General features: G+C 58.9%; 49 protein-coding genes (1 of these 49 running past the window's edge). 28 read left to right on the forward strand and 21 right to left on the reverse strand.

Features of this window, described 5'->3' with window-relative positions; all coding sequences use genetic code 11:
• Nucleotides 1-322 precede the first annotated feature (322 nt).
• Complete coding sequence (locus DW796_RS02415; protein ID WP_118094154.1) at nt 323-568, reverse strand: glutaredoxin; 246 nt, start codon at nt 566-568, stop codon at nt 323-325.
• 51 nt (nt 569-619) lie between these two features.
• Nucleotides 620-1447 carry a TipAS antibiotic-recognition domain-containing protein gene (locus tag DW796_RS02420; RefSeq protein WP_118094155.1) on the reverse strand — a complete coding sequence of 276 codons (828 nt, stop codon included), beginning with the start codon at nt 1445-1447 and terminating at the stop codon, nt 620-622.
• A gap of 140 nt (nt 1448-1587) precedes the next feature.
• Here DW796_RS02420 and DW796_RS02425 point away from each other — a divergent pair, with 140 nt between their 5' ends.
• The 4 genes from DW796_RS02425 to DW796_RS02440 all read left to right on the forward strand — a co-directional run bounded on the left by DW796_RS02425 (nt 1588) and on the right by DW796_RS02440 (nt 6852).
• On the forward strand, nt 1588-2325 hold the full coding sequence (locus tag DW796_RS02425; RefSeq protein WP_233539640.1) for a tRNA (N6-threonylcarbamoyladenosine(37)-N6)-methyltransferase TrmO: 738 nt from the start codon (nt 1588-1590) through the stop codon (nt 2323-2325).
• 112 nt (nt 2326-2437) lie between these two features.
• On the forward strand, nt 2438-3652 hold the full coding sequence (locus tag DW796_RS02430) for a MalY/PatB family protein (protein WP_118094157.1): 1215 nt from the start codon (nt 2438-2440) through the stop codon (nt 3650-3652).
• A 141-nt stretch (nt 3653-3793) separates the two neighbouring features.
• Nucleotides 3794-4663: an ABC transporter substrate-binding protein gene (locus tag DW796_RS02435; RefSeq protein WP_118094158.1), complete on the forward strand. Its 870-nt coding sequence runs from the start codon at nt 3794-3796 to the stop codon at nt 4661-4663.
• Nucleotides 4660-6852 (forward strand): ATP-binding protein, encoded by a 2193-nt coding sequence (locus tag DW796_RS02440; protein WP_118094159.1) that lies wholly within the window; start codon nt 4660-4662, stop codon nt 6850-6852. Before DW796_RS02435 ends, DW796_RS02440 begins: the two co-directional genes overlap by 4 nt.
• A gap of 69 nt (nt 6853-6921) precedes the next feature.
• On the opposite strand, the gene DW796_RS02445 is transcribed toward DW796_RS02440, so the two are convergent.
• Both DW796_RS02445 and DW796_RS02450 read right to left on the reverse strand, forming a co-directional pair.
• Nucleotides 6922-7401, reverse strand: coding sequence for a pyridoxamine 5'-phosphate oxidase family protein (locus tag DW796_RS02445; protein ID WP_118094160.1), 480 nt, complete (start codon nt 7399-7401; stop codon nt 6922-6924).
• A gap of 42 nt (nt 7402-7443) precedes the next feature.
• A complete protein-coding gene (locus DW796_RS02450) occupies nt 7444-10248 on the reverse strand; it encodes a transporter substrate-binding domain-containing protein (RefSeq protein WP_158567669.1) in 2805 nt (934 codons plus the stop codon).
• Between the two features lie 268 nt (nt 10249-10516).
• On the opposite strand from DW796_RS02450, the gene DW796_RS02455 reads away from it, so the two are divergent.
• From DW796_RS02455 to DW796_RS02465, 3 genes are all read left to right on the forward strand, one after another.
• Nucleotides 10517-10942, forward strand: coding sequence for a potassium channel family protein (locus tag DW796_RS02455; RefSeq protein WP_117862347.1), 426 nt, complete (start codon nt 10517-10519; stop codon nt 10940-10942).
• A gap of 37 nt (nt 10943-10979) precedes the next feature.
• Nucleotides 10980-11513, forward strand: coding sequence for a TIGR00730 family Rossman fold protein (locus DW796_RS02460; RefSeq protein ID WP_118094162.1), 534 nt, complete (start codon nt 10980-10982; stop codon nt 11511-11513).
• 126 nt (nt 11514-11639) lie between these two features.
• Complete coding sequence (locus DW796_RS02465; RefSeq protein WP_118094163.1) at nt 11640-12941, forward strand: chloride channel protein; 1302 nt, start codon at nt 11640-11642, stop codon at nt 12939-12941.
• 182 nt (nt 12942-13123) lie between these two features.
• Here the strand turns inward: DW796_RS02465 and DW796_RS02470 are convergent, their stop codons facing one another.
• Genes DW796_RS02470 through DW796_RS02480 form a run of 3 tightly spaced genes read right to left on the reverse strand, consistent with a single transcriptional unit; the run spans nt 13124 to nt 15104 of the window.
• A complete protein-coding gene (locus DW796_RS02470) occupies nt 13124-13822 on the reverse strand; it encodes an ABC-2 transporter permease (protein ID WP_118094164.1) in 699 nt (232 codons plus the stop codon).
• The gene (locus DW796_RS02475) at nt 13819-14700 is read right to left on the reverse strand and encodes an ABC transporter ATP-binding protein (RefSeq protein ID WP_118094165.1); all 882 of its coding nucleotides are present in this window, start codon (nt 14698-14700) and stop codon (nt 13819-13821) included. The genes DW796_RS02470 and DW796_RS02475 overlap by 4 nt, the downstream gene beginning before the upstream one ends.
• A 23-nt stretch (nt 14701-14723) precedes the next feature.
• Nucleotides 14724-15104, reverse strand: a complete 381-nt coding sequence (locus tag DW796_RS02480) for a GntR family transcriptional regulator (RefSeq protein ID WP_118094166.1) — start codon at nt 15102-15104, stop codon at nt 14724-14726.
• A gap of 560 nt (nt 15105-15664) precedes the next feature.
• Between DW796_RS02480 and DW796_RS02485 the strand changes: the two genes are divergently transcribed.
• The 8 genes from DW796_RS02485 (at nt 15665) to DW796_RS10755 (ending at nt 29363) form a co-directional block, all read left to right on the forward strand.
• Nucleotides 15665-17278 carry a peptide chain release factor 3 gene (locus tag DW796_RS02485; RefSeq protein ID WP_117563565.1) on the forward strand — a complete coding sequence of 538 codons (1614 nt, stop codon included), beginning with the start codon at nt 15665-15667 and terminating at the stop codon, nt 17276-17278.
• Nucleotides 17279-17434: 156 nt separating this feature from the next.
• A complete protein-coding gene (locus DW796_RS02490) occupies nt 17435-18157 on the forward strand; it encodes a VUT family protein (protein ID WP_233539641.1) in 723 nt (240 codons plus the stop codon).
• 9 nt (nt 18158-18166) lie between these two features.
• Entirely contained in the window at nt 18167-18847 is a 681-nt protein-coding gene (locus tag DW796_RS02495) for an SDR family NAD(P)-dependent oxidoreductase (RefSeq protein WP_118094167.1), read from the forward strand.
• Between the two features lie 131 nt (nt 18848-18978).
• The gene (locus tag DW796_RS02500) at nt 18979-20622 is read left to right on the forward strand and encodes an ATP-binding protein (protein WP_118094168.1); all 1644 of its coding nucleotides are present in this window, start codon (nt 18979-18981) and stop codon (nt 20620-20622) included.
• Nucleotides 20623-20624: 2 nt separating this feature from the next.
• Nucleotides 20625-21578, forward strand: coding sequence for a MoxR family ATPase (locus DW796_RS02505; protein ID WP_118094169.1), 954 nt, complete (start codon nt 20625-20627; stop codon nt 21576-21578).
• Nucleotides 21579-21613: 35 nt separating this feature from the next.
• Complete coding sequence (locus DW796_RS02510) at nt 21614-22786, forward strand: DUF58 domain-containing protein (protein ID WP_118094170.1); 1173 nt, start codon at nt 21614-21616, stop codon at nt 22784-22786.
• A gap of 1 nt (nt 22787) precedes the next feature.
• Nucleotides 22788-25100: a transglutaminase domain-containing protein gene (locus DW796_RS02515; protein WP_158567670.1), complete on the forward strand. Its 2313-nt coding sequence runs from the start codon at nt 22788-22790 to the stop codon at nt 25098-25100.
• 141 nt (nt 25101-25241) lie between these two features.
• Nucleotides 25242-29363, forward strand: coding sequence for a leucine-rich repeat protein (locus DW796_RS10755; protein WP_158567671.1), 4122 nt, complete (start codon nt 25242-25244; stop codon nt 29361-29363).
• A 5-nt stretch (nt 29364-29368) separates the two neighbouring features.
• Here DW796_RS10755 and DW796_RS02525 read toward each other — a convergent pair whose 3' ends face one another.
• Entirely contained in the window at nt 29369-30097 is a 729-nt protein-coding gene (locus DW796_RS02525) for a uracil-DNA glycosylase (protein WP_118094173.1), read from the reverse strand.
• Between the two features lie 86 nt (nt 30098-30183).
• The gene (locus tag DW796_RS02530; protein WP_118094174.1) at nt 30184-31086 is read right to left on the reverse strand and encodes a DMT family transporter; all 903 of its coding nucleotides are present in this window, start codon (nt 31084-31086) and stop codon (nt 30184-30186) included.
• 158 nt (nt 31087-31244) lie between these two features.
• Between DW796_RS02530 and DW796_RS02535 the strand changes: the two genes are divergently transcribed.
• Entirely contained in the window at nt 31245-32111 is an 867-nt protein-coding gene (locus DW796_RS02535; RefSeq protein WP_118094175.1) for a LysR family transcriptional regulator, read from the forward strand.
• 27 nt (nt 32112-32138) lie between these two features.
• On the opposite strand, the gene DW796_RS02540 is transcribed toward DW796_RS02535, so the two are convergent.
• A complete protein-coding gene (locus DW796_RS02540) occupies nt 32139-33521 on the reverse strand; it encodes an MATE family efflux transporter (RefSeq protein ID WP_118094176.1) in 1383 nt (460 codons plus the stop codon).
• A 191-nt stretch (nt 33522-33712) separates the two neighbouring features.
• Here DW796_RS02540 and DW796_RS02545 point away from each other — a divergent pair, with 191 nt between their 5' ends.
• Entirely contained in the window at nt 33713-34525 is an 813-nt protein-coding gene (locus DW796_RS02545; protein ID WP_118094177.1) for a putative RNA methyltransferase, read from the forward strand.
• A 125-nt stretch (nt 34526-34650) separates the two neighbouring features.
• Here the strand turns inward: DW796_RS02545 and DW796_RS02550 are convergent, their stop codons facing one another.
• Complete coding sequence (locus DW796_RS02550; protein ID WP_117636897.1) at nt 34651-35052, reverse strand: hypothetical protein; 402 nt, start codon at nt 35050-35052, stop codon at nt 34651-34653.
• 434 nt (nt 35053-35486) lie between these two features.
• Between DW796_RS02550 and DW796_RS02555 the strand changes: the two genes are divergently transcribed.
• The gene (locus tag DW796_RS02555; RefSeq protein WP_118094178.1) at nt 35487-36191 is read left to right on the forward strand and encodes a class I SAM-dependent methyltransferase; all 705 of its coding nucleotides are present in this window, start codon (nt 35487-35489) and stop codon (nt 36189-36191) included.
• 49 nt (nt 36192-36240) lie between these two features.
• Here the strand turns inward: DW796_RS02555 and DW796_RS02560 are convergent, their stop codons facing one another.
• Nucleotides 36241-36537, reverse strand: a complete 297-nt coding sequence (locus tag DW796_RS02560; RefSeq protein WP_118094179.1) for a hypothetical protein — start codon at nt 36535-36537, stop codon at nt 36241-36243.
• Between the two features lie 77 nt (nt 36538-36614).
• Between DW796_RS02560 and DW796_RS02565 the strand changes: the two genes are divergently transcribed.
• The 8 genes from DW796_RS02565 (at nt 36615) to DW796_RS02600 (ending at nt 47048) form a co-directional block, all read left to right on the forward strand.
• Nucleotides 36615-37103, forward strand: a complete 489-nt coding sequence (locus tag DW796_RS02565) for a GNAT family N-acetyltransferase (RefSeq protein ID WP_117582849.1) — start codon at nt 36615-36617, stop codon at nt 37101-37103.
• A 306-nt stretch (nt 37104-37409) separates the two neighbouring features.
• Nucleotides 37410-39413, forward strand: a complete 2004-nt coding sequence (locus DW796_RS02570; RefSeq protein WP_118094180.1) for a translation factor GTPase family protein — start codon at nt 37410-37412, stop codon at nt 39411-39413.
• Between the two features lie 93 nt (nt 39414-39506).
• Complete coding sequence (locus tag DW796_RS02575; protein WP_118094181.1) at nt 39507-40625, forward strand: BREX system ATP-binding domain-containing protein; 1119 nt, start codon at nt 39507-39509, stop codon at nt 40623-40625.
• A 51-nt stretch (nt 40626-40676) separates the two neighbouring features.
• A complete protein-coding gene (locus tag DW796_RS02580) occupies nt 40677-43169 on the forward strand; it encodes an excinuclease ABC subunit UvrA (RefSeq protein ID WP_118094182.1) in 2493 nt (830 codons plus the stop codon).
• Between the two features lie 262 nt (nt 43170-43431).
• Nucleotides 43432-44067, forward strand: coding sequence for a recombinase family protein (locus DW796_RS02585; protein ID WP_118094183.1), 636 nt, complete (start codon nt 43432-43434; stop codon nt 44065-44067).
• Between the two features lie 165 nt (nt 44068-44232).
• Entirely contained in the window at nt 44233-45045 is an 813-nt protein-coding gene (locus tag DW796_RS02590; protein WP_117582854.1) for an FxLYD domain-containing protein, read from the forward strand.
• A 144-nt stretch (nt 45046-45189) separates the two neighbouring features.
• A complete protein-coding gene (locus DW796_RS02595; RefSeq protein WP_118094184.1) occupies nt 45190-45834 on the forward strand; it encodes a DUF4230 domain-containing protein in 645 nt (214 codons plus the stop codon).
• 152 nt (nt 45835-45986) lie between these two features.
• Nucleotides 45987-47048 (forward strand): hypothetical protein, encoded by a 1062-nt coding sequence (locus DW796_RS02600; RefSeq protein WP_118094185.1) that lies wholly within the window; start codon nt 45987-45989, stop codon nt 47046-47048.
• 183 nt (nt 47049-47231) lie between these two features.
• Here DW796_RS02600 and DW796_RS02605 read toward each other — a convergent pair whose 3' ends face one another.
• From DW796_RS02605 to DW796_RS02620, 4 genes are all read right to left on the reverse strand, one after another.
• Nucleotides 47232-47831 carry a tRNA (cytidine(34)-2'-O)-methyltransferase gene (locus DW796_RS02605; RefSeq protein ID WP_118094186.1) on the reverse strand — a complete coding sequence of 200 codons (600 nt, stop codon included), beginning with the start codon at nt 47829-47831 and terminating at the stop codon, nt 47232-47234.
• 95 nt (nt 47832-47926) lie between these two features.
• The gene (locus tag DW796_RS02610) at nt 47927-49057 is read right to left on the reverse strand and encodes a GTP-binding protein (RefSeq protein ID WP_118094187.1); all 1131 of its coding nucleotides are present in this window, start codon (nt 49055-49057) and stop codon (nt 47927-47929) included.
• Nucleotides 49058-49143: 86 nt separating this feature from the next.
• Nucleotides 49144-49485, reverse strand: coding sequence for an arsenate reductase family protein (locus DW796_RS02615; RefSeq protein ID WP_055252194.1), 342 nt, complete (start codon nt 49483-49485; stop codon nt 49144-49146).
• Between the two features lie 17 nt (nt 49486-49502).
• Entirely contained in the window at nt 49503-50126 is a 624-nt protein-coding gene (locus tag DW796_RS02620) for a flavodoxin family protein (RefSeq protein WP_118094188.1), read from the reverse strand.
• 334 nt (nt 50127-50460) lie between these two features.
• Between DW796_RS02620 and DW796_RS02625 the strand changes: the two genes are divergently transcribed.
• Nucleotides 50461-50781: a hypothetical protein gene (locus tag DW796_RS02625; RefSeq protein WP_117797699.1), complete on the forward strand. Its 321-nt coding sequence runs from the start codon at nt 50461-50463 to the stop codon at nt 50779-50781.
• Between the two features lie 286 nt (nt 50782-51067).
• Here DW796_RS02625 and DW796_RS02635 read toward each other — a convergent pair whose 3' ends face one another.
• The 3 genes from DW796_RS02635 to DW796_RS02645 form a co-directional block, all read right to left on the reverse strand.
• Nucleotides 51068-51871: a diguanylate cyclase domain-containing protein gene (locus DW796_RS02635; protein WP_158567672.1), complete on the reverse strand. Its 804-nt coding sequence runs from the start codon at nt 51869-51871 to the stop codon at nt 51068-51070.
• Nucleotides 51837-52601, reverse strand: coding sequence for a GGDEF domain-containing protein (locus tag DW796_RS02640; protein ID WP_118094191.1), 765 nt, complete (start codon nt 52599-52601; stop codon nt 51837-51839). The genes DW796_RS02635 and DW796_RS02640 overlap by 35 nt, the downstream gene beginning before the upstream one ends.
• Nucleotides 52602-52725: 124 nt before the next feature.
• Complete coding sequence (locus DW796_RS02645) at nt 52726-55443, reverse strand: EAL domain-containing protein (protein ID WP_118094192.1); 2718 nt, start codon at nt 55441-55443, stop codon at nt 52726-52728.
• Between the two features lie 324 nt (nt 55444-55767).
• Between DW796_RS02645 and DW796_RS02650 the strand changes: the two genes are divergently transcribed.
• A complete protein-coding gene (locus tag DW796_RS02650) occupies nt 55768-56637 on the forward strand; it encodes a patatin family protein (protein ID WP_117842945.1) in 870 nt (289 codons plus the stop codon).
• A 162-nt stretch (nt 56638-56799) separates the two neighbouring features.
• Here the strand turns inward: DW796_RS02650 and DW796_RS02655 are convergent, their stop codons facing one another.
• The gene (locus DW796_RS02655) at nt 56800-57495 is read right to left on the reverse strand and encodes a thiamine phosphate synthase (protein WP_118094193.1); all 696 of its coding nucleotides are present in this window, start codon (nt 57493-57495) and stop codon (nt 56800-56802) included.
• Nucleotides 57492-57671, reverse strand: the 3' portion of a protein-coding gene (locus tag DW796_RS02660) for a thiamine-binding protein (RefSeq protein WP_225093307.1). The gene runs 162 nt beyond the window's last position; only the last 180 of its 342 coding nucleotides appear in the window; the start codon falls outside the window, past its right edge; it ends in the stop codon at nt 57492-57494. The genes DW796_RS02655 and DW796_RS02660 overlap by 4 nt, the downstream gene beginning before the upstream one ends.

Genomic DNA, 57671 nt, shown 5'->3' on the forward strand with positions numbered 1-57671 from the left:
CTTGCAGCGACGGACCTCGGGACGCTCTTACACCACGTCTGCGCGCGCCACCGTAGCAGTACTCATATTTGCCATTTTTTGAACACGGCCCTCTAAGGAGCCCTTTCCAGAGACGTCAGATGGCCCCAAACAGCCATAATCCAAAGGCTGTCTCAAACAACTAGTCATTTAAGAACGTCCCCAACGACTACCTGTGCCGGGGCCATGCAAAAAGCTGTACACCAGCATCCAAAGATGTCGAAAAACGTCGACTTTGGATGCTGGTGTACATGTTTGGGTCGTATGGGCTTGGACGTCGGGGCGAGCCGACTGCAATTGCGTACTAGAGCAGGTTCTTCTGTATCCACGCGATGATGTCGCTCGATTCGTAGAGTGGTTTGCCGTCGATGAACAGGCAGGGAACCTGGCGTTTTCCGCCGATGGCGATGAGTGCCTGCTCGGCTTCGGTATCGGTCGAGATGTTGCGCTCGGGGATGGTCACGCCGTTATCGGCCAGGAAACGCTTGACCTTTATGCAATACGGGCAGCCGGTCATAACGTAGAGCGCGAGCTCGTGATCAGTAGCCATAGGTCTCCAATCGGTTGAGGTTTCGATTGAAATACCCAAAGCCGCCGCGGTCTATGCACGCGTCAACGACGATTCGATTGCCTGTACCAGAAACGCCGTGGCTCCGGTGCCGCAGGGCTTGTCGTAGTAGTCAACAAAGCGCTGGTCGGCAAGATAACCATTGGCGAGGCCCAGGTATGCTTCGTCCTGGGGCTCGTGTCCCCAGTTAAGGCCAATCCATCGGCGGTGCATTGCGACAAGCTTGCGGGCTTCGCTACTCTTTGGATCGCCGTCGCCCATGGCAATCGAGAGCTGGCCCAGAATAGCGCGTTCAAGTTCCTTCATGTCGTTCCATGTCTCGGGATCCATGTCCAGCAACGCCTCGCTTGCCGCATCGATTGCCTCATCGCCATAGCGCGCCCGGGCTTCGGCGCCGTAGCGCTCTTCGTTTTCCTGCACGGTGCGCCAGCGCTCCAGTTGCGGCAGCACGGCGCCCATGAGCGAGACGGCCTCGTCGAGTGACATACCGGTGTTTTGCGCCAGACGCGGGGCGCAATCCTCGATCATCGCCTCCATCGTAGTCTCGTAGGTGTACTTGCCGCGGTCGTAGCACCACTTGCAGTAATGGTCGGTCGTGGCGCCCGCGGCATCGGTGCCGCAGTCGTCGGGCGTGAGTATCATGCCGCAGCTCTGGCAATAGTGCTCGGGCATTTCGAGCAGATGAGACAGAGGCTCGCCGGTCACGGCGGCAATGAGCTTCATCATGTCGATGCCCGGTGTGACCTCGCCGCGTTCCCAACGGCTGACGGCTTGGCGCGTGACGTAGAGCTTGGCGGCGAGCTGCTCTTGGGTGAGATTGTTGGCGCGACGGACGGCGATGAGCTTTTCTGCGAAGGCCATAACGGCTCCTTTCTGCTGGTTGATGGCTTAAGCATACGCGGCGGCAGGCACCCTTCCAAGCAACCGTTGGTTGCATGCAGATGGCGATGAGCGGGAATCGCGGCCCCTCGCCCGCGCACCAGTGCCGTACAATGACCGGCATGGAACCTATTGCACACATACATACCGACCTGCCGCAGAAGTTCGGCATTCCGCGCAACAGCTTTTTGGCGCCTCATCTTGAGGGGCGCATCGTCTTTGAGCAGGAATTTGCCTTTAACGCGGCAGTTGAGGGCCTGGACTCCTTCTCTCACCTATGGCTGCTCTGGCGCTTTGAAAACGGAACGCCCGGCGGCACGGCGGAAGACATCGCCGCCGATGCCAAGGCGCAGGACAGGTCCGGCACCAACGCCAAGTGGTCGAAGACCGTGCGTCCGCCGCGCCTGGGCGGGGCCGAGCGCGTGGGCGTGTTTGCCACACGCAGTCCGTTTCGCCCTAATCCTATCGGTCTCACCTGCGTCAAGCTCGACCGCGTGGAGCTTACCGACGACGGTCCCATCATTCATGTGCTGGGAGCCGATCTGCGCGACGGCACGCCCATCTACGACATTAAGCCCTACATTCCGTTTGCGGACTGCCACCCGGATGCAACGGGCGGCTGGATTGAGGATACGCCGTGGCAAGAGCTCGATATCGAGTTCCCGCAAGCGCTGCAGGAGATGGTCCCGCCCACAAAGCTCCCCGGGTTGGTCGAGGTCCTTCGCCAGGATCCGCGCCGCGCGGGTAGCAAACACGAGCCAAACCGCGTCTACCATCTGGCTTACGCTGGGCTTGACATATCCTTTACGGTTGATGGAACCAGGTTGACGGTAGCCGCCGTCAACGACGCGCGGGATTAGCCGGCCATTCGCCGGCGCCCGCCAAATTCAACGCCAAACCCCATGCCAAAACCGCCCACGCTGGTGGACAATAACGCCTACCAAAACAATCCGCTTTGCACGGGAGCTCAGCATGAAATACGACTTTACTTCGCTTATCGACCGCCACGGCATGGACGCCATCGCCGTTGACTCCTGGGGCGAAATCCCCGGCATGGCTCCGAACGCACCCGACGAGGGCTTCGACCGCATCCCCATGTGGGTAGCGGACATGAACTTTGCCACGGTGCCCACGGTCCAGGAGTACATCATTCAGCGCGCCCAGCATCCCATGTTTGGCTATTTCGATCCGCGCCCCGAGTACTTCGACCGTATCATCGAATGGCAGAGCCGCCGTAATGGCGTCGAGGGTCTGCTCCCGGAACATATCGGCTACGAGAACGGCGTGCTGGGCGGTGTCGTGTCGACCCTGCGCGCGTATGTCCAGCCGGGCGATGCGGTGCTGGTCCACAGCCCTACCTACATCGGCTTTACCAAGTCCATCGAAGCGGCGGGCTATCGCATTGTCCACAGCCCACTCAAGCTCGACGACCAGGGCGTGTGGCGCATGGACTTTGAGGACATGGAACGCAAGCTCACCCAAAACCACGTTCATGCCGCGGTGTTCTGCTCGCCGCACAATCCCTGCGGGCGCGTATGGGAGCGCGACGAGATTGAACGCGCCATGGACATCTATCGCCAGCACGATTGCGTGGTGATCTCGGATGAGATCTGGTCCGACATCATCCTGCCGGGTCACAAGCATATCCCGACGCAGTCGGTGAGCGAGGATGCCCGCATGCGCACGGTCGCCCTCTATGCGCCGAGCAAGACGTTTAACCTTGCGGGCCTGGTCGGCAGCTACCACATCATCTATAACGAGACGCTGCGCGACCGCGTGAGCGCCGTGTCCAATAAGACCCACTACAACGAGATGAATGTCCTTTCGATGCACGCGCTTATCGGTGCCTACCAGCCGCAGGGCTACGAGTGGCTCGATGAGCTCAACGAGGTCATCGAGGGCAACATTGACTACTTCTGCGATTACGTGGACGAGCATTTTGAGGGCGTGTCCTATTCGCGCCCGCAGGGCACGTACATGGTGTTCCTGGACTGCACCAAGTGGTGCCGCGAGCATGGCTGCGATATTCAGTGGCTGCTCGACGAGGGGGCGCGTGTGGGCGTGGGCTATCAGGACGGCCGTCCATTCCATGGACCTTGCCACATTCGCGTGAATCTGGCGCTGCCGCTTTCGCGTATAAGGGAGGCGTGCGACCGCTTGGACCGCTACGTTTTTAACGCACGGTAAGTGAGCGCTGCATGCGGGGCTGTCTGCCAGATTGGCTGGAAGGCCCCGTATGGTAAAGCATCTGTAACCATTGAGCGCAAGCGCGGTTTTGTCTGCTATTATTCAGCTCTTGAGTCTGTAAACAGGATCGTCTGGAGCTCGATGAAAAGACCTCGTCGCTCGGCCGCCATATCGTTGTTTGTTGCGCTTGCAGTGGTGGGCGCCTTTGTCGTGGCGATAGCTGGCTGTTCCGGGTTGAATGATGGGGCCGCGGCGTCTGCATCAGAAGGCGCAGCCGCCTCGCAGGTCAAAGACGACAACCTTAAGACGCTCAACGTTGGCAGCGACCTCTATCCACCGTTTGTGTATAGCAACGAGTACGGCGATATTGTTGGCCTGGATGTCGATATTTTGACCGAGGCTTTGGGCCGCATTGGCTACAAGCCAAAGTACCAGCTGATCGACTGGGAAAAGAAGAAAGAGCTGCTGGCGAGCGGCGAGCTCGATTGCGTCATGGGCAGCTTTAGTATGACGGGCCGCGAAGGCGAGTATCGCTGGGCGGGGCCGTACCTTGCGAGCCGACAGGTGATTGCTGTCGATCCCGAAAGCGATATCTACACGCTTGCCGATCTTGAGGGTAGGGTCGTGGCGGTCCAGTCCACCACCAAGCCCGAATCGATTCTGCTCAATCACACCAATGAAAACGTTCCGCAGATTAAGGAGCTCTACAGCTTTTCGGACCGCTCGTACCTGAACCCGGCGCTTGTCGAGGGCCTAGTCGACGCCATCGCCGCGCATGAGTCCTCGCTGCTCACCTACGAAAAAGACTATGGCGTGACGTATCGCATTTTGTCTGAGCCGCTGCTAGAGGTTGGTTTGGGCACCGCTTTCGATATCAACGACACACGCGGCATCGACGTTAAGCTCACCCATGCCTACCAAGAAATGCTTGCCGATGGCACCATGGAGCGCCTGGTGTCAAAGTATTTTGATGACCCTTCGCCCTTTTTGAATATGGAGGGCCTGTCGTGATCGATGCACCCGACCACACCACAGAGAAGCGGGGCGACCGTTCGGCCCTGGCATGGCTCCTTGCCGCCCTGTTGGGGATAGCACTCTCGGCTGCTGCCGGCATGACGAGCTACGGTTACACGACGGCCCAAGCCGAGCAGCGCTTTTCCGACGTTGTCGATTACGTGGCGACACAGAGCCTTTCCTACGATGCGTTCAACAGCGCCTATGCGACCAAAAACCTGATTCGCGTTATGGAGATCGCCGGAGAGGCGGCGCGCGATATGGAACGCGACGGCTCGGCGGATAACGCTACGTTGGAGCAATATGCTGATCAGTTTAATGTGACAGCGCTGATCGTGACGGACGCATCGGGCAACTTGGTGTCCGAGTCCTCGACGGATAACGTGAGCTACGAGTCGCTCGCTGCGAATCTCAAAGAGGCGCCTGTGCTGGAGGTGGCGGCCCATCCGCTTAAGTCCTATACCGCTCGCATTACGCTTGCGGACGATTCGGTCGCAGACATTGGCTGCGTGGCCCGGCCGGACGGTGAGGGCATCGTTGTCGCGGTGAGGCACCAGAGCGCCAAGGCGGTCGCGAGCAATACGCTCAAGTTGCAGAGCTTGCTCGATGGTTATGAGACCATCGATAGCGGCAATATCGTGATCGAAAACGACGGTAAGGTCGTTGCGACCAACGCTGTTGAGCCCGCCGTGTCGGGCGTGTTCGATTTGCCTGCGACGGATGCCATCGTTGTCAACGGCATTAAGGAGCGTTGCCTGGCTGGTAAGGTCAGATTGGTTAACGACAGCGGTGAGTGGTATCTGGGCACATTTGGTAAAGCGCGCGATTTTTACGTGTACACCTATGCTCCCGCGCAGCGTTACTTTGAGGTTGTTGCCGCTGTTGTTGCCAGTGTGTTGGCACTCTACGGCGGTGTTATAGCCACTGTTGTGTTGGTGCGCCGCCGCGCCGAGAGCCAACGCTTTGCCGACCTGTTGCTGCAGGAGCGCGACTATGGCGACAAGCTGGCAAAAGCGGCGCGCGAAGCTTCGTCTGCCAACTCTGCAAAGACGGAGTTCCTGCGTCGCATGAGTCACGACCTGCGCACGCCCATCAACGGCATTCGCGGTATGGTCGAGGTGGGCAATGCCAACGCGGACGACTTGCAAAAGCAGACTGAGTGCCGCTCAAAGATCTGGACGGCGTCGGGACTGCTGCTCGACCTTGCGAACGAGGCACTCGATATGAGCCGCTTGGAGAGCGGGCAGGTCGACCTGAATCTCGTGCCTACAGATATGGTGGCCCTCAACCGTGAGGTGTGCGATATCCTGGAGCGCCAGGCCGAGGAGCGCCTGGTGACAATTATCTGCGACCAACGGACTCTTGATCATCCCTATGCCCGGGTGAGCGTGACGCACCTCAAGCGCCTGTTGCTCAATATTGCCGGTAATGCCGTCAAGTACAACCGCCAGGGCGGCTATGTTCGCCTGACATGCCGCGAGGTGGAGCCGGTGGACGGTGTCCCCGTCTATGAATACACGATCGCCGATAACGGCATTGGCATGAGCGAGGAGTTTCAACAGCACCTCTACGAGCCGTTCAGCCGCGAGGAACAACAGGTGGAAGGCGCTTCATCGGGAACTGGCCTGGGCGCGTCTATTGCCAAACAGTTGGTCGAGCTTATGGGCGGAACCATGAGCTTTACGAGCGCCTTGGGGCAGGGGACGACGTTTACCATTTGCCTGCCGTTTGAGAAGTGCAAGAGTTCCGAGATTCCCCAGGCAGTTCGCGTGGATGCAGGCGACAGCGACGTGCTCCAGGGCCTGCGCGTTTTGCTCGTAGAGGATAACGACCTGAATGCCGAGATCGCACAGTTTACGCTCGACCGCGCCGGTGCCGTCGTGACACATGTCAAAGATGGCGAGTCTGCCGTCGAGACGTTTGCCGCGAGCGCGCCGCACGAGTACGACGTGGTATTGATGGACATCATGATGCCCGGCATCGATGGCCTTGAGGCCACGCGTCAGATTCGAGCGCTCGATCGCGAGGACGCCGCGACCACGCCGATTATCGCCGTGAGCGCCAATGCCTTTGCCGACGACCGTAGGCTTTCGCGCGAGGCGGGCATGAACGCGCATCTGAGCAAACCCGTGAGTTCTCAGGATCTCGTTGAGGCGCTTGCGCACATAGCTGCCAACGCTTCATAAACAAATAGCTCGGTTCCAATACTGGTTGGAACCGAGCCATTTTGCTATTTGCAGGACCTGTTTTTGGGCTTACTTTTCTTGAATCTGCTTGCCGCAAAGGTGCTCAATCGAAATCTCGTAGAGTTGGACGCCCTTGATGTCTTTGGCGATTTCCTCCTCGACTTCTTCGGCAGAAGGGTAGTACTTAAGCGCTAACTGGCGGACTTTGTCCTCGATAAACGCGGGGGCCTCATCTACCAGACGGCAACGGCCAAAGACCACGGCGCTCATAACGTAGGGAGCCCAGTCATCGTCCTTGTACCACTCGTTGCCGTAAACGGTAAAGCAGACTTTATCATCACGCCTGAGTGAATCGACCTTGTGGCCAGCCTTGGCACCATGGAAATAAATCTTGTCGTGCTCGGCGTCAAAGAAGTAGTTGACGGGAATGGCATACGGGTAGCCACCATCGCCGTTGACGGCAAAGACACCGCGCTTGCAGATAGCGAGCAACTCGCGCGCTTCCTCGTCAGTGATGGCGCGTTTCTTTCGGCGTAAGGGCCTAAACATCGTTGGCTTCCTTTCTAACTGTGCATGGTGGGTGGGCACAAACTATAGCGAAACAGTTCCGTTTTTCTTGATGCGGGCGAGGATGTTTTTGAGCTTGTTAAAGTCGAGCGGTTTGGGCAGATGGGCGTTCATGCCGGCATCGTGTGCCGCCTTGGCGTCCTCGGCAAAGGCATTGGCGGTGAGCGCGATGATGGGGATGTCGGCTGCATCGGCCTTCTCGCTCAGACGAATCGCGCGAGTTGCCTCGTAGCCATCCATACCCGGCATCATGATGTCCATCAGGATCGCATCGAAGCTGCCGGCGGGACGACTAGCGTATAGTTCGACCGCTTCTTTGCCGTCGGCGGCGCGAGTTACGACGATGCCTTCGCTTTCGAGCAGGGCCTGGGCAATTTCGGCATTGAGCTCGTTGTCTTCGGCCAAAAGAACGTTCATGCCGGCAAGCGAGCAGCTGATCGCCTGCTCGTCCGCACCTTCTCTTGCCTGAGGGTTCTTGTCGATATCGAGCGGAATCTGGACGTTGAACGTACTTCCCACGCCGACCTCGCTCGAAATCTCAATCGTGCCGCCCATCATGTCTATGAGCGATTTGACGATCGGCATGCCCATGCCAGTTCCCTGAAATTTACTGCGGGCATCGTTGCCCTCTTGGGCAAACGGTTCGTAGATGTGCTTAAGAAACTCGGGCGACATGCCGATGCCGGTGTCCGAGACGCTAAAGCAAAAGAGCACCTGGCTATCATCGATCGGTTTAATCTGCGATGCAAAAGCGACAGTTCCGCCATCTTTGTTGTACTTGATGCTGTTGTCGAGCAGGTTGATGATAATCTGACGTACATGAGTGGGGCTTCCCATTACATGTGGATTGCAGAGGGGATGTGCTCTTTGATCCTGCATCGTAATATTGCGATCGGAAGCGCGGAGCTTGCACAGAACAACTGCATCGTTGCAGAGATCTTCGAGGTTAAATGAGACATGCTCAAGCGTTAGCTTTCCATTTTCAATCCTGCCCATTTCTAGAATGTCGTTGATGAGTGAGAGCAGATGGTTGGCGGCGATTCGCGCCTTAGCTCGGTTTTTACGGGCGGCATCGACATCGTCTTCGTGCAATTCTTCAATTTCGATGAGCCCCAGAATGCCGTTGAGCGGCGTGCGGATATCATGGCTCATGCGGGCGAGAAAGGCCGTTTTGGCCGCATTGGCGGCGAGTGCCTTGTTTTGCTCTACTCTGGCTCGCTGCAGGGCCCAGGTTAGAACCGCTACCCCAGTCAACAGTACACCGACGATGATGACGACAATCGAGCTACGATGACGATATATAAACCTGAACGCGTCTGATTCCTGTGCGCTATACGACGTAGAGGAATAATTGCTCGCAGAAAGCGATTCTCCGGCGTTGATGATGCCCTTGTTGACGATACTCAATAATTCGGGATTTCCGCGTCGCATAAGGCAAGAAAGTTCGGCCGTGCGTGAGAGTTCCTGTATCTCGTAGTCTCTGATATCGTAGCTATCTCGGATGGTTTCCAGCCGTGCGTTGGGAACAACGATGCAGCTTGATCTTCCGTCCTTAAGGGCAGAAAGCATGTCGTCTGCAGACGGATACTCGGTTACATTTGCATTTGGAAACATAGTTTTTAATTCGCTGCGGTTGACGATGGAAAACCCTGTGCAACAGATATTGCGGAGATCCTTGTTGAGATCGCTGGTGGCGTGGATGGCGGTAAGAGAGATCGTTCCCATCGAAATCGATTGAACGGTCCCCATTTGCTCGGCAAGCCAGTGGTCGCGAAATGCCGGTAGGGCGATGTCGATATTTCCCTTTGAGAGCGCTTCCGTCATTTGCTGGTTGCTTGAAAAAGCGAGCGTGTGTACGGTAATGCCAAATTTGTCGTGGAGCGTCGTAACGAGTGAGACGAGTGACCCTTCCATTTCTCCGTTTGCATCTTGGTTGCAGAAGGGGAGATTGTTGTTGAGATAACCAAGTGTAAGCGTGTCGTTATTGGCCTTGAGCCACGACCGTTCGGAGTTGGTAAGTGATGCGGATCCGCTATTTTGCGCCGAGTAGTTGGATTTGACTTCGTCGTTGTAGCGCGGGTTGGTGCGGTTGATTGCCGCCATGGCCGAGTTGATGTCGTTCATCAGATCGGGGCGGCTTTTGGGGACGGCAAAATAGTAGTCGCTCGAGCCTACGTAGAACATGGGCGACGCATCGGGCGACGAAATGGTGTCGTTCATGATGACGGCGTCGACCTCGCCGTCTGAAAGTGCCTCAAAGAGGGCGCCGCCGGTGTCGATTTCTTTATAGGTACAGGTGACGCCTTCGTTGGCGAGCCACTGCTGGCCGACGAAGGTTTGCATAACGCCAGAGTTGCAGCCGATGGTGAGGCCTTGGAGTGCCTGGGGGTCACCCTTGGCCAGATCGTCGCGATCGGGCTTGGCGTAGATGTAGTAGCGCTCGGTGCCCTCGGGGTTTGAGGAAAAGAGTAACTTTTGCTCGCGTTCTACTGAATGCGAGATGTTGGGCATGAGGTCGATTTCGCCCTTCTCGAGCATGTCCATGAGCTCGGTGAAGGTGCCGGACACGTATTCGTACTGCCAGCCAGGGGTGTAGTACGAGAGGGTCTGGAGGTACTCGTAGCCCCATCCCGAGAGGCGCTCGCCCGGTGTGCCTTCCTGGAAGCCCTCGTTGTTGACAAGCCAGCCGACGCGGACCGTCTTGACCTGCTGGTCGGAGTCGGCGGCAAAGGCCGGGGTGGGCATGACGGCGCTCAGTAGTGTGAGCGCAGCAAGCGCGACGGCTAGGGTGCGATATAGAGCTAAGCGAAGGACGGCGGAAGGTTTCACAGACAATCCTATCGAGTTGAGATAATACCGCATAAGGATACCAGCTCAGCTTGCCTAACATCCGGCACTTAGGGACGTTCCCAATCTGTCCGGCAGTTGTAGTAGTCATTGGGGACGTTCTTAAACGACTAGTCGCTGGGGACACTCTTTGCCGGAGTTGGCACTTAGGGACGTTCCCAATCTGTTCGACACAAAAGGAACGTCCCCAAGTGCCGGATGTGCGACAATACCGAGCAACGTGATGGGGCGTCTGGGAAAAGGGGTCGCGATGAACAAGTTGAGGACGCTTGCCGACGTGTTGCGCCAGGCTGGCTTTGCGCGCATCACCGGCCTGTTCCTTATCTTCTACCTGCTGTGCTCGACGGCCGTCTGGCTGTCCGACCCTGCGACCCTTACGTTTGGCGATGGCCTCTGGTTTAGCTTTGAGACCGTATCGACGATCGGCTTTGGCGATATCCCGGCCGAAACGCCGGTTGCCCGCGCTATCACCGTCGTTTTGAGCGTCATCAGCATCTTCTACATCGCCATGCTCACGGGCGTGGCGGTGAACTACTGCAATACGCTCATCAAGATGCGCCAAAAGGACACCATGGCGCGCTTTATGGACGATCTTGAGCACCTGGAAGAGCTCGATCGCGATGAGCTCGCCGACCTGTCGCGCCGCGTGCGCGAATATCGCCGACGCCAACGCTAGGGCGGGCGCCGCGCGTCACGATGAGGGGGACAAAAATATGAATATTACGGTATACCTGGGTGCCAGCGTCGGTAACGACCCGGCGTTTCTGCCTGCGGTGCGGCAGCTCGGCACATGGATTGGCTCCAACGGCCACGCGCTGGTATACGGCGGGTCCAAGTCGGGACTGATGGGCGCGCTCGCCGATAGCGTGCTCGATGCCGGCGGGCGCGTGACCGGTGTTGAGCCGAGCTTTTTTATCGAGGCCGAGTTTCAGCACGATGGTATCGATGACCTGATCGTGACGAGCGACATGGCCGAGCGTAAGGCCAAGATGATCGAGCTCGGCGATGCGTTCGTCGCCTTTCCGGGCGGTACGGGCACGCTCGAGGAGATTGCCGAGGTCATGTCGGCCGTGTCGTTGGGACATCTGAGCGCACCGTGCATCCTGTACAACCTGAACGGTTACTACAACGACCTTAGGTCGTTGCTCGAGCACATGATCGATAAAGGCCTATCGAGCTCGCAGCGTCAGGCCGGCATCTACTTTGCCGACGACCTGCACCAAATTGCATCGATTATCGACAACTAGGCCTTGGGGCCATCGCGTGTGCGGCGCCCAACGGTGCCGTTTGAGGCGTAGATGGTTGGCCCGTCCGCGCTGTGCCCGTCCTACAATAAAACGTATCCTTGTCGATTTTGACCACGGGAGGCCCCGATGGATAACCTTGCAAAACCCAAAAACCGTGCGCTGTTTTTAGTTAGCGTGGCCGTGACCGGTGCGTTTGCAGGCGCCGCGGTCTGGCTGTTCTTTTTTGCGATGGAGCACGGTATCGACTATCTATGGACCGAGATCCCGCATATGCTGGGCGTCGCTTCGCCCGAGCTTGCCAGCGGCCCGTTCGGCTTTTTGCCGTACCCGTTTTTCGTCTGCCTGCTGGGCGGCCTGCTGATCGGTCTGTACGAAAAGCTTACGGGCACCAAGACCGATGACCTCAACCAAGTGATGGCTAAGGTTAAGCAAGACGGGTGCTACCCGTACGACAACCTTGGCAAGCTTTCGCTTGCGGCATTGCTGCCGCTGCTGTTTGGCGGAAGCATTGGACCGGAGGCCGGCCTGACCGGCGTTATCGCAGGTCTGTGCAGCTGGGTCGGCGACCGCATGCGTCGCTTTGGCGCCGAGTTTAGGCAGCTCACACTGCTGGGTACTCAGGCTGCCCTGACGGCGCTCTTCACCGCGCCCGTGTTTGGCTTTGTGGCGCCGCTCGCCGGTAGCGCCGACGGCCAGGGCGCTAATGACGATGAGTCCGCGTCCGATGAGATCACGATCAAGCTTCCCAAGGCGCAAAAGACCGTGGTCTACGGCATTGCGATTGCCGGCGGTCTGGGTACCTACCTGCTGCTTGGCCAGCTTGTGGGCGGCGGCATGGGCATGCCCAGGTTCGAGGCCGCCGAGGTGGGCAACCTGGAGCTTACCTGGCTCATTCCTCTGTCGCTGATCGGAACAATCTGCGGCTGGCTGTACTTTGTCTCTGAGCATGCAAGCGAGGCACTGTCCCATGCCATAGGGGGGCGCCCTGTCGTCAAGGCCATGCTAGCCGGTCTGGCGCTCGCCATCTGTGGCACGGTCCTGCCCTACACTATGTTTGCCGGCGAGACCCAAGCCGACGTGCTCATGGAGACCTATCTGACCATTCCCGCCGGCGTGCTTATCGCGACCGGTCTGGTCAAGGCCATGCTGACGCCCGCCCTCATCAACCTCGGTTGGCGCGGCGGTCACTTCTTCCCGGTTATCTTTTCGGGCGTGAGCCTGGGCTACGGCCTTGCCATCCTTACCGGCGCCAATCCGGTCTTTTGCGTCGCCGTCTGCACGGCATCGACGATGGGTGCGGTCATGCGTCAGCCGGTCATGGTCGTGGGCCTGCTGCTCATGTGTTTCCCGCTCAAGGGTATCGTCTGCATGATCATCGCCGCCGTCATTGCGGCAGGCATTCCGCTGCCCAAGCCGCTGCGCAAGTAGCACAGTGGCGCACGGTCAATACAAACATCTCAAGCCCGGTGTGAGGGTGTTCAAGTTGAGCTTGTGCCCCTTGACGGGTCGTTACTTCCAAAATGCTGCTGTAACCCACGACACGGGTTGAGCGCCTTCCCAAAACAGACCGCGCCAGACCTACGGTGCATGCCCGATGATACCGCGCTTGCCTACAGGTCGCGTGCTCGATAGACCTTGGTACTGATGGCGCAACTCAGTGCAAAGAGCACGAGGGCCAGTACGGCAATTCCTGCGCACAGGCAGCCAAGAACGGCAGGGTCGGGATTCGCTCCGGCAATCGACATGAGCCAGTTGCTGATGGGGTTGGAGGAGCTCAGCGTGGCCATGGTGCCGCAACCAAGCAGGGCAAACAGGCCAACGGATAGGCGTAGCGCCTCCATGTGTCCAAATCGAAAGAACAGCGGCTGTGCCAGGAACACCATCATGAGGGAGATGAGCATCGATGCTGCCGAGGCGATTGCGATTTCAAAGACCGTCTGTCCCGTCGAAGGAATGCCCGCGCTGCTGAAGAGCGGGATGGCGACGATACTCAAAAGCGTGGCTGCACATGCCATGACGGCGGAGAAGACAATAACGCTCAGGTAGCGTGCGCAGATGATGTCTTTGCGCGAGAAGGGCAGCGTTGCCCGATAACGCTCCCAACCGTTTTGATTGTCGAAACCGGCCAGTGAGCTCATGAATATGATGGGCGACATGGCACTGACGGCGCCGGCACCGGCGCTTATACCGGAATCGCCATCCGATGCGTTGGCGAGGGTCAGCACGACGAAGATGAACAAGCCGACGCCCGCAATGCTCGGGACAAGCGTGCGAACGATGGCGAGCTCGGACATAAAGGCTCGTTTCATTTCGAAGCCCCTTTCAGTATGAGGCGAAGATAGCCATCAATGGTTGCCCGATCGCAGGGAATCTCGGGGAAGGCCTCGAGCGCTTCGCGACGGTTGGGCACGAGCACGTCTACGCTGTAGGCGTGGTGGGCGGCGCGGGCGTCTTCGACGCAAGCCATAAGCTCGGCGGCCTGTGCCTGAGTGCAGTGAGCGATGCCAGCACGGTCAGTAATGTCCTCGCGCGGCAGGTCAAACACAATCGAGCCGTTATCGATGCAGATGACGCGGTCGGCGGTGTGATCGAGGTCGGACGTAATGTGGCTCGAGAGCAGCACGCTGCGCTGGCCGTCGGCGACAAAGGCAAGCAGCTCGTCGAGCAGTTCCTCGCGCGCCATGGGATCAAGGCCTGCGGTGGCTTCGTCCAAAACGAGCAGCTTGGCATTGTGACTGAGTGCGCAGGCAAGCTGCAACTTCATGCCCATGCCGCGGGAGAGGTCCTTGACCTTCGTCTTGGGATCGAGGCCAAATCGGTCGATGAATCCGGCGAACGTTTCGCAGCTCCACGTGGGGTACGCCGGGCCTACGAGCCTCTCGACCTGGCCCACCTTGAGCGTGGAGGGGAAGGGGCATGTGTCCAGGACAAGGCCGACGCGGGAGCGCAGGTGGCGCTGTGCCTCGTCGGGCGCGTTGGCGTCGCAGCGCTGTCCAAGCAGATGCGCCTCGCCGGCATCGAGCTTTATAAGCCCGAGCGCGGCGCGAATGGTCGTCGTCTTGCCGGCGCCATTTGCGCCCACAAAGCCAACGATCTGGCCGGGCTCCACGGCAAGTGTGACGTCTCGCAGTGAAAAACGGTCGCTCACACGGCGTGAGATGCCTTTGAGTTCTAGAAGGTTTTGCATGGTATAGCCTTTCTTGCAGATGGCTACTGCATGGTTTCGGGGGCTATCAGGTCGAGCATCTCGTGCAGCTTGTCGCGCGTAACGCCCAGGGCTTCGGCTTGGCTCGCCGCTTTCGCAAGCAGTTCTTCGATATGGCAGAGCTGGTTTTCGCGCAAGAGCTCCTGGTTGCCCTCGGCGACAAAACAGCCCTTGCCCTGCACGGTGCAGATAAACCCGAGCTGCTCCAGGTCGGCGTAGGCGCGCTTGGTGGTGATGACGCTCACGCCAAGATCGCTCGCGAGCGCGCGGATGCTGGGGAGTTTGGCTCCCGCCGCGAGCGTGCCCGAAAGGATCTGAGCTTTGACTTGCGAGGCTATTTGCTCGTAGATGGGCTTGTCGCTCGAATTGGATAGGATGATGTCCACAGCGGCTCCTTAGCTGTTGGGCTACACGTGTATATAACCGGTAAGCACAGTATATATACACTATGCACAGTTATGCAAGAGGAAATGTGGGCTCGTCTGTCCCTTCGTTCGTTTGTCTCGATCTGTAACATCTGGAGTCGATTTTGGCAGCTGGATGTTACAGATTGAGACAGCCCCGACCTTCCTGCCTGTTTGTCTCAATCTGTAACACTTAGCCCCGATTTTGGCGGCTATCTGTTACAGATTGAGACATTGGTTGCCCGCCTGCTTGTTTATCTCGATCTGTAACAGGTGGAGGCTCAAAACCCGTCTTCCTGTTACAGATTGAGAAAGAGATTGAGACGGCGTCGATCTTCCCTGCTGTTCGTCTTAATCTGTAACATCTGGAGTCGATTTTGGCGGCTAGATGTTACAGATTGAGACGATCCTTGAGGCGGCTGCCCGGTGCACAGCGAGCTCGGCTAATGAATTTGTCCTGATAGGTGCCCTATGGCGGGGTTTCGCGGCTACAATGGTGCGGTTACAACGACGTAATGCACTCAATGCAAGAAAGGATCCGCATGGCAAGCCTGTCGGATGAAATCTCGTCGCGCCGCACATTCGCGATCATCAGCCACCCGGACGCCGGTAAGACCACGCTTACCGAGAAGCTGCTGCTCTATACCGGCAGCATCCAGACTGCCGGCTCGGTTAAGGGCAAGAGCTCGGCCAAGCATGCCGTCTCGGACTGGATGGACATCGAGAAGGAGCGCGGTATTTCCGTTACCTCCTCGGTACTGCAGTTCACCTATAACGGCGCCTGCGTCAACATCCTCGATACCCCTGGTCACCAGGACTTCTCGGAGGATACCTACCGTACCCTTATGGCCGCCGACGCCGCGGTCATGGTCATCGACGGCGCTAAGGGCGTCGAGGCCCAGACCAAAAAGCTCTTTAAGGTCTGCACGCTGCGCCATATTCCCATCTTCACCTTTGTGAACAAGCTCGACCACGAAGCCCGCGACCCCTTTGAGCTTATGGAAGAGATCGAGAACGTCCTGGGCATCAATACGTATCCCATGAACTGGCCGATCGGCAGCGGCCGCAACTTCCGCGGCGTGTTCGATCGCCAGACCCGTCGCGTTATCGCCTTTGAGGGCGACGGTCATGCCAACGCCACCAAGAAGGTCGCCGAGGTCGAGGCCGAGCTGGGCGATCCGGCCATGGACGAGCTTATTGGCGAGGAGAACCACAAGAACCTGATGGACGACATCGAGCTGCTCGATGGCGCCGGCGACGAGCTCGACCTGGATGCCGTGGCCTGCGGCAAGCTGAGCCCGGCGTTCTTCGGCTCGGCGCTCACCAACTTTGGCGTGGAGCCCTTCCTTAAAGAGTTCCTGCGTCTGGCCCCGACGCCGCGCGCCTATACCGATACGCTCACCAGCGAGCCGGTCGCGCCCGCCGAGAACGACTTTAGCGGCTTCGTGTTTAAGATCCAGGCCAACATGGACAAGAACCACCGCGACCGCATTGCCTTTGTGCGCATTTGCTCGGGCAAGTTCGAGCGCGGCATGGACGCCTTCCATATGCAGGGCAACCGCAAGCTTAAGCTTGCCACGGGCACGTCGATGATGGCCGACGACCGCGCCATCGTGGACGAGGCGTACGCGGGCGATATCGTGGGCCTGTTCGATCCGGGTATCTTTAGCATCGGCGACACCGTGTGCTCCGGCAAGCGCCACGTGCAGTATCCGCAGATCCCGACGTTTGCCCCCGAGATGTTCGCTCGCATTACACAGGTCGACACGCTCAAGCGCAAGCAGTTCGTCAAGGGCATGGAGGAACTTGCCCAGGAGGGCGCCATCCAGATCTTCCGCGAGCTGGGTGCCGGCATGGAGAGCGTCATCGTGGGCGTGGTCGGCGTACTGCAGTTTGAGGTGCTCGAGCGCCGCCTTAAGGCCGAGTACCGTGTTGAGGTTCGTCGCCAGCCGCTGCCCTATACGGACATCCGCTGGATCCAGAACGACCCCGACACCATCGATATCCCGGGCCTTTCGCTCACGCGCGACACGCTGCGCGTCGAGGACATGCGCGGCGGCAAGCTGCTGCTGTTCACGAGCCCGTGGAACGTGGATTGGGCAACCGACCACAACCCCGACCTTATCCTGTCGGAGTTTGGCAACGTAGCCTTTTAACGCATCGGCGCGGTGGTCCTGCGGGGCTGCCGCGCCGTTTGCTTGCCTGATGCCGTGTGAGCGGCTATCATACCCACCGTCGTCTCAAGACCGGGGCGTCCGAGCAGTTCGGGTCCGATATCCTGCTCGTTAAACCTAAAACCAAAGGAGTACACAATGATCAAGAAGGTCATGGAGGACTATAAGGTCCTGTTGCGGAGCATTCCCGCGGCAACGGTTTCGCTGTTTTTCGTGAGCGTCATCATGATGAACCTGCTGGCCAACAAAGAGCTTATCAGCCTGCCGTATCTGGCACTCGACTGCGGCTTTGTGGTGAGCTGGGTTTCGTTTTTGTGCCAGGACATGATCTGCAAGCGCTTTGGCGCCAAGGCATCCATCAAAATCTCTATCCTCGCACTGGCGGTCAACCTTGCCGTGAGCCTGTGCTTTTGGGCGTGCTCGCTCACGCCCGGCATGTGGGGCGCGTACTACGATACGGGCATGATCGAGGTCAACAATGCCCTTAACGCCACCATCGGCGGCACCTGGTACGTGGTGCTGGGCTCTTCGCTGGCAATGCTCGTTTCTGCCGTGGTTAACTCCACGCTCAACCAGTCGCTCGGCCGTATGCTCAAAAAGAATAACTTTGCGAGCTTTGCCTTCCGCTCCTATGTGTCCACGGGCGTTGGCCAGTTTATCGACAACCTGGTCTTTGCCATTGTGGTAAGCCACACGTTCTTTGGTTGGACCTGGGTACAGGTCCTTATGTGCTCGCTGACGGGTGCCGTCGCCGAGCTGCTGTGCGAGGTCTTCCTGAGCCCCGTGGGCTACAAGGTCGTGCGCGGCTGGGAGCGCGAGAACGTGGGCGCCGAGTACCTCGAGCGCCACGCAACCGCCTAAGGAGCAAGTATGCGGGTTTTGATCACGGGCGCTTCAGGCGGTATCGGAGCCGCGTGCGTGCAGCACTTTTTGGACGAGGGCCACGAGGTCGTGGGCTTTGATCTGCTGCCGGCGGCGATCGAACACGAGCACTACCGCCATCTGATCGTTGATGTCCGCAAGCCGGACGCGTTTCCGGACGACCTTGAACCCCAGGTAATCGTGAACGTTGCCGGTGTGCAGGATTCGGCTGACGACATCGCCGCCAACCTGTGTGGCACCATCAACGTGACCGAGCGCTACGCCTTTGTGGGGGAGGGGCTCGCCGCCAAGCCGGCGCCGGCTATTAAATCCGTGGTCAATGTGGGGTCGGCGAGCGGGCATACGGGATCGGAGTTTCCCGCCTATGCCGCAAGCAAGGGCGGCGTTATCGCCTACACCAAGAACCTTGCAAATCGCCTGGCGCCGCAGGCCATCGCCAACAGTGTGGACCCGGGCGGCGTTATCACGCCGCTCAACCGTTGCGTGATGGAAGACGAGCACCTGTGGAACCAGATTATGGAGCTCACGCCGCTTAAGCGTTGGGCCACCGCCCAAGAGATTGCCGAGTGGATCTACTTTGTGGGCGTGACCAACCGGTTTATGACCGGGCAGAGCCTGCTGATCGATGGCGGCGAGGCCGGCCGCACCCAGTTTATCTGGCCTGAATAACAAAACGCGCCCGATGGCAAGGTTGCCTCGGGCGCGTTTTGCATCATTAATTGCTAACTTTAGCTGGGTATTATCTCTGTAAAGTGCCTTTGAGCTGGTAGACTAAACCCCGAAATATAAAAGGGGGCATATTGGGGCTGTTCGGTTCACACGAGAAGCGCGACGCGGACCGAGCGCGTCGACTGTTTGAAGAAGCGCTTGCGCAGCAAGGGCCCAACGTTGCGCTGGTCTTGCGTGCCAGCGACTGTCTTCCGCTCTATATCACCCCAAATTTTGAACGCGTCTTTGGCGTATCGCCCGAGCGTATTGGCGACGACATCGAGACGCTGTACCGTTTTATTCCCGATAGCGACCGTGTTCGCATACAGCGACAGGTGAGGGACTGGGATCACGCGACTCCGCTGAACCTTCTGTGCTCCTACCACGCGCCCCATGGAGAAAAAACGCAGCTCAGCATTAGGTTTACGATTGCGCTCATTCAAGACGGCACGCAGTACCTGGTTTCTGCAGTCGATGTGACGACCGAAAACGAGCGTATCGCCAAAGCGGAGTCCGAGCGCGATCGCGCCGTCGAGACCGCCAACGCGCGCACGGACTATATGAACCAGATGAGCCACGAGATCCGCACGCCGCTCAATGGCATCGAGGGCATGATTTCGCTTGCCCGCGAGCATCATGCAGATGAGCCTCGCCTGATGGACGACTTGTCTCGCGCCTCGCAGCTTTCGGCCTACTTGCTTTCGCTTATCAACGATATGCTCGATATGAGCCGCCTCAACAGCGGGCGCGTGCGCCTTGACGATGCGCCGTTTGACATGCGTCTGTTTGCCGATGAGATTGAGCGCATGTTTATCTCGCAGACAGCCGACAAAGGGCTTGCGTACTCGGTCAATCTGGAGGACTGCGAAAACGTTTTTGTCGTGGGCGATCGCATGCGCCTGTCGCAGATCGTCATCAACTTTATATCCAACGCGGTCAAGTTTACCGAGCAGGGCGGCAGCGTTACCGTAACCCTGCGCGAGATGTACCAGGCAGACGGCGGCGTGAGCTATATGCTGCGCGTGCGCGACACGGGCAAGGGTATGGATCCTCGCTACGTCAGCAAAATCTTTAAGCCGTTTGAGCAGGAGGACCGCACCATTGCGCGCCGCTACGGCGGAACGGGCCTGGGCATGGCCATTACGAGCGCGCTCGTCGACCTGATGGGCGGCGAGATCGTCGTCGATACCGAGCCCGGTCGCGGCTCAACGTTTTCGGCCTACATCCCGCTGCGCCTGGCCACGTCCGAGCAGGTTGAGGACCTTAAACTCAAAGGGCGGACGCTCGAGACGGCTCCCGATTCCCTTGGTTCGTCGCTTAGCTATCAGTTTGAGGGCAAGCGATTCCTGTTGGCAGAGGATAACGAAATCAATGCCATGATCGTGATTGAGCTGCTGGCAAGACGAGGCGCGGCGGTCGATCGTGCCGAGAACGGCCAAGCGGTCGTTGAGCGATTTCGGAGTATGCCCGCGGGTACGTACGATGCGATCCTCATGGATATTCAGATGCCCGTGCTCAACGGTTGGGAAGCGGCGGAGCAGATTCGAGGACTTAATCATGAGGACGCCGGCGCCATTCCCATCATTGCGCTTTCCGCCAATGACTACACCGAGGACGTTGAGCGTTCGCGCGCCGCGGGCATGAACGGACATGTGGGCAAGCCCATCGACCTAAACGTTTTGAAAGCACAGCTGGCGGCCGCGACGGCAGAGGCAGCTTACCGAGGAAATGAGTAACCGTGATCGTCGAACAGTCAAGCAGCATCATCAACGAAGTGAGTCGCGCCCTGCTGGGCAAGCGCGATGTGATTGAGAAGGCTCTCATGGCCATCTATGCCGGCGGTCATATCCTGTTGGAGGATGTGCCCGGTACCGGCAAGACGACGCTGGCCCTGGCTCTTTCGCGTGCACTGGGTCTGGACTTTAAGCGCGTGCAGTTTACGCCCGATACGCTGCCCTCGGACATTACGGGCTTTACGATGTTCGACCGCGACACCGGCACGTTTCGCTTTGTGTGGGGTGCCGTCAACTGCAACATGCTGCTGGGCGACGAGATTAACCGGACCAGCGCAAAGACGCAGTCGGCCCTGCTCGAGGTTATGGAAGAGCGCGCGGTGACTATCGACGGGCAGACACATCAGGTCCCGCGTCCCTTTGTGTGTATCGCAACCGAGAACCCGGTGGGCTCGGCGGGCACCCAGCTGCTGCCCGATAGCCAGCTCGACCGCTTTATGGTTCGTCTGTCCGTTGGCTATCCGTCGCGCCAGGACCAGATCGATATCCTCAAGGCCCGTCGCTATGTCAACCCGCTCGACGACATTAAGCCCATGGTTGCCTGCGATGATCTGCTCGATATCCAAAACTACCTGGGCAATGTACAGGTTGCCGACACGGTGCTGGATTATATCGTCCGCCTGTGCGAGGAGACCCGTAATGACGATCTTGTCGAGCTGGGCGTGAGCCCCCGCGGCATTATCGCGCTCACCCGCATGGCGCGCGCCTGCGCATTGATTCGTGAGCGCGACTATGTGGTGCCCGAGGACGTGCGCGAGGTATTTAAGGCTGTTTGCGCCCACCGTCTCGTTTTACGCCCCCAGGCGCGTATTGAATCGATTGGCGCCGCCGACGTCCTCGACCGCATCCTCGCTGCCGTTCCCGCCCCGTCTATGGGTCAGGTTCGCGGCCGCTCGTAGCGGATCGTTTACCTTTTGCGTCCTACGTTACGCCCATGATTGCCAACAAGATTACCTATATCGTGTCCGTCGCGCTCCTGCTCGCCACGTTTGTGTTTACCGCCAATGCGGCCGCGCTCGCTGCTGCCGCGGCGTTGATCGCCATGCCCGTGATTACGGTGGCGGCGTGCCGTTCGAGCGTTGCCCTGCTCAAGCTTAGCTTTGAGCTTCCCCGGTCGTGTGTTGTCAACGCGCCTCTTGTATTGCGCATCACACTGGATCGCCCGCTTATGTTTCGCGGTCGTATGGAGCTGTCGTTTTCGGTTTATAACCAGCTGACGGGAGCGCGGGCAGTCTATCCCGTAAGTCTTGCCCCCGCGACGGGCAGGCCCGCTTTGTTTGAGCTGGAGCTCGATTCGACCGTCTGCGGTGCGCACACGATTACCCTTGACACCGCGCGCCTGGTCGATGAGATGGGCTTTACGTCGCTTGCTCTCGAGAATGCAGACTTTCATGGGTTGTTTACGGTCTATCCCGAGGTGCTCGACATCCAGGTTGTTCCTAACCAAAGTGCTTCTGCCGGTCTTGAGGGCACGAGCTACGATCCCCATCGAAGCGGCCAAGATGCCTCCGAGGTCTTTGACATAAGGCCCTATCACGAGGGTGATGCCGTTAAGTCGATTCACTGGAAGCTGTCGACGCGTTTTGACGACATGCTGGTGCGCGAGGCTTCGCGCTCACAAGACCACGCTATTGCCATCTTGTTTGGTGCGTTTGCGTGCGACTTTGAGCACGCAAGCCACGCTGAGGTTCTTTCTGCGGTGCTGGGTTTTACCGCATCGATATCGCTGGCGCTTATGCGTCAGGGATACCATCATGTGGTCGTGGCTGCCCCCGAAGGCTCTTTGGCTGTCTATTCCGTTGATGACCGACGTGGGTTCAATAGGATGCTTGATGCTTTGACGGCAACGCCGCTTGGCCCTGCCTATCCAACATCGCACGAGCACTATGCCAAGCTCGTGGCAGCAAAGGGCATTGGCAAAACGGTGCTGGTAACGGTGGGCGTCGATGAACAGGCCTATATCGAGATAGGCCGTCTGACCGATCTATCGGTACTCCATGTGTCGGATTCGGTCGAGTCGTATAGCATCGAGCACGGAGCCAACTACATCATCACGCATTGCCCGGTATCGAGTGATTCGGCCCGTATCAAGAGTCTGGAGCTCTAAGATGAACTTTGTGACTCTTACCTCGACGGAGCGCATCGCTTCGAATGGTCGCGTTGTTGCCATGTTCCTGTCGGTGGCTCCCGCGGTTTTATTGTCTGCGGGCTTCTGCTGCACAATTGCTCGGTGCCTGAGTGCAACGTGCATGGGGATAATGCTGGCCGTTGCCGTTGGCGTGGCCGTTGCGCTGGGCGCTTTGGGCGTTTTGATGGCTTCTAAAAAGGCTCCCCTCTGGATTGCCTTGGCTGCGGCGTCCGTAGCGCTTTTATGCGCGCTCTTGATTCCTTCGGCACGCTGGGGCTTCTATGCGTGCGTCAATACCGTTATCGCTCGCGTCAACTCGATCTGTGAGCTGTATATTCCATTGGTGGCAGACGCCGGTCTGCTGTGTGAAGCCGTGTCGCTGGCGGTGCTCGCCGGCATGTTTGCCGGCTCACTCGCCTGGCTTTTTGCCAACTTGAGCGTTTCGTGGCCCACGCTCTTAATCATCGTTATCTGCGGCTCGGCTTCCATGGCGCTGCAGCTTGGTGATTCTGCGATATCTATGACACTGGGCGTTGCGGGCTGGCTTGTCCAGTGCCGTGCTGGCGAGTTGCGGGGCTCTACGGTAGGTTTGCCCCAGGTTCTTTTTGGTCTTGGTGGCCTGTGCGCCGCATGCGGTGTTCTCTTTGCGCTGATCGTTGCCCTTGTGCAGCCTCTTCCCGAGGTGTCCGCCCTGTCGGCGTCTGCCGTCAGAGCAGTCCAGGGCGTTCGATTTGGGGACGATTCGCTGCCCGAGGGCGACCTTTCGCAAGCGGCGGACATGAACGAAGGCGAGTCCACGACGCTGTCGCTTGCCGCCAGCAAGACGCTCGGCGACGATCTACTCATGAAGGGTTTTGTGGGCACGACGTTTGATGGCATGTCTTGGGGGCGCGGCGACTGGATGTCCTACGAGGGCAAATGGTCCGGCATGCGTGATTGGCTGCGCCAGAACGGTTTGACGGTAGCCGAGCAGCGCGCCGCGTTTGACACCGAGGCCGAGCGCGAGGGTGGCGAGCCTGTCGAGGCGGTTGAGATTTCAGTCAATGCCTCGGGCGCCAACCGCAGATACACCTATGCTCCCTATACGCTGCGCTCGCTGAGCGGTGCCGACGCAATGTTGACGGGCTCGACGATGCTAAGCATGGACCTTTTGCCGTCTAAGGCGTATCGCGTGATTGTCGATAACGTGCCGGTGGATGACGTCATTGCAGATTCGAGCTGGCTGGCGTCCTCCAAGAGCGACTATGCAAAAAGCGAGCGGGTGTACGCCGCTTTCGTTCGCGATAATTACTTGGACGTTCGCGAAGAGGAGCGGGATGCCATCGATGCATACCTGTTCTCGAGCGACAGCTGGGATGCTGGGGCGACTGTTTCGGATACAGCCGTGATCAGTCGCGTGCGCACGATGTTGGCTTCGCTTGCGGGACAGACGGATAACCCGCCAACCTATACCGGGGCGACGTCGTTTGTCGCGTGGTTCTTGGGCACGGCGCACGAGGGCAACTCTGCCTACTTTGCCACGGCGGCGACGCTTGCGTTTCGATCTCAGGGAATTCCCGCGCGCTATGTCGAGGGCTATCAGGCAGCAGATGATCAGCTGGCCGCTGCTGTTGGGGCAGGCGTGGCGCTCAACTTGACGGCTGCCGATGCGCACGCGTGGACCGAGATCTACCTTGACGGTCAGGGATGGACGCCCGTGGAGGTCACCCCTGGATACTATAGCCAGACGCTCGATGCCGATAAGATTATCGATGTGGGCGAGGCATGGAGCAACGGCGCCAACGATAAGACGCTCGATGCGGGCTCGGTCGCAGGACAGGCCGAGGATAAGCATCGCGAGGATGTGCCGGTAATGTATAACATCCCCGTTGTGGCCAAAGTTGGGGTCGGTTTGATCGGCACGGCGATTGCCGCCCTGCTCGCCCTGTTCATTCGCAGGTTTGTCTTGCGCGCTCGGCGCACGCGGGCTATCGAGAGTGATGAGCAGGATATATGCGTGCCGGCACTCTACGGCTATCTTGCCCTTGTGATGAACCAAAGCGGTCTCGACGCCTTTGACGAGACCAAGCCGCTCGATTGCCTGGATGCCTTTGCTGCAGTGTTCTCCCAGATTGACCCGTGGGAATACCGTCGAGCGATTCGACTTCATCAAGCTTATGCGTTTGGTGGCCGCCAGCTTAAACCGAACGAGTTGCGCACGCTCCGACGTTTTACCGAACGCCTGCATCGGAGCATGCCGGCTCCGCAAACTGTTATTGAACGCTTCCGCCGCTACATGCTGCACGCGTTGTAGAGGGAGTAGGTCTACGTGTTTTCTAAATATCCTCAACATATGGCTTCGCACAAGAACGCGGCGTCGGCCAAACTAAAAGGCCCGCGGAATGCGTCCGCGCGCGTTCAGCATGCCGCCAAAAATATGTATCGCGCCAAGCCTTTGGCCGCAACGCGCGTTGTGGCGGCGGCGGTTTCGGTTGCTGCGGTCGGCGTATTTGGCGCGGTCGCCTTTGAGTTGGCTCAGAGTAATCTGAGCTTCGATCCTTCGGGGTATATCGCTGCATACAGTCACGGTGACGCGGAGTCCGGCGAGGCGTATCGGATCAGTCCGCTCTCGACGGATGCCGAGGCAAATCGTCATGACGAGGATAGCGACAGCCGGGACACGAGCGCACGTGAGCAGCAGGCGCGGCTCGATAATGCGCAGGGACAGGTAAATCTGACGGGGCAAAGCGGCACGACCGCCTACAACGTTACCGGCAGCGCCGATGGAACGGGCGTAGGAGTTGCGGGTGGTTCGGGCAGCGGCGCGGGCGGCGCTGGCGGCTCGGGCGCGGGACAGAACGTCCCCGTCATTAATGGGGGTGGAGCGTCTGGCGGCAATGCCGGCGGCGGTGCGGGTGGAAACGGTTCGGGCGGTAACGGCGGTAGTGGCGGCTCGGCCACCTCGACGGCCAATTCCTACAAGTATCTTCTTGCGGACCCCGCGCCCCAAAAGGGTGCCCCCATGGGAGACACAACGTTCTTTACGCAGTTTAACGGTGCAAATGGATTGATCGATCCCCATGAGGTGCAGATTTCACCCATGGAGGATGCAATCTACGATGGGCAGATGCTCGACGCCTGGACGCTGTTCTGCGCCATGGATGTCCACTGGAGTGACGACAAAGGCCTCTACTATCTTGCCTGCACCAAGGACGAGTTCGCCTCGTTTCCGTATCTCCGCATCGACTCGTGGACCAATGCCGCGGGCGAGAAGAATCCGGCGCTGTGCTCGAGCCAGCCGCTCACGGTAAGCGTCTCGCTGCGCTTGTCGCAGGATACGGCGTGGACGACGCGTAACGTTACCATCCAACCGGCGCGGTCGCGCCTGTTTGTGGTCGGCCAGCCCGATTCGATGGGCCAGCGAAGCGTGATTTGGAGCACGCTGAGCTCCAAGGAGAACCTGCTGGGTGTCAACACACAAGAAGCCTTTATGAAGCAGGCGGGCCATGTCGATTCGGAGGGCTACCTCAATGCCTTGTTGCTGGGGTGGCGCGAGAACGAGGCGGCCGTCCCGTATTTCTACACGCTGACACCCGGTCGCCATGTGGTGGTTCCCGGCGACATCGTGTCCATCGACCCCGCCTACGAGGTGCGTTTTCAGGGTTATGCTCTCGACGAGGACTATCGCTTTGACGACGACCCTACCAGCCTCAATAACTCACGCCTGCAGACGCTTGTCGATGTGGATGAGTCGGTCGTGTCGGTCGATGGCGGGGGCGAGACGCTCAGCGTTCCGCAGGGTGTGCAGGCGGTCGACACCTATACCGACAGTCGTCAGCGTGAAGTCTTTACGTGGCAGATCAACAATCTAGAGCTACCGTCCTCGGTGTACTACGTCAACGTCAATGCGGGCTTTCAAGTGCTCGATGCCTACCGTGTCGCGTCGGATAACCCCGTCTATGCCGCAACGGATGAGGGTATCTTGACCTCTCGCGATGGCAAGGAGTATCTGGGCGTTCCCTACCATACGCGCGAGCTCGATGTTCCCGCCGATATTGCCCATGTCGTCATTCCCGATCGCAATAAGCTCGATCGTATTGTTCTGCACGCGTCCAAAGAGGGCGAGTTGCCCCAGATTGACGTGAGCAATCTGCAGGACTGCACCCTGGTCGTCGACGATGCCGCGCTGCTCGATTTTATTACCGAGCACGCGGACGAACTAGAGAATGCCTACGGCGTATACGTGTCGCCCGCGACCAACCCCAGTGTCCAGCTCACGTACTCACAGGGGCTGGTGTACAACATTAATTCGCAGCTCGAAAGCGACCTGTGCTATGTGCTCGATACGGGTTCCAATATTGCCCTGGTGCAGATTTCCAACACCATCAAGAAGGGTGCCTTTGCGGGCAACACGTCGGTGGACACGCTGGTACTCATGCCGTGGTTTGACGATAAGGTGACGCTCGAGGACGGCAGTCTTGAGGGCGGTTCCGTGCGGACCATCGTGTGCGCAACCGATGAGCAGGTCGCGTATGTCGAACAGCGCAAGGCTGCCGCCGGTGCACCCGATGCGCGCGTGATTAAGATGAGCCTGTCTCAAGACGGATACTTGTATTATGCCAACGCCGACAAGACGATTTTGCTGTCCGCTGTAGGCGATGAGGATGGCAACCTGTCCGCGACCTTTGACGGCACCTTGCTTGCGGATGGCGGCAAGCAGCTCCAAGTAGATTCCATCGCACCGTATGCTTTCTCGGGCGATGCGGAGCTCAGGTTTGTCAATCTGGGCGAGAAGACGAGTGCCATCGGCCGTAACGCGTTTGAGAACTGCCAAAACCTTCAAGGTGTGTTTATCGGCACGCCCGATAGCATTGAGGTGGGTGCCGATGTCTTTAAGGGCTGCACGGGCCTGGGCTTTGTGGCGTCGCGTGCTAAAAAGGCTGTCTTTGCCACGACCGAGAATCCCAATCCGGCCGGCTGCACCTGGTATGCGCCCGATGGCGAGCTGCAGGGCTACGACAGCCGCTTTGTCACTGTCGACGGCATTTACGATTTTGCTTGCGATGCCCAAAGCGACGACGCGCCCCTTCTCTACGGCTATTACGATGGCGACGAGGAAGGCAAGCCAAGCATCCTGCTCGGTGCGCCCTCGATGCTCAACGGTACGATTGAGCTGCTGCCGAGTACGATTGAGATCTTTGGCGGCTATTCCTTGTCTGGCGCCAAGGACCTGCCTGGTGCCTTTGAGGGGACCGGAGGCGCGTGGGATGTCGATTGGGCTTCGGCTCCCAATCTGGCATATATCGATCGCTATGCCTTCAGGAATTCCGGCATCGCCGGCGACCTGAACATCGATCTTCCCGATAACGATATCTACGTCGGCGTGTCGGCGTTCGAAGGCTGTACGAATCTTGTCTCGGCGTCTGTGCACGCGGCAACGATCGAAATCAGCGACCAGGCATTCATGGACTGCCCGAGGCTCGCGAGTGCATCGTTTGTGGCGGATACCAATGGCGACTACGACGCAGCTACGGGTGCGGGCTCTCGAAACTACCTGGCGTCATCGGTGTTTGGCAATGATGCCGCCTTTACGAACTTGACCGTCGGTACCGGTATCGCGACGCTGGGCTATCCATCGCCGGGTGTGGGTTTCTTCTTGGACGGCGCAACCGATGTCCAAGAAGAGGCCAGCCGCATTCACCTGTCGTTGCCCAGCGGCATGGAGCAGGACTACCTCAATGCATGGGTCTACGGACTCATTGGCTACGACGACTACGACACGTATTATGGCGTTGTGGAATTTGGCATGCTTTCCGATTGGTTCATGGGGGAGGGTCCGGAGCCGACGGCCGATGCGGTTAGGGCGCAGATGGCTCAGAACCTATTGGAGCCCGAGAATCGCCTGCGAACCATGATGGGGCTGCCGTTGGTCGAGGCTTCTACGGTTATCCAGGCGGACGGCGATGCGTTCGAGAGCGATGAATGGAAGATCGAGGACAGCGGTGACGGTACCGCCACGCTGGTCTCGGCGCCGTCCGATATCGAGCGTGCCGATTTAGCGAGTGTGTTGACGGGACCGACCGTAATCGACTCGAATGCCTTCTCGCACTGCTCGAACCTCATCGAGATTGAGCTGTGCGATAAGGTGGTCGGCATCCAGAGCGGTGCGTTTGCGGGCTGCAGCGGCGTGACGGTGACGCTGCCTACTGGCTGTCTGCTGCCGGAGTTGCTGGGCGGGATGGAGAGCATGCCGTTCTCGTTTGGCGGCAACGTGGCGCTCAATATTGCCGAGGCCGATCGCGAGCCGCTGCTCAAGACGTGGTCTCGTCAGATGGTGGGGGTTGCCACAGACGACGAGGAGGCCGACTACGTTGAGAGCAAGTGGTTCGGCAACGTCAACATGGATACGTTTGAGTCGCCGACGTTCGATGTGCTCAATAAGGCCGTAAATGAGCCCATCATGGAGTGTGAGAATTGCCTGCGCTCGCTGATGGGCATGGAGGCCATAAGCGATATCGGCGAGCTCGGCGACCCCATTGATATCAATAAGTATCCGCAATATTGGATCGCCGGCTAGGCAGGTTATGAAGCGAGGCAGCCCCAGTCGATGGGGCTGCTGCCGTTTTGCTCGAGCAATTCATTGGCTGCCGAGAAGGGGCGCGACCCCATAAAAGCGGGGAGTTCTGCCGTGGCACGGTTGGCCGAAAGCGGCGAGGGGTGCGTGGAAGCAAGGCAGAACTTGCCGGTTGCCTTGCCCGCGCCGGTCGCGGCGAGCTTGCCCTCGACCATCTGCTGGGCAAGGCGGCCCCATGCCAAAAAGACGACCGGCTGGGGTAGCTGACAGCAGCGTTCGATAACGTAGTCGGTGAGCGTGCTCCAGCCCAGCTTGGCGTGCGAGTTCGCGGCATGTTCGCGCACGGTGAGCGTCGTGTTGAGAAGCAGGACGCCCTGTTGTGCCCAGGGGGTTAGGTCTCCCGTGGCGGGAATGGGGCAGCCCAGATCGGCGTTGAGTTCCTTATAGATGTTGCGCAGGCTCGGCGGCAACTTGGTTTGCGTCGCAGGCACCGAGAACGACAGCCCCATGGCCTGGTTGGGCCCGTGATAGGGGTCTTGGCCCAGGATGACGGCCTTGACCTGGTCGGCCGGCGTGTAGGCGAGGGCATTGAGGATGTCGTCTTGTGCCGGGTAGATGGTCTGCTCGGCACGCAGAAGGGCGATGCACTCGAGCAGCTGGTTCGTAGCGTTACGTACCGGCTGCGGCGCATCGCCCAACCAAGTTGCTATGTTGCGGTCGCGAGTTGCAGCGTCCATGGAACTCCTTTAGGGCAGATGCTTTGTCGGCATCTATTGTAAAGGCGTCAGAGACCTTTATGCCGCGGCTGTATGAGGAGTGGGGTCTACGAGACGTGCTCGGGCGCTGCCGCCATATGAGCATGCCCATGTGCGCGAAGGCGCGGAAGATCGGCAGTTGCCACCATGACGCCGGTGAGGATGAGGGCAGCGCCAAGGAAGGCGATGGGGCTCAGGACCTCGCCGACCAGGAAAAACGAGAAGACGGCGGAGCAGACCGGCTCGAGCGAGAAGGCGAAGCCAGTGGTTTCGGCAGGTACGTGGGGCTGCACGAGCGTCTGGGTGATAAAGCCGTAGGCAGAGCAGATGAGTGCGAGCGCAACGATAACGACGATCTCGCTCGGCGTGCTGGGAAGCGTGAAGCCGCCAAAGGTAAATGCGGCGATACCCGAGAACAAGCCGCCGAAGCCCAGCTGCCAAACGCCCAGAGCCAGCGGATCGACTTCTTCGACAAAGCGCTTGGCGATGATAATGTGGCCGGCATAGATAAAGGCCGAGAGCAGCATGATGATCGCGCCGGGATTCAGGCTGGTAAAGTCGGCGCCCGAGAGCAGCAACATGCCGCAGGTGACGATGGCGGTGCCGATGAGCACCTTGCGCTCGGGAGCGCGACGCAGCAGGGCCGCGTTGGCAAACGGCACGATTACGACCGTCAGGCTCTGCAAAAAGCCGGCGGTGGAGGCGGAGGTGAGGCTGGAGCCCAGGCACATGCAGGTGATCTCGGTTGCCATGATGGCGCCGATGATGGCGGCGCGGACCATCAGGTCACGGTTGATGCGCACCGCGTGCTTGTGGAAGAGCAGCAGGCAGGCCGCAAAGGCGATGATGCAGCGCAGCGCGACGATGCTCGTGGCGTTCATGCTGTCCATGCCGATCTTCATGAGGGGGTACGAAAAGCCCCATGCGACGGGAACGGAAAATGAGAGCGCGATTGCTTTTTTGCGATCCATGGGACTCCTTTTGTTACAGAACGGTTTCGCAAAAAGGATTCTGCTCCCAGATATGGATGTAGTAAAGCGAATGTATCTTCAGTATGATTAAGAAATACTAATGTTGGAAGAAAAAACCCTGGCAAAACGTTTTACGGCTACATCGAAGTGGAGGCACGATGGCATCGCGGTATCAGATTGTATGTATGGTGGTCGATTGCGGCAGCCTGAAACGTGCCGCCGACGAGCTGGGCTATACGCAAAGCGCGGTGAGCCAGGCCGTCAAGGCGCTCGAGCGCGAGCTGGGCACCACGATTATCGAGCGCGGCAAGCAGGGCGTCTCGCTTACGCGCGACGGCAAACAGTATCTGCCGTATCTGCGCCAAATCGTAACGGCCGAGGCCGAGCTTGAGGGCAAGCGCCAGGAGTTGCTAGGGCTTTCGTCGACCGACATTCGTATTGCGACGTTTACCAACGTGAGCCGTACCGTGCTGCCGCGCGTGATCCGCGACTTTGGGGCCCTGCATCCGGGCGTGCGCTTTACCCTCAAGCAGGGCGATTACACGCGCAATGCCCAGTGGGTGCACGATGGCGTGGTCGACTTTTGCTTTACAGCGCGTGGATTTACCGAGGGGCTCGAGAAACGCGTGGTCTATCACGACGAGCTGGTGGCGCTGTTGCCAGCCGTCCATCCACTGGCGGCAAAGGAAAAGGTGACGCTTGCCGACCTGGCGTCCGAACCGTTTGTGCTGCTGGATGAGGGCGAACAGAGTCTGGTACTCGATGCGTTTGCCGCGCACGGGCTATCGCCGCATGTGACGAGTGAGGTCACCGATGACTACACCATTATGGCGATGGTGGAGGAGGGCCTCGGTGTGAGCATGCTCTACCGCCGTACCGTCGAGGGCATGCGGGCCGATATTTGTGTGCGCCCCATCGTGCATGCTCCCTCGCGCGACGTCGTGGCGGCTTGGCGCAGCTGGGACACCATGCCTATCGCCACGAGGCGCTTTATCGACTATATGAGCTCGCATATTGTCAATTAATGACTGGCATGGCGTTGAGTGCGGTGTTTAGCGGGCTGTCGCTTTGGCTTGGGCGGCGCGATAGGTGCGTGCCGGGTGGCAGAGCAGTACCGCCACGACCATAAAGAACGCCGTGGTGCCCAGGCTGATGGGGTAGACCATCATGATGTTCGCAAAGGTGCGGAAATGCGGGAACACGCAGAATACCCAATAGAAGCGAATACCGCAGACGCAGATCATGGTGATGAGGGCGGGCATGAGCGAGATGCCAAAGCCGCGCAGGTAGCCGGACATGTTTTCGTAGAACATGCTAAAGGCGTAGGCAGGGAAGATCGAACACACGCGGATGTAGCCGATCGAGACGATGTTGGGGTCGCTGTTAAAGAGCGATAGGATCTCGCGCCCCAGACCGACGATAACGATAATCGTGGTGAGTGCAACGATACCGCCTTCGATCAGGCAGACCTTGAGCGTCTTGGTGCAGCGGTCGATTTGGCGGGCACCGTGGTTTTGTCCCACAAAGGTGGTGCAAGCCTGGCTAAAGCTGTTGAGCAGGTTGTAGCACACGTACTCCAAGCTCATGGCGGCGCTTGATGCCGCCATGACCTCGGTGCCCAAGCTGTTGATGGCGGACTGGATGATGATGTTGGCGACGGCAAAGACAGCGCTTTGGATGCCGGCGGGCAGGCCGATCTTGACGATGCGCTTGAGGGCGACGGGGTCTAAGCCTAAGTCGCGTGGGGTGACGCGGACGACGGAGTCGGTCTTGAGCAGGTGGACAAAGAGTGTGGCGGCGCTGACGGTGTAGGCGATGGCGGTGGCGATGGCGACGCCCGCGACGCCCCAGTGGAGCACGGGGACAAAGATGAGGTCCAGGCCAATGTTGAGGACGGTGGACACGGCGAGCGCCTGCAGCGGCATGCGGGTGATGCCGACGGAGCGGAAGATCGCGGCCTCAAAGTTGTAGAGCAAGATCGAGGGCATGCTGAGCAAAAAGACGCGCAGGTAGAGCGAAGCGAGCGGCATGGTCTCGGCAGGCACGTTGAGCGCGGCGAGCATGGGCTCGGCAAAGATCTCGCCCAGTGCGATGACGACAAAGCCCACGAGCGCCATTAAAATCGAGGTATGGACGGCGCGTTTGACCATGTTCTGATCATTGCGGCCGATAGCGTTGGCGATGACCACGTTGGAGCCAAGCGACATGCCAATAAAAAGGTTGAGCATAAGACTGGTAAGCGGAACATTGGAGCCGACCGCCGCCATGGCGAGGGTTCCCTGGTCGCCCGAGAAGTTACCGATGATGACCGTGGCGATGAGGTTCGACAGCTGCTCCAAGATGCTCGTGGCGGCTACGGGGAAGGCGAACAGGGGAATATTGCGCCACAGCGAGCCGGTAGTCATGTCAATGTGCTTAGATGCGGTGTCTGCCATACGCTCTCAATCTCTAATATGCTCTTTCGTGCTTATTTGCGCAGACGATGATACTCCTAATGCAGCCAGCCGGCACTTAGGGACGTTCCTTTTCTGCCGGCAGCTGGGGACACTCCTTGTCTCTTCTATGACTAGGTGGGGAAGGCGTGCGACAATGGTGGGCGTTGTGTTGTTCGCGCTAAGGAGTTGCCATGTTGTTGTGTCCCGTTTGCCATGAACCGTTGGCGGACGACGAGCGCGGTGCTGCATGCGCGGGCGGACACCGGTTTGACCGTGCGCGCGAGGGCTATCTATATCTGCTGCGCTCGTCCAAGAGCGGCGACTCCATGGGCGATCCCAAGTCGCAAGCGCGCAGCCGTCGTGACTTTCTGAACCGTGGATACTACGCGCCGTTGCGCGACGCAATGGTCGAGCTGGTGCGCGAGCGGGCGACTGGGCGTGCTGCGTCTGCGAACGGTCCTATGACCTTGCTCGACATTTGCTGTGGCGAGGGCTACTACACCAGCGCCATGGGCGCGGTATCGGGCGTAGATGCTTACGGGTTCGACTTGGGCAAGGAGATGGTGCGCCTGGCTGCCAAGCGCGGCGATGCGACCTACTTCGTGGCCAACATGAAGGACATCCCCGTGGCGGACGGCGCCTTCGATATGGTGACCGAGCTCTTCGCTCCCTTTAACGAGCGTGAGTTTGCCCGCGTGCTGGCGCCCGAGGGTTCGCTCTACGCCGTGGTGCCGGGTGCTCGGCATCTGTTTGGCCTCAAGGAGGTGCTCTACGACACGCCATATCTCAACGACGAAAAGCTGCCACAGACCACCGAGCTTAAACTGGTCGGAACGCAGCGGGTGACAGCTTCCATCACCCTCCAGACCCAGGCTGACATCGAGGCGGTGTTCCAGATGACGCCCTACTACTACCGCACGCGCCCCGCCGACAAAGAGCGCCTGGCAAACCTCGATACCCTTCAGACCGATATCGACTTTATCATCGCCGAGTACCGCCACTAACCTACCAAAAAGGGACAGGTTTATTTTGGCAGGTTTTATCTGGGCAAACGTAAAGGGCCGACCGCGGAGATGCGCGATCGGCCCTTTTTAGTTGCTTGGCTGCAGGGAGCTGTGGGGGCAGGTGCCTACAGACGATCCTTGTTCTCGGCCTTAACGTCGTGTGCCTGCTGAACAAAGAACAGGTCGTACACCACGATGACAAAGGCGCCATAGTTTATGGCGTCGCCGCCAAACGCGGGAAGCGTGAGCACCGCCTGGGCAAGCGTGGCGACTGCAGCAACGATACCGAGCTTAAACGCGCCGTCAACCTGCGAAGGCTTGTTGGCACCCTTGATGCCCGCAACGCCTGCGGCGAGATCGATGAGGCCCTTGGCGATAATCACGGCCGCGGCGAGCATGGCGTTCGATCCGTAGGTGGACTCGAGCTTGCCGGTCGCGATGCCGGCGATTCCAATGACGAGACTGGCGATGCCCAGAACAAAATAAATCAGGGCAAGGATTTTGAGAGTCTTGCGAGTGAAGCTCATGGCTGGTCCTTTCGATACGAGTACGCCAACCTGGCGCACCCTTTGTGCTGCACATATGGTGAAGCACATTGTAGTTCAACGCGGCGATGCATGCGCCTGAAAGCGACTCTTGCCTGTGCGGCCCAACCTTTCAAAAAGGAAAGCTGGGCGTAAGCAAAATCGATGGCAGCGTATGCGCGGCGCTGCGATGATGGGGCCATGGCAAGAGCTGGACCGAAGGAGGGGCCATGATGTACGGGGCCAAGCAAGTGCGCGAGCCGCGTTCGTTAGGAAGGCGTATGGGCGATTCCGTGATCGCTGCCGTGTGCACGGGATTGATGGCGGTGCTTTGCATTGGGATGCTGTGGACCATGTCGCATGTGGGACAATAACGGACGGTTGGGTGCTGGCATAAACGGCGCTCACGTATTCGTTTTGCTTGTTAAGGAGTGTCCATGGGCGTCGTCGATCCCTTTTCTGTTGCTCGGGCCGCGGGGCTTGAGCTGACCGGGAAGTCCGAGGGCCTCACGCTCACCGACGGCACGATGGAGCTGCGTGCCGATTTTGGCCGCATGCTTCCGCGGCTCAAGCAGGGTCGTCTGCAGCAGGAGCTGCTGGTGAAGGCCGCGCGCGCGAAAGACGTTGAGCATCCGTGGGCAGTCGATGCCACGGCAGGTTTTGGCGAGGATTCGCTGCTGCTGGCGGCCGCGGGCTTTACCGTCGATCTGTATGAACAGGATTGCGTGATCGCGGCGCTCCTCAAGGATGCTTTGGATCGCGCGGCAGATGATCCGGCGCTTGCGGCTGCCGTGGCGCGCATGCGCTTACATGCGGGCGAGGACAGCATTGCCGGCCTTCGCCATACGGCCGAGCTGATCAAGCAAGGCGAGCTCGCGGCTCCCGACGTGGTGTATCTGGACCCCATGTTTCCCGAGCGCACCAAGAGCGCGGCGGTGAAAAAGAAGTTTCAGCTCTTGCACCATCTGGAGCAGCCGTGCGCCGACGAGGAGACGCTGGTCGAAGCTGCGCTTGCGGTGCACCCGCGCAAGGTCGTTATCAAGCGACCGGTGAAGGGGCCGCTGCTTGCCGGCGTTAAGCCGAGCTATCAGCTTGCGGGCAAGGCCGTTCGTTACGATGTTTTGGTGCCGCCGCGCCCGTAGCTTGTGCACGATGGCTGGCGCTTCGCCAGCGCCGTGCCGATGCGGGGGTCTATTTCCAAGGGTGCGACGTCAGGTGCCAGCCGCCGCAGTATTCGCATTTGTAGCAGGACAGGCCGCGCCGTCCGCGGTTTTCGCAGTCGGCCATAACGGCCTCTGCCTCGGCGCGCGTGTCGTAACGGTTTTTGCGTTCGCACGACTTGTAGCGCCAGGCTTCATCGCGCTCGGCGTCTAGTGCGTCGCGGCGCTCGTCCTCGCGCGCAAACAGGTCGCCCATATCGCCGCCGGTGGCAGCGCCCAAAAACTCGCTTTTGGCTTTTGACCAGGCGGCTCGCTTTTTGCTCCCCATCTGCTTCGCGCTCCTCTCCAAACGTTGGTATCATTGCTCAATCAAAGTGATACCAATAAACGTGAGGTCGCCGCGTGATGATCAGAAAAACCCTCGATACCGACATTCCCGCCGTCATGGCTATCTATGACGCGGCCCGCGCCTTTATGCGCGCGCATGGCAACGCCACGCAGTGGCCCGAGGGCACGCCTTCGGCCGAGCAGCTGGCTGCCGATATTGCCGCTGGTGGCAGTTACGTGTGCGAAGTCGACGGCCGCGTGGTGGCGACGTTTGCCTTTTTACCGGGTCCGGACGAGTGCTATGACGTGATTGAGGACGGTCAATGGCGCAGCGACACTCCGTATGCCGTGCTGCATCGCGTGGCATCCGACGGCACCGTGCACGGTATCGCGGCGGCGATGTTTGCCTTTGCCAAGGAATGCGCCGACCATCTGCGTATTGACACGCACGAGGACAACTTGCCCATGCAGGGCGCCATCGCCAAGGCGGGGTTCGAGCGTGTCGGTATCGTCTATGTGTCCGACGGCACGGCGCGTGTCGCGTTTGATTGGCTGCGCGAGGCGTAGGAGCCAAGGCACGTATCATCACCCAGCTCAAATAAAAAATGGCCCCGAGTGGGGCCATTTTTGGTAAAACGCGTCGTTGTGGGACTCGCATTGTTACCGCCCCAGATGAACCCGGGCAGACAAAAAGGGGAGGTGCCGGCTTTCGCAAGGCGCGAACCTACGAAAATCGCCGCGCGGCAACGCGGGGCGATGAGCTCGGTCGGGGGATAGGGCCCGCTTCGCCCACCGGCCCGTAAATTGTATCATCCAGTGTGGAGCGTGAACGCCCGTTGCCGCGTGCGATGGGCTTGCAATAAGAGGAGAGCCATGTCGAAGCAAGCGGTCGTTGGAATCTTGGCGCATGTCGATGCCGGCAAGACCACGTTGGCCGAGGCCATGCTGTTCAACGCGGGCCGCATTCGCAAGCGTGGCCGCGTGGACGATGGCGATTCGCATCTGGACACTAACACGATCGAGCGCGAGCGCGGTATCACGATTTTCTCGTCGCAGGCCGTGCTCGACCACGGCGATACCCACGTCATGCTCGTGGATGCTCCCGGCCATGTCGATTTTTCTGCCGAGGCGGAGCGCACACTGCGTGCCCTGGACTACGCGATTCTGGTGGTGGGCGCCAACGATGGCGTGCAGGGGCACACCGAAACCCTGTGGCGCCTGCTTGCACGCTATGACATCCCGACGTTCATCTTCATCAACAAGATCGATTTGGAGAATCCCGGCCGCGATGTTTTGCTGGCACAACTCGGGCAGCGTCTTTCCGAGGGCTGCCTGGATGCCAACGAGCTGCTGGCGGGCGCCGCCGTTCAGGAGGACGCTGCTGCGTTGGACGAAGCGGCGCTCGAGGAGTTTCTTGAAGCGGGTGAGCTTTCTGTCGCAACGCTGTCGCGCATGGTTGCCGAGCGCAAGCTCTTTCCCTGCTTTGCCGGCTCGGCGCTCAAGGACCAAGGCGTTGACGAGCTGCTGGATGGCATATGCGCGCTGATGCGTGAACAGGCGTGGCTCCCGGAGTTTGCCGCGCGCGTCTATCGTGTCAGCCGCGGGGATCGTGGCGAGCGCTTGGCTTGGGTTAAAGTGACCGGCGGCACGCTGCGTTCAAAACAGATGATTGAGGGACGCTCCGGTGCCGAGGTATGGGAGCAGAAGGTCGATCAGGTACGCATCTATAACGGCGAGAAGTACGAGCTTGCCCAGGAAGTTGCTGCTGGCGGTATTTGTGCCGTGACGGGTCTTGCGCACGTTCGCCCGGGGGACGCCTTGGGTGCGGAGCCCGGGTGCGATGCACCCGTCATTGCGCCGGTCCTCACCTATACGGTGCTACCGGGCGAACACGATGTCCATGCGGTGTTTCAAGCGCTGACCGAGTTGGCGGACGAAGACCCCATGCTCGGCGTAAGCTGGAATACGCATCTTGAGCAGATTCATTTGCAGTTGATGGGCGCCGTGCAGCTCGAGGTCGTGCAGCGGGTGTTGGCCGATCGCTTTGGCCTTGCGGTCGAGTTTGAGCCCGGCGGCATCCTCTACAAGGAGACTATCTCGCAGCCGGTCGAGGGCGTGGGCCACTTTGAACCGCTGCGCCACTATGCCGAGGTGCACCTGCGCTTGGAGCCGCTACCGGCGGGCTCGGGCGTGCAGTTTGGTACCGTTGCCTCGACCGATGAGCTCGATCTTAACTGGCAGCGTTTGGCGCTCACCAACGCTATGGAGCGCGATCACCTGGGCGTGTTGACGGGCTCGCCCATCACCGATGTGCGCATTACGCTCACGGGCGGCCGCGCGCATGCCAAACACACCGAGGGCGGCGATTTTCGCCAGGCCACGTACCGCGCGATTCGCCAGGGTTTGATGCAGGCGCGCGAGGCCGGCGCGGCGGTGTTGTTGGAGCCGTGGTATCGCTTTGAGCTCGAGGTGCCGGGGGAGTGCGTGGGCCGGGCGCTTTCGGATGTCACGCGCATGGGCGCCGAGTACAAGCCGCCGGCGATGGCGGGCGACCGGGCGAAGCTTGTGGGTCGCGTGCCAGCATCCGAGGTACAGGATTATGCGCTGGAGGTGGCTGCCTACACGAGCGGCCGCGGACATCTGTACCTTGAGTTCGCCGGTTATGCGGCATGCCATGATGCCGAGCGCGTCATCGAGGCGGCCGCCTATGAGCCCGAGGCCGATCTGCCCAACACGCCCGACTCGGTCTTTTGCGCCCACGGCGCCGGCTACACGGTCAAATGGTACGACGTACCCGCCGCGGCGCACGTAAAGGTCGATCCCGCCACTTTCCGCCCCTATCGCTCCGCCGACGCGGAATTTTTCGGCCACAGGTGACAAAGGGACAGTCCCTTTGTCACATTGAGTTGGTATAACTCGGTATAAGTTGGTATAACTATTACCAGCGTTTGCTAATCCGAGGAGGCCGACATGAACCCAAATCCCTTTAAGCCCACAGCTGGTAAGCGGCCTCCGATACTCGTCGGTCGCGAGTCGGTCATCGAAGATTTTGAGGAAGGGCTTGATAACGGCGCCGGGGCGCCGGGCAGGCTCATGCTCATTACAGGAAACCGCGGCTGTGGCAAAACAGTTCTCCTGCGGGAGCTGCAACGTCTGGCCAGTGAGCGCGGATGGGCGGTTGTCTCCGATTCCGCTTCGCTTGGTTTATGCGACCGCTTGGCCGACGCACTCCGCTCGAATAAGCCCGTTGTGACGTCGATGGAGTTTGGCCCATCGTTTGGACGGATGTCGGTTGAGGCGGCGCGGGCAAAAGGCGAGACGTTGCGAGGGCTGGTCAACGAACGTCTCAAGAAACTCGGCCCAAGCAAGGGTATTCTGTTTGCGATTGACGAGGCTCAATCTGCGTCTATCGAGGAACTGGCGGCTCTCGCCGTTCTCTATCAGCAGGTGCTCGGAGATCAGGATGCCACGGGCTTGCCCGATAGCGAGCAACGCGGTCTTGCGCTGGTCTTTGCCGGCTTGCCCAGCATGGTTGACGATTTGCTCGAAGAGCCGAGCGTGACGTTTTTGCGGCGTGCCCAGCAGCGTACGTTGGGGGCGATTTCTGTGCCCAAAGTGCGCGATTCGTATATCCAGACGGTCGAGTGCGCCGGTCTTTACATTGATGCGGAGACTGCGGACCTTGCGGCGCGCAAGAGCATGGGGCATCCCTATATGGTTCAGCTGGTGGGATATTACATGTGGCGGTCTGCTGTCCGGCGTGGCTCGCAAGTCATTGAAAGGCGCGATGTCGAGGATGGCCATGCGGATGCCGTCTCCGAGTTCTACGAAGCGGTTGACGCGCCTCTGTATTACGGGCTGCGCACCCCACAGCGTCTCTTTATCGAGGCCATGGCGGTTGACGAGGACAAGCCGACGCGCATGGCGGATATCATTGAGCGCTGCGACCGTACCCAGAGCTGGGCGAGTAAATATCGCGCAAGCCTGATTCGCGAGCGCGTCATCGAGGCTGCCGGATACGGTCTCGTCCGGTTTACCGTGCCCATGCTGGGCGAGTACATTCGAGATCGTGTTTTATGGCACAAGTAAAGGACAAAGGGACAGTCCCTTTGTCACATTCGATCAACAGGAAGGGGAGCGATGACGGTGTCGCAACAGCCGAGTGCTATCGAGGTACGTGGTGCGCGCGTCCATAACCTCAAGGACATCGATATCGATATTCCGCTGGGAAGGCTCGTGGGCATTGCCGGCGTGTCGGGTTCGGGCAAGAGCTCGCTGGCGCTGGGGGTTCTGTATGCCGAGGGCTCGCGTCGTTATCTGGAGGCGCTCAGCACTTATACCCGCCGTCGGCTGACACAGGCAGAGCATGCTCAGGTGGACGAGGTGCTGCACGTGCCGGCGGCACTCGCATTGCATCAGCGTCCTAGTGTGCCAGGCGTGCGCTCGACCTTTGGCACCATGACCGAGCTCAACAACAGCCTGCGCCTGCTCTTTAGCCGCTGCGCCCATCACGTGTGCCCGCATTGCGGGACGCGTGTGGAGCCGAGCCTTAACGTGGCCGCGGGCCTGTCGCTCACGTGCCCCGCATGCGGCCGCGAGTTCTATGCGCCGGGTGCCGAGGACCTTGCCTTTAACAGTGGCGGCGCGTGTTCTACCTGCGGCGGCACCGGCGTCATGCGCGAGGTGGACGAGGCGAGCCTGGTGCCCGACGAGTCAAAGACCATCAACGAGGGCGCGGTGCTTCCCTGGGGCACGCTCATGTGGGACCTGATGAAGCAGGTGGCCGGCGAGATGGGCGTGCGTACCGACGTGCCGTTTAACCAGCTCACGCCTCAAGAGCGCGACATCGTGTTCCATGGCCCGGCAGTTAAGAAGCACATTCTCTACGTTCCCAAAAACGGCGAGGGCGCTACGCCGCTCGACTTTACCTATTACAACGCCGTCTATACCGTCGAGAATGCGCTCGCCAAGGTTAAGGACGATAAGGGGCTCAAGCGCGTTGCGCGCTTTTTGCGCGAGGGACCGTGCCGCGATTGCGGAGGCACGCGTCTTTCCGAGGCCGCGCGCCAGCCCCAGGTGCGCGGTATCGATCTGGCGCAGGCGGCGGCCATGACGCTGGGCGAGGCGATTGAGTGGGTGCGCGGAGTGCCCGCATCCTTGCCGACCGAGATGCAGCCCATGGCGACGGATATCTGCGATTCGTTTTTGAGCACGGCCCGTCGCCTGGTCGATCTGGGTCTCGACTACCTTTCGCTCGACCGCACCGGCGCCACGCTCTCCACGGGTGAGCGCCAGCGCGTACAGCTTGCCCGCGTGGTCCGCAACCGATCGACGGGCGTGCTGTATGTGCTGGACGAGCCTTCGATTGGCTTACATCCCGCGAACGTCGACGGCTTGGTAGGCGTAATGCGCGATCTGGTGGTCGACGGCAATACCGTGGTTGTTGTCGACCACGACACGCGCGTGCTGGCAGAAGCCGACTATCTGGTCGAGATGGGCCCCGTTGCGGGAGCAGGCGGCGGCCATGTAATCGCCGCCGGTACGGTAGACGAGGTCGAACAATCGCAGGGCAGCCGCATCGCGCCGTTCTTGCGCTCGGACCCCAAGCGTCTGCGCCCGCAGGTGGCTGACGACGAAATGTTCGACCTAGGCCATATCCGCATGGCGACCGATGCCATCCATACCGTCAAACCACTCGAAGTCGATATCCCGCGCGGCCGCCTTGTCGCGGTGACGGGTGTTTCGGGTTCGGGCAAGACGACACTGGTGCTCGAGACGCTCATCCCGGCGCTCAAGGCACAGGCAGCCGGTGAGCGCCTGCCAAGGCACGTGCGCTGGGTCGATGCCGAGGGCATCGCGCGCGCCAACCTGATTGACGCCACGCCCATCGGCGCCAACGTGCGCTCGACGGTAGCGACCTATGCCGACATCCACGATGAGCTGCGCCGCGCCTTCGCCCGTACGTCCGAGGCCAAAGCGGCGGGATACAAGGCGGGTGCCTTTAGTTACAACACCGGCGCCTTGCGCTGCTCCACGTGCGATGGTACGGGCTCGATATCGCTCGACGTGCAGTTTTTGCCTGATGTCGAGATCGTTTGCCCGGCATGTTGTGGTTCGCGTTATGCAGACGCGGCTTCGCATATCCATCGCGAGGGCAAGGACGGCAGTCTGCTTACGTTGCCGCAGCTCATGGACATGAGTGTGGACGAGGCCCTCGACGCCACGGTGGGACTCAAGAAAGTCCAGGCGCGCCTGCAGACCTTGCACGATCTGGGCTTAGGCTACCTGACGCTTGGCGAGCCCACGCCGGCGCTTTCGGGCGGCGAGGCACAGCGCCTTAAGCTTGCGAGCGAGATGGGCCGCGTGCAGGATGACGCCGTGTTTGTGTTCGACGAACCCACGATCGGTCTGCATCCGCTCGATGTTCAGGTGCTGCTGAGTGTGTTTGACGGCCTCGTTGCCAAGGGCGCCACGGTTATCGTGATCGAACACGACCTCGATCTTATCCGTAATGCCGATTACGTGATCGACATGGGCCCGGGCGGCGGCGACGCGGGCGGGCAAATCGTCTGCGCCGGCACGCCGGGCGACATCGTGGCCTGCCCCGCAAGCATCACCGGCCGCTACCTATAACCGAATGTGACAAAGGGGCAGCCCCTTTGTCACATTGCCACATGCCGGCAAAGCCTGTCAGCATCACGGTTTTCTTTTCTAGCAATTCTAGTTAAAGGCAGCTGATTACCGTTAAAAGTCAGCATGTTGTCGGCATAGCGCTTGAACGGCTTGTGCCTGAGGACCAAAATGACCTCATCCCATTCGCGAAATTTGCACGCCCTATAGTGAGTGGGCTCTCGCTTGAGCTGATGCTGCCAAGAGGCGGCCGATAGGGGCAATTATGGACAATCGAATCTTTGGGTATGCGCGTGTCTCTTCCGCGGATCAGAACTTGGACCGCCAGTTAGACGCACTGGGAAGGTTTCCCGTTCAACAGGGTCAGATTTACGCTGACAAGGCAAGTGGTAAGAACTTTAGACGTCCCCAGTACCAGCGTCTTCTTCGCAGGTTGCGCGAGGGTGACGTTCTCGTGATCAAAAGTATCGACCGTTTGGGTCGCGATTATCGTGAAGTCCTCGATGAATGGAGACGCATCACGGTGGATAGACGCGCTGCCATCGTGGTGCTTGATATGCCGTTACTCGATACGCGCGAACAGCCCGATGGCATCACGGGAACGTTCATGGCGGACCTAGTCCTTCAAATCTTGAGTTACGTGGCGCAGCTAGAGCGTGAAAACATCAAGCAGCGCCAGGCGGAGGGCATCGCGTCGGCGCGCCTGCGTGGCGTGAGATTTGGGAGGCCGGCGCTCGAACGCCCGGATAGCTATCGCGATGTCATCAAATTATTCGAAGGGGGAGAGGTTACGAGGCGAGAGGCTGCTGCGCTTTTGAACGTCAGCGTCTCGACGTTCGATCGTTGGAGACGGGCGGACGCGACCAGTTTTGACCGTTTGTCGTCTGCTCGTCCTCTTTAGCTAGACATTTTGACGAGGGGAGTTAATTACACAGAGCCCACTCCTTCCCTCGATGTTTATCCAGTTCACGCCCTTGAACCAAATAGTGCCACCGCGTTGCCAATTCGTCTGCTTTTTGACGAGGGCTATATATCGTGTTTTGTTTTGTATTTAAAGGAGGACGAAATGAAAAGGCGTTATGGAATGGCTCTGGTGACCGCGCTATTTGCGATGGTGTTTTGTGGGGCGCTTCTGCTGAGCGGCTGTTCGCAGTCTGAGAAGAAAAATGATGAACCTGATTATGCCGATGACCGTGCAATGGCTGTGATTGCTCAAGGTTATCAAAAGCGGTCGGATTATATCGAATCGCTTGGAGAAGATGCTGATCTAAGCTCGAATAAAGTGCGAAAAGAGATAATTAAAACCGAGATCGATAACGACAAAGAACTCAAAAAGGCGCCTTTTAAAGACGCTAAGATGCAGGAAGATGTCATCGCCTATCTCAACCTGCTTGACAATCAGCTTGATGTTACCAAGAAGTATGCGGAATCTGATCCTAAGTACTACGAGGAATGGGAAAAGGCCTACGACGCACGATCCGCACAGCTTAAGAAACTGGTCGATCGATATGACTTAACAGTCGATGACGAGTATCAAGATGAGTTTGACGAGCTAATTAAGAACGGTAGGACCGTAGAGGAGAAGACGCATAACGATGAGGTTATCAACGGTTTGCTCTCATCGGCGAATTTTGAGAAAAGTGATGATGGCTACGGTCTCTATACGTACACCGCAATCGTCGAAAATACCTCTGACATATCGTTCGAAAACGTTTATCTAAACGTTGCCCTTTACGATGCCGATGGTGTGAGGGCGGAAGAATGCTACGCAGATACATCTGCCTGGGCGCCTGGCGAGAAGGTGAAGTTTGAGGTAATGAGCGAGGTTGACGCCTCGAGGCTTGCGCCGACGGTGTCGGGTTACAGCGTCAAGGAATAGTTCGCGGGAATTGAAAAGAAAGCGCGGCCGTTTTCTTTGAACGGTCGCGCTTTGCATTGAGCCGTTGACGGAATGATTCGTGCCATCATGCTCGCGCTGGAAGATGATGGGAACGTCGGGGCAATAAAGGAAAGGTGAAACAGGATGGCAAAAACAAAATTTCTTACAACGATACCGCAAAAGGTTGCCTTTGGCGGGTTAGTCGTTGTTACGGTTCTAGCGGTTGCCTGGGGTATCTGGATGTCATTGACGCGTAATCCTACAACGATCAGCGATGATTCGATTCGCGAGGAGATCACGCCAGTCGTTAAGCTCGTGACGTACGAGTACAACTTCACCCAGCTGCTTTCAATTGATGAGGCGGGCAATCCGCTTGGGTGGGAAAACCCCTTTACGTCTAAGCGATATGTCGCAACGATTGACGGCAAAGCTGACATCGGGATCGATGCCGATAAGATGAAGGTTACAATCGTACGGGCTAATATGGCCGATAAGAATTCAGAGGTCAAGAGCGTAAAGGTTATACTGCCTCACTCGGAGATCACCTCGTTCTCGACAGACCCCAATACGCTTAAGAAATATGTTGAGGACAATGGCTTTCTTAACTGGAATCAAGTAAGCACGGATGATCTAAACACGTTATTGAAACAGGCAAAGAAAGAGCAGACCAAGAAGGTCAAGGAAAGCAATATGCTCCAAGAATCTGATGATAGAGCCTGCGCCCTTATCGAAAAACAGGTCAAAGCCTTATGCGGCGATGACGTCAATGTTGACGCTGCGTTTGAGTAGGGGTGAATAGCATATTGGATAAACGGCAACAGATCGCTGGGGCCGGCTCGCTTCTGATCGGGCACTACACCACCTTTCTCGACACTACCTTCAACTCGGCATTTGGCGATGAATATACGGTTGATTTCGACTATCGGAAATAGGAGGTCACAATGGAGGATAAAGACGATCTGGCTGTTGTCGAAAGGGAGGAGCCGCCGCGACATAAGCAGAGTTTTGATATCCGTAAGGCCGCTGCCGGGTTGGTTGATGGCGCCGGAAGCGCGATGGCGGGCGCGGTTGCAACCGTACAGAAAGTTGCCGATGGTGCAATGCGTGCTGCAACTCCGCTGGTTGATGACGCCTTGGCAGCTATTGCTGATGCGGCCGATGGTGCGGCAGGTACTGCTGCGGATATCGGTGACGCGGTCAACGATTGGGCATACCAGCAGCAGCTTAATAGATACAGGCCGGTAACCAAGGAGACCTATCAGAGCCCTTCATTCCATTTGCCGAACATGATTCGAATTGTTGACGGAAACGAGCGCCGGGGCATCGACGTCTGTAGGGGTGCTATTGGTTGGCTGGACACTGTTAAGGGTACGCAGATTTTCAATCTGTACCGCGAGGCAATCGGGGATAGCGAGCTGTCTTTCTATCCTAAACCATCTCTTTATTCCACATATTACATAGATGCATTTGACCGGTCTCGCTTTGTTGACCTTGACTCTTATTTTGCAACCATGCAACAAGACAAGATGGCCGAGTTGAGGCGGATCGCGTTCATGCTTGGTGCGAAGCGCTGCAAGCTGGAAGTGACGGAGTACGAGGAAATTCGGCGAGGTCACCAGATTAAAGGAGATGTCAAGGCGGGAAAGAAGGGCTCGGTTCGAATCAACGGTTCCTCGAACGATTCAACGAGGAATGAGAAGCAAATTCTGTTTACACAGGAATTCGAGGGTGACATGGTCCCACAGCGCCCTGAGCTCCATTGGTATGCCCATGACTCAGATATTCTCTTGTTAATCGAGACGAGATGCGGTGGAGAGGATAAAAACAAGGCGAAGAGCTATCGGGTCGAATTGAAAAGCGAAACGACCATGACCATGTCTGTATCACTTGCTATGGCTATCGACGAGGCGTGCAGCAAGCTGAACATAAGGGCGAATTCGAGCCTGACAAGCCAAGCTAAGCGAGAACTCCGGCAGTCGTTTGTATTTGAAGTTGAGTTCTGATGTGTAGAGACCTTTTGCTGCGGGGTCCCTGTCCTTTACGGGATGGAAGCATAGAAACCCATACGGTGCAACTCAGTAAAAGTTAGTAATATACTGGCATCTTTTCTAGTTAAAAGCGTTTAAAACCGGTTAATTCCATTTAAATCAGTAGGTGCAATATGTGACAAAGGGACAGTCCCTTTGTCACATTCCCAGAAAGCTTGTTTGGCGCAGAGCCTCGTAGAGGACGATGGCGGCGCTGTTGGAGAGGTTGAGTGCGCTGATGCGGTAGTCGTCCGGATTGACGAAGTTGCCGCAGATATCCTGTCGAAGGATGGCTTCGTGGCTGTCCTCGGTATGCCCGAGCGACTCCTCGTGGGCCTCCCAGGCGTCGGCGTTTTCGAGCGAGTCGCAATCGCGCAACATGGGGATGCGCTCGCAGCGCTCGGGCGCCGCGGCAAGCAGTGGCTCGGGAATCCCCGAGCTCTCGCTGCCAAAGACCAAAAAGTCACCGTCGCGGTAGGTACTTTGCGCATAGGTGCGGCGCGCCTTTTTGGTCAGCAGATGCAGGCGTTCGTCGGCGGGGGAGAGGCCGTTGCGCGCAAGGAAATCCTCCCAGCCGGCATAGGTCGTCACGTCCAAATTTTGCCAGTAGCCCAGGCCGGCGCGACGCACCGTCTTGTCGTCGAGCGAAAACCCCAGCGGCTCCACCAGATGCAGGCGGGCGCCGGTAACCACGCAGGTGCGGCCGATATTGCCCGTATTGGCCGGAATCTCGGGCGCATACAGCACAATGTTGAACATGAATCTCCTTGGCTCAGAACGAAAAACCACCACGAAGGGCACCTTCGTGGTGGTTTGGCGGTTACGTAGGCGGAAAAATGCCCGCTTGGATAAATCTAGGCGCGGTGCCAGTCGGTCAGGCAGGCATCGAGGGAGGCGATGAACGCATCCTTGTCCATGTGACGGCCGATGATGCACAGGCTCGTCATGCGGTCGCCCGTCTCGTCGTCCCAAATCTGCATGATCTCGGGGTTCTCGTCGATGATCTTCTGCTTCTCGCCCTCGGGCGCGGAGTCAACGAACAGACCGTTCTCCATCAGGCGCATTTGGTGGCCGGCCTGCTCGAACATGTAGCACATGTCCGGATCGCCGGTCTGCCACAGCGGACCCTTGACGCGGATGACCTCGTCGGGCCACTCCTGCTCAACAAAATCGGTGAACTTCTGCAGGTCAAACGGCTTGCGGCGCGAGTACACAAAGGTCTCGATGTCGTACTCGAGCACCTCGGGGTCGTCGTGCTCCTCGGGATGCTCCATGGCCTCGATCCAGGCGGCGGAGTTGTAGGCGCGCATAAAGTCGAAGCGGTCGGTGTCGAGCAGCTCCTCCATGGGGACCTCGCCGTTTTGGGCCTCGACGATCACGGCGTCCTTCTGCAGGCTGCGCACGATGGCCTTGAGCTCGGCGATCTGCTCAGGCGTCACGGTGTCGGTCTTGTTGAGGATCAGCGTGGAGCAGAATTCAATCTGCTGGATGAGCAGGCTTTCGATGTCGTCCTCGTCGATATCCTCAGCCAGCAGGTCGCGACCGCCGTTGAACTCGTCGTACATGCGGGCACAGTCGACCACGGCCACGATGTTATCGAGCGCGAGCTTGGCCTCGCCGCCTACCTTGGCCTCGTCACAGAAGCTCGAGATGGTGTAGGCGATGGGGATGGGCTCGCAAATGCCCGATGCCTCGATGATGATGTAGTCGAACTTGCCCGAATCGGCGATGCCCTGCAGCTGGTTGGCCAGGTCATCCGAAAGCGTACAGCAGATGCAGCCGTTGGTGAGCGGGATGAGGTCGTCGGTCTCGGAAAGGCCGCCGTCGGCGATGAGGCTGGCGTCGACGTTGATCTCGCCGATATCGTTGACGATCACGGCGGCGCGGATGCCGCCGTCGTTAGCGAGGATGTGGTTGAGCAGCGTGGTCTTGCCGGCACCGAGGTATCCGGTAAGCATGATGATCTTCACGGGTTTGTTGGGCATGTGCCCTCCTTTGTTAGACATGGCTTACAGTTGAATCTTATGCCAAACGCCTGCTCTTATACCCACGCGCCGGCAAATAACACAGGCTACTCCCAGGCTCCCCATACATCGGGGCAATAACCGACGGTGGCCTTTTTGCCGTTGCGCACGATGGGCTCGGCTAGAACCTGCTGGTTCTCGAGCAACTTGTCGAAGCGCTGGCTAGGGGTGAGGTGCTGGATGAGCGCGAGCGTCTCCTCGTCCTTGGCCTTGGGGTTGAGCAGCTTGTCGATGCCGCCGACCGCCTGCATCACGCTCGTGAGCTCGCCTTTGCTCATCTCCTTTTCCTTAAGGTCGATAAACTGCACCTTGATGCGGCGCTCCTTAAAATAGCGCTGGGCCTTCTTGGTATCGAAGGACTTCTTGGTACCGAAGATCTGCACGTTCATTGTTTGGTTCCGCCGTTCTACCTGATGAAGTTGGTCCTAGCGCGATCGGCCTCGGGAGCTTCGATGCCAGCGGCCTTTCCCGCCTCGATGCAACGCAGCAGCCAGGCCATGTTTTTGCCGATGTTTCGCATGGTGGCAAGGCCCTCGGCGTCCTGGGCGGCCTCGCCCGGCATGGCGCCAAAGACGTTGTTCCAGTAGGTGGACGCTACCACGGGCATCTGGTTGATGGTGAAGTACTTGTTGAGCACGTCAAACGTGGTCGACGTGCCGCCGCGGCGGGCAACGGCGACAGCGGCGCCCGGCTTGTGCGCAAAGGCCTTGCTGCCTGCATAGAATGCGCGGTCGAGTGCTGAGAGGATGCGTCCGCTGGGGTGCGCATAGTAGACGGGTGAGCCAAAGACAAAGCCGTCTGCCTGCTCGGCAGCGGCAATCAGCTCGTTGACTACATCGTCGTCAAAGGTGCAGCGGCAATCGAGCTTGCCGCACTGACCGCAACCGATGCAATCGCGAATGGGCTTGGCGCCCAGCTGAAACATCTCGGCATCGATGCCCTCGGCGTTGAGCTGCTCGGCGACCTCGGCGAGTGCGCGGGCGGTATTGCCGTTTGCCTTGGGGCTGCCATTGACCAAAAGAACCTTCATCACAAACTCCCTCTGCTGTTGGTGACTTCTGCAGAGGATTATCGCACGAGAGGACTGATGGCGTGGGGCGCGATGCCGGCCCCGAGGGCCCACGGCAGGCTCGCCCACCAGGTACGTGCGGGATACGGTCCAGAGGATGTTGGAGTGCGGGGCCTCGTGCGAGCAGATTGTAAGGGGTCTGGGCGGGTCGCCCTCGATGGCGAGCTTTGAGGTCTTGGAAGGCGGGCTGCTGCGGAGGCTATGATTAATACTAAGGCGGTTGCTATCGAGTAATTCACACTTGGTTTGATTCGATTGTGAACGCGCAGCTAGGACGGAAAGCAAAGGAAGTTCTATGGAAACAGAGGATGCTGTCTGCTTGATAACTTCGATTGCCCTGATTCTTCTTTCAATCCAATACAGAAGAGGAAGATGGCTCAGCTCAATTGCTGGATATGATGTCACAAAAAGGGAGAGCGGGATTGATATACGCCCTTACGCAAAGTTGATTTCTTCTGTGACGTTATGGATGGGGCTGCTGTTTTTCTTGTGGGCGGTAGAGGGCTGGGTGCGCGATTGGAATACCAGTGTTTTTGAAGTTTTGGTTCTACTTCTGTTCAGCTTGGCCTCTTTGTCGTTCGTGCGGCTCGTTAGGTTTGTGTTTATGAGGCGATAGCCAGCGGAAGCGGGATGGACGACAAAATGGACCAATACAGCCAATTGTCAAAAGAATTTGATAGGGTTGGCTTAACAGATTTACTCGAGGGCATATCCGTGGCGGGGGATAGGTTTTATGTTGTTGAGCACTTATTTGCATCGGATGAAGGAAACCAAGAGTATCGAAAACGGTGCCCCCGGGCCCCGGGAGGGACTGCGGGGGGGGTTCGGCTAACTGCGGGTACGACCTATTTGCCTGATGTGTTCGCCGAGATCGGAAATTAACCATCATGCGCCCCATAACGCTAGTCCAGCTTGGTGCCCGGTACCTGCGGCGCCTCTTTAACCAGCGCATTGAGCTCGTTCAAAATGGAAACGGGCTGTCGGTCAACGGCGTCCAGATGAAGCGTGGCCACGCGAAGGGGCGGCTGATATTCAAATGAGCCAAGGAGCACGGGCGATCCCAAGAACCGTTCGATTTCGTCTGCAACCGCGTCGGTCTCTTCGGGATCAAAGTCGTCAAAGAGCGCCACGAACATCGGTCCGGTCGAGCGGAACAGACGACCCTTGCCGCGCGAGCAATCCATGAGGCAGGCGGCGCTTTCTGCCAAAACGCGGTCGCCTGCATCAAAGCCAAAGCGGGCATTGACCTTGGCGATGTCGTCGATTTTAATGGCGATCAAGCCCGCGTTTCGTGCCACGCGACGCATCTCGCCAATGGCGTTGACCAGGGCGTGGATATCGCCCAGGCCGGTCACGGAATCGGTCGTATCTGCCAAGCTTCGGTTGGTGACAATGCCCACATACATGTTGGGCTCGGTATCGGTGCCGTCCAGGCGGTAGCCCGTGCAGTCGCAAAGCGCGTATTTTCCGGCGGTATTCATGACGCGATACTGCATGCAGTGGAAGTGCCACGTGCCGTTTACCACCATATCGAGCTCGGCGCGTACGTTGTCGCGGTCCTCGGGGTGAACACGGGCAAGCCATATATCAAGCGAGTTGTAGGGATGCTGGGAGGGTAGGTCAAAATCGCGCACGGCATTAACCGACCATTGCGATTCGCCGGTGTCGAGGTTAATGATGAACGGATAGCGCGTCTCGGAGCTCATGGAGATCGCTTGGAACACTCGGTCGTTGCAGGGGGGGGGGTTGTTCGGTGACCGGGCGTTGCGGCGCATCGCCTTCTTCCGGTTGTTGCACACGGTACATGAGCTTGTAGCGATACATTTTGCGGTCGGCGTCCTTTGTCATCTGGCGACGCGTATCGCCTGCAAGCGGGTCGACGCGCGAGCAGCCAAAGCTAAAGCTGGCGATCATGGGCGCCTTGTCGCCTGATGTTGCCTCGATAAGATTGGCACGCGTCCGCTCCAGGCGCTGCTCGAGCTCGGCTTCGTCTGTCGTGGGGGATATAAGTACAAATTCGTCTCCACCGATACGGAACAGCAACTCATCGTGCTCCATTGTCTCGGTGAGTGCGCGGCAGATGCTCAGAATGTAGCGATTGCCCTCGGCGTGGCCAAACTTATCGTTGCAATGCTTAAGGCGGTCGATATCGATATAGGCGCAGGTGAAGGGGGTGCCTTTGCGCCAGAGCTGATCGACATGGCGGTCGAGTCCGCCACGGTTGCCAAGATTGGTGAGCGAGTCGATATAGGCGCCGTGCTCAAGCAGCTCGCGTTCTTGTTGCAGGATGGCGAGCGTTTTCTGCAGTTGCTCACCAATGGCACGCAGCTCCGGGGGCAGCGCGGCAACATCGAGCTCGGTGGTTGAGGCCCCGTTCGCAAGTCGCTGAAGATGAGCGATGATTGATTGCTCGCCCAGGCGATACGACTCGTTCATGATGGATGACCTCCTTGGATGGAACAATGGTTTGTATCTTACTCCCAATTCGGTTTAGATTGGGGTATTAGTTAGCTCATGGGAACAAACGCTCCCTCGACGGTGGCGTTTGCGCACGAGCGTATTAGTTGCTGTCGCCACCGTCGAGCAGTGCCTCAAAATCCTCCGCCTGCATGGGACGGTAGTAGAGGAAGCCCTGAGCGTAGCGGGCGCCCATTTGGCGTAGCATGTTTGCCTGCTCATTTGTCTCGATGCCTTCGACCACAACGGGCAGATGGAGCGACTGCGCCATCTCGAGCATTGATGAAATGATTTGCACGCTGCGGCCTTGATCGCCGTCGACGGGCACAAACGTGCGGTCGAGCTTGATGACGTCGACGTTGACGTTCTTGAGCATCGCGAGCGTGGACTGGCCGGTGCCAAAATCGTCCATGTAGGTCGAGAAGCCGCGGTTGTGCAGGTCGGCCGTCAGCTTATCCACAGCTTCGGACTCTCCCGTATAAGCCGTCTCGGTGATCTCGATGCGCATGAGCTCGGGCGGCAGATTGTATTGGTCGGCGAGTGCCCCCATATGCTCGGCAACGTCGCAGGCAAGGATATCCACGCGCGACACGTTGAGCGAGATCGGAACCACGCGAAGCCCTCGATCGATGCGCCCGCGCAGCCACGAGGCAACGCCCTGCCAAACGTATTTGTCGAGCGTCACCACAAAACCGCTTTCCTCGAGAGCGGGGATAAAGGTGACGGGTGAAATGAGGGAGCCATCCTTGTCAATCCAGCGCGTGAGCGCCTCGGCGCCAGTGATCTCGCCGGTTTCCATGTCGACCTGGGGCTGCAAGTAGTAGGTAATGCGGCCGTTTGAGAGCGCATACTGGAATTCGGTCAGCGTGCGGTGGAACGAGATTTCGCGCTCGTACTCCTCGGGGCGGAAAATGGCAATGCGCTCCTTAAAGTCGTTTTTTGCACGCCGATTGGTAAACATGGCCTTGGCCTGCGCATCGATGGTGATTTCCTCGTTGGAGTCGATGGGGTAGACGCCCATGGACGGCCAGAAACCCACGCCGTCATCATGTTTGGCCACGGCCTCGCGAACGCTGTTATAGATTTGATGGACGGTGTCGTGCTCAAAGGGGATGAGTATGCAAAAGTCGTCTTGGCCCCAGTATCCTGCGACGCCCATGTCGGCATTTTCGATGTCCTTGAGGACCGTGCCCACATCGGCGAGCATGCGGTCTCCCTCGGCCTGTCCGTGCCATTCGTTGAACAGTCGCATGTGTCCCATGTCGACGGTGGCGATACACCAAGCGCCGTCGCGCCTTGTCTGGAGAAATGCGTTGGCGCGCCGCATAAACTCGCTGGGTCGACAGAGGCCCGTGAGCATATCGATGCGCTCGGCGATAGCGCTTTTGCGCTCTATCTCGGGTATGGGGAGGCTGTCGTTGGGAACAAGTCCGCCGGCCGTGCGAAGGCGACGGTCGAGTTCGCCTAAAACGGCGGTCGCTTGGTTGGCTAGGCGCTCGTAGAAGGCCGGGACGACAAGACAGACGGGAGTAATGGTATCGCCCGCGATTCGAACGGGAGCGAAAACGGCCTCTTTTAGATGATGGACCAGTTGCTCGAACGCCTCATGGTCCAAATCGTTGCTGAGCACGACGAACTGGACGCTTCGTGAGCGGTAGACGCGACTCCTGCCACGGGTGATCGACAGCATACGGCCTGCGTATTCGGCAAGCATGTTGTCGACAGCCTCGGCTCCGTAAAGCTCGTTGAGCTTTGTCGTGCCGCGAACGCGCACCGCTATAAGCCCCGTCTCGCAACAGTCGCGACGGCAGGCATCGATAGCGTTGAGCAACATACGCTGCGTTCCAAGGCCCGTGGCGGCGTCGACGGTCTCGGCAAGCGAGTGGTTGACGAGCTCGCCAACATAGAGCGAGGGGACATTTCCGTCGCCGTCGATACGAAACCCGCGAGCACGGCAGAGAACGTAGTCGCCGGCGGCGTTGCGCACGCGGTATTGCATGACGCGACGGTGCTTGGAGCCGTTATAGATCTGGTCGATATCGTCGCTATAGGCCTCGAGGTCATTGGGATGGACGCGCGTTTTCCAGTAATCGTGGCAGTTGTCTATATGCTCCGAAGGAAGACCAAGGTCGCGCAGGGCGCCTTGTGACCAAAGGGTGCGATGTTTGTCCAGGTTCTCGATAAAGAAATAGCGGCCTTCGTTGAGCATCGAAAGGGCGTCGAAAATGCGATCGCTAACTTCGAAATCGTCGGCGTGGACTTGCGTGATATTGCGTCGATCAAGGTGCACGGCATGGCGCAGCTTATAGTCGTACATGCGATGGTCGGCATCGTTCGTCAAGCGATTGGGGGCTTCGCCCAGGGCGGGGTCGGCGTGCGACACTCCGTAGCTAAACGAGTGAGGCATCTCGGCATCGTTGTTTTTGAGCAGGACCGTCCGGCAGTGTTCCAGACGCTCGGCGAGGTCGTCCTCGGTCGCGATCGTAGACAGGATGGCAAACTCGTCGCCTCCCAGGCGAAATGTCGCCTCGTCCACCTTCATATACAGCTTGAGATAGAGGCTCACCTGTAAGATATAGCGGTTGCCCTCGTCATGGCCAAAGATGTCGTTGCAGTGCTTAAGGTTATCGATGTCGATAAACGCCATGGTTACGGGCAATTCCTGTTCCCAGAGCTCCTCTAAGGAACGGGTGAAACCGCCGCGGTTGCCCAGTCCGGTGAGCTGGTCGGTAAAGGCAGTCCTGATCAGATCGTCCTGACGCTCGAGAAGGTCACGGATGGTCTTTTCGAGCGTCTCGGTGTAATTGCTGGCGATATCCATGCTGTAAGCGGCTTCCTGAGGTCGGGGTGTATTGCGTCGGGCGAGCTCGTTGTACACACGCGTTGCTGCTCAACGCTTTGCGTGTATCCAGGCCCCCGCCTTGCTGCGTCGCTGGTTTAATATGTCGGTCCGTGTTCGCTGCTGATAACTATTGAGTAGTATAAACAACAATAGAGGATTGTATATGGGTGCCCCTGCCGCGGGCGGCTATTATTCGCCAATCGGTAGCGTGACGATGCGATGCTCGATATAAATGCGACTGAGTCGATATATGTTGGCGGGTATACTTGTTCCGCTTTAAAACACGGGAACGGAGATGGTCGCATGGCACAGCCAGACACGACGCGCACGGTGGGGCTTGCGCTCGAGGGAGGCGGCTACCGCGGTATGTATACGGCGGGCGTGCTCGACGTATGGATGGAGCACGGCTTAACCTGCGACCATATGGTGGGTGTCTCGGCGGGCGCGGCGTTTGGCTACAACTTTAAATCGCGCCAGATCGGCCGCGCCATTCGCTACAACAAGGCCTATTGCGCCGACAAACGCTATGCGAGCGTGACGAGCTGGTTGCGAACCGGCGATATGTTCAATGCCGAGTTTGCCTATCATGAGGTACCCATCGAGCGCGATCCCATCGATCTGGAGGCATATCGCGCCTGCCCCATGCAGTTTACGTGCGTATGTACCGATCTTAAGACGGGGCAGGCCGTCTACCATGACCTGCCCTATGGCGACGAGCGCGATATTGAGTGGATCCGGGCGTCGTCGGCGATTCCCGTGGCGACGCGTCCTGTTGCCATCGAGGGTCGTAAGTACTTGGATGGCGGTGTTGCCGATTCCATTCCCAGCGCTTGGCTGTTTGAGCAAGGCTATGACCGCAACGTGGTGGTGCTGACGCAGCCGGCAGGCTTTGTAAAGCAGCCCAATAGCGTGATGCCTATGCTGCGTCGCGTGTATCGTCACTATCCGGAGTTTGTTGCGGCGCTTGAGCATCGGCACGAGGTCTACAATGCCACGCTCGATGACCTGGCGCGTCGCGAAGCCGCTGGCGAGATCTTTGTGGTGCGGCCGAGCGAATCGGTGAAGGTGCCGTCGCTGTGCCGCGAGCCCGATGAACTCGAGCGCATCTACCAGATCGGCCGTCGCGATGCGGAGGCGACGTTGCCCGCGCTGGAAGCGTATCTGGCGGGGTAGGGACTACGCCGGAAACTGCATCCCGTAATCAGCGTTCAGACTGGGACGCAGTTTCCCGCTGGTCCTCTATGCGGAAAGCGCATCCCAGAATGGACGTCCAAACTGGTATGCGCTTTCCGCTATTGAAGACATGAGGCTGCGGAGCAACTGCTCGGTCTAGGCTTATGCCTGCTGCCAGGTATCGACGAGCTCCTTGGCTGCGGCGTAGGGGTCGTCGGCGCTGCAGACGGCGCTCACCACAAAGAAGCCGTCGACGCCGGTGGCCTTGAGCTGCGGCAGGTCGGCCATCTTTACGCCGCCGCCCACCACGATGGGCACGGGGCTTGCCGCGTGGAGTGCGGCCAGGTCCTCAAAGCTTTTGGTGATGATAGAGCCGTCGGCCGCGCGTCCGCAGTCGCGCTTGGTCTCGGTCTCGTGGAGCGGGCCGATGCCCAGGTAGTCGACTAGGCTCATGTCGGCGGTCTTGACGTACTCGAGCATCTCCTCGCAACGGGCCGAAAGGCCCACGATGGCATCGGGGCCCAAAAGTTTGCGGCAGACCTCGACGGGAATATCGCTCTGGCCCACGTGCACGCCGTCGACAGCAATGCCCTGCTCGCGCGCGGCGAGTACGCAGTCCAGGCGGTCGTCGATCAGCAGCGCGACCTGCCCGGTTTTGCCGGCCTGTGCGATAGCCTGCGCGGCATCGCCCGTCAGCGCGATGATCTCGCGGGCGCTTGCCACCTTGGAGCGCACCTGGATGCAGGTAAAGCCGGCGTCGAGTGCCTGGGCCACCACATCGCCCACGGGTCGCCCGAGGGTGTTTTCGGGGCCGAGTACCAGATAGGCCGAGATATCAAGGTTGTCGCGGATGCTCATCGTGCTTCCTCCTGCTTTTTGATCTGAGCTTCCATGCGTTCGAGCTTGCCAGTCATGGTGTCGGTAAAACCGGGGCGAATATCGGCTTTGAGCACGACTTCGGTACGGATACCTTTGCTCGCCAACACAAAGGTTGCGTCGCGCACGACCTGCATGACCTCGTCCCAGTCGCCCTC

It is taken from the genome of Collinsella sp. AM31-2AC (genome assembly GCF_003469285.1).
GTDB lineage: Bacteria > Actinomycetota > Coriobacteriia > Coriobacteriales > Coriobacteriaceae > Collinsella > Collinsella aerofaciens_AT.

Coding starts and splice junctions, on each gene's coding strand:
- DW796_RS02415 (WP_118094154.1), bottom strand. CDS start 568: ATGGCTACTGATCACGAGCTCGCGCTCTACGTTATGACCGGCTGCCCG.
- DW796_RS02420 (WP_118094155.1), bottom strand. CDS start 1,447: ATGGCCTTCGCAGAAAAGCTCATCGCCGTCCGTCGCGCCAACAATCTC.
- DW796_RS02425 (WP_233539640.1), top strand. CDS start 1,588: ATGGAACCTATTGCACACATACATACCGACCTGCCGCAGAAGTTCGGC.
- DW796_RS02430 (WP_118094157.1), top strand. CDS start 2,438: ATGAAATACGACTTTACTTCGCTTATCGACCGCCACGGCATGGACGCC.
- DW796_RS02435 (WP_118094158.1), top strand. CDS start 3,794: ATGAAAAGACCTCGTCGCTCGGCCGCCATATCGTTGTTTGTTGCGCTT.
- DW796_RS02445 (WP_118094160.1), bottom strand. CDS start 7,401: ATGTTTAGGCCCTTACGCCGAAAGAAACGCGCCATCACTGACGAGGAA.
- DW796_RS02455 (WP_117862347.1), top strand. CDS start 10,517: ATGAACAAGTTGAGGACGCTTGCCGACGTGTTGCGCCAGGCTGGCTTT.
- DW796_RS02460 (WP_118094162.1), top strand. CDS start 10,980: ATGAATATTACGGTATACCTGGGTGCCAGCGTCGGTAACGACCCGGCG.
- DW796_RS02465 (WP_118094163.1), top strand. CDS start 11,640: ATGGATAACCTTGCAAAACCCAAAAACCGTGCGCTGTTTTTAGTTAGC.
- DW796_RS02470 (WP_118094164.1), bottom strand. CDS start 13,822: ATGAAACGAGCCTTTATGTCCGAGCTCGCCATCGTTCGCACGCTTGTC.
- DW796_RS02475 (WP_118094165.1), bottom strand. CDS start 14,700: ATGCAAAACCTTCTAGAACTCAAAGGCATCTCACGCCGTGTGAGCGAC.
- DW796_RS02485 (WP_117563565.1), top strand. CDS start 15,665: ATGGCAAGCCTGTCGGATGAAATCTCGTCGCGCCGCACATTCGCGATC.
- DW796_RS02490 (WP_233539641.1), top strand. CDS start 17,435: ATGATCAAGAAGGTCATGGAGGACTATAAGGTCCTGTTGCGGAGCATT.
- DW796_RS02495 (WP_118094167.1), top strand. CDS start 18,167: ATGCGGGTTTTGATCACGGGCGCTTCAGGCGGTATCGGAGCCGCGTGC.
- DW796_RS02510 (WP_118094170.1), top strand. CDS start 21,614: ATGATTGCCAACAAGATTACCTATATCGTGTCCGTCGCGCTCCTGCTC.
- DW796_RS02515 (WP_158567670.1), top strand. CDS start 22,788: ATGAACTTTGTGACTCTTACCTCGACGGAGCGCATCGCTTCGAATGGT.
- DW796_RS02525 (WP_118094173.1), bottom strand. CDS start 30,097: ATGGACGCTGCAACTCGCGACCGCAACATAGCAACTTGGTTGGGCGAT.
- DW796_RS02530 (WP_118094174.1), bottom strand. CDS start 31,086: ATGGATCGCAAAAAAGCAATCGCGCTCTCATTTTCCGTTCCCGTCGCA.
- DW796_RS02535 (WP_118094175.1), top strand. CDS start 31,245: ATGGCATCGCGGTATCAGATTGTATGTATGGTGGTCGATTGCGGCAGC.
- DW796_RS02540 (WP_118094176.1), bottom strand. CDS start 33,521: ATGGCAGACACCGCATCTAAGCACATTGACATGACTACCGGCTCGCTG.
- DW796_RS02545 (WP_118094177.1), top strand. CDS start 33,713: ATGTTGTTGTGTCCCGTTTGCCATGAACCGTTGGCGGACGACGAGCGC.
- DW796_RS02550 (WP_117636897.1), bottom strand. CDS start 35,052: ATGAGCTTCACTCGCAAGACTCTCAAAATCCTTGCCCTGATTTATTTT.
- DW796_RS02555 (WP_118094178.1), top strand. CDS start 35,487: ATGGGCGTCGTCGATCCCTTTTCTGTTGCTCGGGCCGCGGGGCTTGAG.
- DW796_RS02560 (WP_118094179.1), bottom strand. CDS start 36,537: ATGGGGAGCAAAAAGCGAGCCGCCTGGTCAAAAGCCAAAAGCGAGTTT.
- DW796_RS02565 (WP_117582849.1), top strand. CDS start 36,615: ATGATCAGAAAAACCCTCGATACCGACATTCCCGCCGTCATGGCTATC.
- DW796_RS02570 (WP_118094180.1), top strand. CDS start 37,410: ATGTCGAAGCAAGCGGTCGTTGGAATCTTGGCGCATGTCGATGCCGGC.
- DW796_RS02575 (WP_118094181.1), top strand. CDS start 39,507: ATGAACCCAAATCCCTTTAAGCCCACAGCTGGTAAGCGGCCTCCGATA.
- DW796_RS02580 (WP_118094182.1), top strand. CDS start 40,677: ATGACGGTGTCGCAACAGCCGAGTGCTATCGAGGTACGTGGTGCGCGC.
- DW796_RS02585 (WP_118094183.1), top strand. CDS start 43,432: ATGGACAATCGAATCTTTGGGTATGCGCGTGTCTCTTCCGCGGATCAG.
- DW796_RS02590 (WP_117582854.1), top strand. CDS start 44,233: ATGAAAAGGCGTTATGGAATGGCTCTGGTGACCGCGCTATTTGCGATG.
- DW796_RS02595 (WP_118094184.1), top strand. CDS start 45,190: ATGGCAAAAACAAAATTTCTTACAACGATACCGCAAAAGGTTGCCTTT.
- DW796_RS02600 (WP_118094185.1), top strand. CDS start 45,987: ATGGAGGATAAAGACGATCTGGCTGTTGTCGAAAGGGAGGAGCCGCCG.
- DW796_RS02605 (WP_118094186.1), bottom strand. CDS start 47,831: ATGTTCAACATTGTGCTGTATGCGCCCGAGATTCCGGCCAATACGGGC.
- DW796_RS02610 (WP_118094187.1), bottom strand. CDS start 49,057: ATGCCCAACAAACCCGTGAAGATCATCATGCTTACCGGATACCTCGGT.
- DW796_RS02615 (WP_055252194.1), bottom strand. CDS start 49,485: ATGAACGTGCAGATCTTCGGTACCAAGAAGTCCTTCGATACCAAGAAG.
- DW796_RS02620 (WP_118094188.1), bottom strand. CDS start 50,126: ATGAAGGTTCTTTTGGTCAATGGCAGCCCCAAGGCAAACGGCAATACC.
- DW796_RS02625 (WP_117797699.1), top strand. CDS start 50,461: ATGGAAACAGAGGATGCTGTCTGCTTGATAACTTCGATTGCCCTGATT.
- DW796_RS02635 (WP_158567672.1), bottom strand. CDS start 51,871: ATGAGCTCCGAGACGCGCTATCCGTTCATCATTAACCTCGACACCGGC.
- DW796_RS02640 (WP_118094191.1), bottom strand. CDS start 52,601: ATGAACGAGTCGTATCGCCTGGGCGAGCAATCAATCATCGCTCATCTT.
- DW796_RS02645 (WP_118094192.1), bottom strand. CDS start 55,443: ATGGATATCGCCAGCAATTACACCGAGACGCTCGAAAAGACCATCCGT.
- DW796_RS02650 (WP_117842945.1), top strand. CDS start 55,768: ATGGCACAGCCAGACACGACGCGCACGGTGGGGCTTGCGCTCGAGGGA.
- DW796_RS02655 (WP_118094193.1), bottom strand. CDS start 57,495: ATGAGCATCCGCGACAACCTTGATATCTCGGCCTATCTGGTACTCGGC.